57 protein-coding genes (1 of these 57 running past the window's edge) are annotated in these 57,671 nt (G+C 42.0%); 43 read left to right on the top strand and 14 right to left on the bottom strand.

The features are described 5' to 3' along the window. Together B2U10_RS14795 and B2U10_RS14790 are read left to right on the top strand one after the other, a co-directional pair. Positions 1–105, top strand: the 3' end of a protein-coding gene (locus tag B2U10_RS14795) for a hypothetical protein (protein WP_290788614.1). 609 nt of this gene lie to the left of the window's left edge; the window shows 105 of its 714 coding nt (coding positions 610–714); its start codon lies off the left edge, out of view; the stop codon is at positions 103–105. Positions 106–318: 213 nt separating this feature from the next. Beyond that, positions 319–1,218 (top strand): LCP family protein, encoded by a 900-nt coding sequence (locus B2U10_RS14790; RefSeq protein WP_290788611.1) that lies wholly within the window; start codon positions 319–321, stop codon positions 1,216–1,218. A gap of 38 nt (positions 1,219–1,256) precedes the next feature. Here the strand turns inward: B2U10_RS14790 and B2U10_RS14785 are convergent, their stop codons facing one another. Beyond that, complete coding sequence (locus tag B2U10_RS14785; RefSeq protein ID WP_290788608.1) at positions 1,257–2,426, bottom strand: hypothetical protein; 1,170 nt, start codon at positions 2,424–2,426, stop codon at positions 1,257–1,259. A 199-nt stretch (positions 2,427–2,625) separates the two neighbouring features. Between B2U10_RS14785 and B2U10_RS14780 the strand changes: the two genes are divergently transcribed. From B2U10_RS14780 to B2U10_RS14700, 17 genes are all read left to right on the top strand, one after another. Continuing rightward, complete coding sequence (locus B2U10_RS14780) at positions 2,626–3,357, top strand: YveK family protein (protein ID WP_290788605.1); 732 nt, start codon at positions 2,626–2,628, stop codon at positions 3,355–3,357. Further along, complete coding sequence (locus B2U10_RS14775; RefSeq protein ID WP_290752872.1) at positions 3,350–4,045, top strand: CpsD/CapB family tyrosine-protein kinase; 696 nt, start codon at positions 3,350–3,352, stop codon at positions 4,043–4,045. The genes B2U10_RS14780 and B2U10_RS14775 overlap by 8 nt, the downstream gene beginning before the upstream one ends. Before the next feature lie 11 nt (positions 4,046–4,056). After that, positions 4,057–4,821, top strand: coding sequence for a tyrosine-protein phosphatase (locus tag B2U10_RS14770; protein WP_214805765.1), 765 nt, complete (start codon positions 4,057–4,059; stop codon positions 4,819–4,821). Positions 4,822–5,012: 191 nt separating this feature from the next. Then, positions 5,013–5,900, top strand: a complete 888-nt coding sequence (gene galU / locus B2U10_RS14765) for a UTP--glucose-1-phosphate uridylyltransferase GalU (RefSeq protein ID WP_214805762.1) — start codon at positions 5,013–5,015, stop codon at positions 5,898–5,900. Between the two features lie 41 nt (positions 5,901–5,941). After that, positions 5,942–7,792, top strand: a complete 1,851-nt coding sequence (locus tag B2U10_RS14760) for a polysaccharide biosynthesis protein (RefSeq protein ID WP_214805579.1) — start codon at positions 5,942–5,944, stop codon at positions 7,790–7,792. A gap of 19 nt (positions 7,793–7,811) precedes the next feature. Next, positions 7,812–8,438, top strand: coding sequence for a sugar transferase (locus tag B2U10_RS14755; protein ID WP_214805577.1), 627 nt, complete (start codon positions 7,812–7,814; stop codon positions 8,436–8,438). A gap of 3 nt (positions 8,439–8,441) precedes the next feature. Next, the gene (locus tag B2U10_RS14750) at positions 8,442–9,311 is read left to right on the top strand and encodes an NAD-dependent epimerase/dehydratase family protein (protein WP_214805575.1); all 870 of its coding nucleotides are present in this window, start codon (positions 8,442–8,444) and stop codon (positions 9,309–9,311) included. Continuing rightward, complete coding sequence (locus B2U10_RS14745) at positions 9,304–10,056, top strand: glycosyltransferase family 2 protein (protein WP_214805573.1); 753 nt, start codon at positions 9,304–9,306, stop codon at positions 10,054–10,056. Before B2U10_RS14750 ends, B2U10_RS14745 begins: the two co-directional genes overlap by 8 nt. 4 nt (positions 10,057–10,060) lie before the next feature. Beyond that, entirely contained in the window at positions 10,061–10,897 is an 837-nt protein-coding gene (locus tag B2U10_RS14740) for a hypothetical protein (protein WP_214805571.1), read from the top strand. Between the two features lie 5 nt (positions 10,898–10,902). Next, the gene (locus B2U10_RS14735) at positions 10,903–12,186 is read left to right on the top strand and encodes an O-antigen polymerase (protein WP_214805568.1); all 1,284 of its coding nucleotides are present in this window, start codon (positions 10,903–10,905) and stop codon (positions 12,184–12,186) included. Positions 12,187–12,200: 14 nt separating this feature from the next. Next, entirely contained in the window at positions 12,201–13,718 is a 1,518-nt protein-coding gene (murJ, locus tag B2U10_RS14730; protein ID WP_214805566.1) for a murein biosynthesis integral membrane protein MurJ, read from the top strand. A gap of 14 nt (positions 13,719–13,732) precedes the next feature. Then, positions 13,733–14,590, top strand: a complete 858-nt coding sequence (locus B2U10_RS14725; protein ID WP_214805564.1) for a glycosyltransferase — start codon at positions 13,733–13,735, stop codon at positions 14,588–14,590. Positions 14,591–14,592: 2 nt separating this feature from the next. Next, a complete protein-coding gene (gene rfbA / locus B2U10_RS14720) occupies positions 14,593–15,498 on the top strand; it encodes a glucose-1-phosphate thymidylyltransferase RfbA (RefSeq protein ID WP_214805562.1) in 906 nt (301 codons plus the stop codon). Further along, the gene (rfbC, locus tag B2U10_RS14715) at positions 15,495–16,055 is read left to right on the top strand and encodes a dTDP-4-dehydrorhamnose 3,5-epimerase (protein WP_214805560.1); all 561 of its coding nucleotides are present in this window, start codon (positions 15,495–15,497) and stop codon (positions 16,053–16,055) included. Before rfbA ends, rfbC begins: the two co-directional genes overlap by 4 nt. Before the next feature lie 2 nt (positions 16,056–16,057). Continuing rightward, positions 16,058–17,044 (top strand): dTDP-glucose 4,6-dehydratase, encoded by a 987-nt coding sequence (gene rfbB / locus B2U10_RS14710; protein WP_214805558.1) that lies wholly within the window; start codon positions 16,058–16,060, stop codon positions 17,042–17,044. Then, on the top strand, positions 17,041–17,904 hold the full coding sequence (gene rfbD / locus B2U10_RS14705; RefSeq protein WP_214805556.1) for a dTDP-4-dehydrorhamnose reductase: 864 nt from the start codon (positions 17,041–17,043) through the stop codon (positions 17,902–17,904). The genes rfbB and rfbD overlap by 4 nt, the downstream gene beginning before the upstream one ends. A 7-nt stretch (positions 17,905–17,911) precedes the next feature. Further along, positions 17,912–19,078, top strand: a complete 1,167-nt coding sequence (locus B2U10_RS14700) for a nucleotide sugar dehydrogenase (RefSeq protein ID WP_214805555.1) — start codon at positions 17,912–17,914, stop codon at positions 19,076–19,078. A 106-nt stretch (positions 19,079–19,184) separates the two neighbouring features. Here the strand turns inward: B2U10_RS14700 and B2U10_RS14695 are convergent, their stop codons facing one another. The 3 genes from B2U10_RS14695 to B2U10_RS14690 are packed head-to-tail and all read right to left on the bottom strand — an operon-like array spanning position 19,185 to position 22,176. Then, positions 19,185–20,204, bottom strand: a complete 1,020-nt coding sequence (locus tag B2U10_RS14695; RefSeq protein WP_214805554.1) for a hypothetical protein — start codon at positions 20,202–20,204, stop codon at positions 19,185–19,187. Positions 20,205–20,209: 5 nt separating this feature from the next. After that, positions 20,210–20,470 carry a YkgJ family cysteine cluster protein gene (locus tag B2U10_RS15575; RefSeq protein ID WP_214805553.1) on the bottom strand — a complete coding sequence of 87 codons (261 nt, stop codon included), beginning with the start codon at positions 20,468–20,470 and terminating at the stop codon, positions 20,210–20,212. Beyond that, the gene (locus B2U10_RS14690; RefSeq protein ID WP_214805552.1) at positions 20,467–22,176 is read right to left on the bottom strand and encodes a hypothetical protein; all 1,710 of its coding nucleotides are present in this window, start codon (positions 22,174–22,176) and stop codon (positions 20,467–20,469) included. Before B2U10_RS14690 ends, B2U10_RS15575 begins: the two co-directional genes overlap by 4 nt. A gap of 293 nt (positions 22,177–22,469) precedes the next feature. Between B2U10_RS14690 and B2U10_RS14685 the strand changes: the two genes are divergently transcribed. From B2U10_RS14685 to B2U10_RS14665, 5 genes are all read left to right on the top strand, one after another. Beyond that, entirely contained in the window at positions 22,470–24,107 is a 1,638-nt protein-coding gene (locus B2U10_RS14685) for an Ig-like domain-containing protein (RefSeq protein ID WP_214805551.1), read from the top strand. 38 nt (positions 24,108–24,145) lie between these two features. Continuing rightward, positions 24,146–24,718, top strand: coding sequence for a zinc ribbon domain-containing protein (locus B2U10_RS14680; RefSeq protein WP_214805550.1), 573 nt, complete (start codon positions 24,146–24,148; stop codon positions 24,716–24,718). Positions 24,719–25,120: 402 nt separating this feature from the next. Next, complete coding sequence (locus B2U10_RS14675) at positions 25,121–26,143, top strand: exodeoxyribonuclease VII large subunit (RefSeq protein ID WP_214805548.1); 1,023 nt, start codon at positions 25,121–25,123, stop codon at positions 26,141–26,143. A gap of 11 nt (positions 26,144–26,154) precedes the next feature. Then, complete coding sequence (locus B2U10_RS14670) at positions 26,155–27,375, top strand: phospholipase D-like domain-containing protein (RefSeq protein ID WP_290788581.1); 1,221 nt, start codon at positions 26,155–26,157, stop codon at positions 27,373–27,375. Between the two features lie 389 nt (positions 27,376–27,764). After that, positions 27,765–28,226 carry a hypothetical protein gene (locus B2U10_RS14665; RefSeq protein ID WP_214805544.1) on the top strand — a complete coding sequence of 154 codons (462 nt, stop codon included), beginning with the start codon at positions 27,765–27,767 and terminating at the stop codon, positions 28,224–28,226. Between the two features lie 149 nt (positions 28,227–28,375). Here B2U10_RS14665 and B2U10_RS14660 read toward each other — a convergent pair whose 3' ends face one another. Further along, on the bottom strand, positions 28,376–28,819 hold the full coding sequence (locus B2U10_RS14660; protein ID WP_290788578.1) for a hypothetical protein: 444 nt from the start codon (positions 28,817–28,819) through the stop codon (positions 28,376–28,378). Between the two features lie 230 nt (positions 28,820–29,049). On the opposite strand from B2U10_RS14660, the gene B2U10_RS14655 reads away from it, so the two are divergent. Continuing rightward, on the top strand, positions 29,050–29,868 hold the full coding sequence (locus B2U10_RS14655; RefSeq protein WP_214805540.1) for a tyrosine-type recombinase/integrase: 819 nt from the start codon (positions 29,050–29,052) through the stop codon (positions 29,866–29,868). Here the strand turns inward: B2U10_RS14655 and B2U10_RS14650 are convergent. The 3 genes from B2U10_RS14650 to B2U10_RS14640 all read right to left on the bottom strand — a co-directional run bounded on the left by B2U10_RS14650 (position 29,849) and on the right by B2U10_RS14640 (position 32,059). After that, entirely contained in the window at positions 29,849–30,679 is an 831-nt protein-coding gene (locus B2U10_RS14650) for a tyrosine-type recombinase/integrase (RefSeq protein WP_290788571.1), read from the bottom strand. The two genes, B2U10_RS14655 and B2U10_RS14650, sit on opposite strands and share 20 nt — an antisense overlap. Beyond that, the gene (locus B2U10_RS14645) at positions 30,679–31,113 is read right to left on the bottom strand and encodes a sigma factor (RefSeq protein WP_029342674.1); all 435 of its coding nucleotides are present in this window, start codon (positions 31,111–31,113) and stop codon (positions 30,679–30,681) included. The genes B2U10_RS14650 and B2U10_RS14645 overlap by 1 nt, the downstream gene beginning before the upstream one ends. Before the next feature lie 340 nt (positions 31,114–31,453). Next, entirely contained in the window at positions 31,454–32,059 is a 606-nt protein-coding gene (locus B2U10_RS14640) for an Ltp family lipoprotein (RefSeq protein WP_290788566.1), read from the bottom strand. Positions 32,060–32,557: 498 nt separating this feature from the next. On the opposite strand from B2U10_RS14640, the gene B2U10_RS14635 reads away from it, so the two are divergent. From B2U10_RS14635 to B2U10_RS14625, 3 genes are read left to right on the top strand one after another with little or no spacing between them, the layout of a single operon-like run. Next, positions 32,558–33,943 (top strand): TcaA 3rd/4th domain-containing protein, encoded by a 1,386-nt coding sequence (locus B2U10_RS14635; RefSeq protein WP_290788563.1) that lies wholly within the window; start codon positions 32,558–32,560, stop codon positions 33,941–33,943. Positions 33,944–33,963: 20 nt separating this feature from the next. After that, positions 33,964–34,386, top strand: coding sequence for a zinc ribbon domain-containing protein (locus B2U10_RS14630; protein WP_214805532.1), 423 nt, complete (start codon positions 33,964–33,966; stop codon positions 34,384–34,386). Further along, positions 34,383–36,113, top strand: coding sequence for a zinc ribbon domain-containing protein (locus B2U10_RS14625; protein ID WP_290788560.1), 1,731 nt, complete (start codon positions 34,383–34,385; stop codon positions 36,111–36,113). The genes B2U10_RS14630 and B2U10_RS14625 overlap by 4 nt, the downstream gene beginning before the upstream one ends. Positions 36,114–36,159: 46 nt before the next feature. Here B2U10_RS14625 and B2U10_RS14620 read toward each other — a convergent pair whose 3' ends face one another. Together B2U10_RS14620 and B2U10_RS14615 are read right to left on the bottom strand one after the other, a co-directional pair. Then, the gene (locus B2U10_RS14620) at positions 36,160–36,843 is read right to left on the bottom strand and encodes a hypothetical protein (protein WP_290788557.1); all 684 of its coding nucleotides are present in this window, start codon (positions 36,841–36,843) and stop codon (positions 36,160–36,162) included. Next, positions 36,840–37,595 (bottom strand): hypothetical protein, encoded by a 756-nt coding sequence (locus tag B2U10_RS14615; RefSeq protein WP_214805526.1) that lies wholly within the window; start codon positions 37,593–37,595, stop codon positions 36,840–36,842. The genes B2U10_RS14620 and B2U10_RS14615 overlap by 4 nt, the downstream gene beginning before the upstream one ends. An 86-nt stretch (positions 37,596–37,681) precedes the next feature. Between B2U10_RS14615 and B2U10_RS14610 the strand changes: the two genes are divergently transcribed. The 7 genes from B2U10_RS14610 (at position 37,682) to uhpT (ending at position 45,308) form a co-directional block, all read left to right on the top strand. Then, the gene (locus tag B2U10_RS14610; protein ID WP_056063343.1) at positions 37,682–38,905 is read left to right on the top strand and encodes a hypothetical protein; all 1,224 of its coding nucleotides are present in this window, start codon (positions 37,682–37,684) and stop codon (positions 38,903–38,905) included. A gap of 18 nt (positions 38,906–38,923) precedes the next feature. Beyond that, positions 38,924–39,829, top strand: coding sequence for a hypothetical protein (locus B2U10_RS14605; RefSeq protein ID WP_214805524.1), 906 nt, complete (start codon positions 38,924–38,926; stop codon positions 39,827–39,829). Positions 39,830–39,951: 122 nt separating this feature from the next. Next, positions 39,952–40,623: a response regulator transcription factor gene (locus B2U10_RS14600; RefSeq protein ID WP_214805523.1), complete on the top strand. Its 672-nt coding sequence runs from the start codon at positions 39,952–39,954 to the stop codon at positions 40,621–40,623. Beyond that, positions 40,620–42,005 (top strand): sensor histidine kinase, encoded by a 1,386-nt coding sequence (locus B2U10_RS14595; protein ID WP_290788548.1) that lies wholly within the window; start codon positions 40,620–40,622, stop codon positions 42,003–42,005. The genes B2U10_RS14600 and B2U10_RS14595 overlap by 4 nt, the downstream gene beginning before the upstream one ends. Positions 42,006–42,100: 95 nt before the next feature. Beyond that, a complete protein-coding gene (locus B2U10_RS14590) occupies positions 42,101–42,877 on the top strand; it encodes a DUF3919 family protein (RefSeq protein WP_290788546.1) in 777 nt (258 codons plus the stop codon). Next, a complete protein-coding gene (locus B2U10_RS14585) occupies positions 42,874–43,863 on the top strand; it encodes an ABC transporter substrate-binding protein (RefSeq protein WP_290788542.1) in 990 nt (329 codons plus the stop codon). Before B2U10_RS14590 ends, B2U10_RS14585 begins: the two co-directional genes overlap by 4 nt. A gap of 35 nt (positions 43,864–43,898) precedes the next feature. Further along, positions 43,899–45,308, top strand: a complete 1,410-nt coding sequence (gene uhpT, locus B2U10_RS14580) for a hexose-6-phosphate:phosphate antiporter (RefSeq protein ID WP_290788540.1) — start codon at positions 43,899–43,901, stop codon at positions 45,306–45,308. A 44-nt stretch (positions 45,309–45,352) separates the two neighbouring features. Here uhpT and B2U10_RS14575 read toward each other — a convergent pair whose 3' ends face one another. Then, positions 45,353–45,799, bottom strand: coding sequence for a hypothetical protein (locus B2U10_RS14575; RefSeq protein ID WP_290788537.1), 447 nt, complete (start codon positions 45,797–45,799; stop codon positions 45,353–45,355). A 201-nt stretch (positions 45,800–46,000) separates the two neighbouring features. Here B2U10_RS14575 and B2U10_RS14570 point away from each other — a divergent pair, with 201 nt between their 5' ends. From B2U10_RS14570 to B2U10_RS14560, 3 genes are all read left to right on the top strand, one after another. After that, entirely contained in the window at positions 46,001–47,527 is a 1,527-nt protein-coding gene (locus tag B2U10_RS14570; RefSeq protein WP_290788534.1) for an FAD-dependent oxidoreductase, read from the top strand. A 234-nt stretch (positions 47,528–47,761) separates the two neighbouring features. Beyond that, positions 47,762–48,781 (top strand): fatty acid desaturase, encoded by a 1,020-nt coding sequence (locus tag B2U10_RS14565; RefSeq protein ID WP_035410452.1) that lies wholly within the window; start codon positions 47,762–47,764, stop codon positions 48,779–48,781. Positions 48,782–48,936: 155 nt separating this feature from the next. Next, positions 48,937–49,449, top strand: a complete 513-nt coding sequence (locus B2U10_RS14560; RefSeq protein WP_035410449.1) for a VanZ family protein — start codon at positions 48,937–48,939, stop codon at positions 49,447–49,449. Positions 49,450–49,501: 52 nt separating this feature from the next. Here B2U10_RS14560 and B2U10_RS14555 read toward each other — a convergent pair whose 3' ends face one another. After that, positions 49,502–49,696 carry a hypothetical protein gene (locus B2U10_RS14555; protein WP_290774616.1) on the bottom strand — a complete coding sequence of 65 codons (195 nt, stop codon included), beginning with the start codon at positions 49,694–49,696 and terminating at the stop codon, positions 49,502–49,504. A gap of 387 nt (positions 49,697–50,083) precedes the next feature. Between B2U10_RS14555 and B2U10_RS14550 the strand changes: the two genes are divergently transcribed. Next, complete coding sequence (locus B2U10_RS14550; RefSeq protein WP_290788531.1) at positions 50,084–51,517, top strand: ankyrin repeat domain-containing protein; 1,434 nt, start codon at positions 50,084–50,086, stop codon at positions 51,515–51,517. 62 nt (positions 51,518–51,579) lie between these two features. On the opposite strand, the gene B2U10_RS14545 is transcribed toward B2U10_RS14550, so the two are convergent. After that, on the bottom strand, positions 51,580–53,676 hold the full coding sequence (locus B2U10_RS14545; RefSeq protein ID WP_290788528.1) for a 5'-nucleotidase C-terminal domain-containing protein: 2,097 nt from the start codon (positions 53,674–53,676) through the stop codon (positions 51,580–51,582). A 371-nt stretch (positions 53,677–54,047) separates the two neighbouring features. Here B2U10_RS14545 and B2U10_RS14540 point away from each other — a divergent pair, with 371 nt between their 5' ends. The 3 genes from B2U10_RS14540 to B2U10_RS14530 all read left to right on the top strand — a co-directional run bounded on the left by B2U10_RS14540 (position 54,048) and on the right by B2U10_RS14530 (position 56,277). Beyond that, entirely contained in the window at positions 54,048–54,170 is a 123-nt protein-coding gene (locus B2U10_RS14540; protein ID WP_255344369.1) for a hypothetical protein, read from the top strand. A 328-nt stretch (positions 54,171–54,498) separates the two neighbouring features. Further along, positions 54,499–55,308, top strand: coding sequence for an ABC transporter permease (locus B2U10_RS14535; protein WP_035410437.1), 810 nt, complete (start codon positions 54,499–54,501; stop codon positions 55,306–55,308). Positions 55,309–55,323: 15 nt separating this feature from the next. After that, the gene (locus tag B2U10_RS14530) at positions 55,324–56,277 is read left to right on the top strand and encodes an ABC transporter ATP-binding protein (RefSeq protein WP_035410435.1); all 954 of its coding nucleotides are present in this window, start codon (positions 55,324–55,326) and stop codon (positions 56,275–56,277) included. 152 nt (positions 56,278–56,429) lie between these two features. Here the strand turns inward: B2U10_RS14530 and B2U10_RS14525 are convergent, their stop codons facing one another. Then, complete coding sequence (locus B2U10_RS14525; protein WP_290788523.1) at positions 56,430–57,011, bottom strand: TIGR00730 family Rossman fold protein; 582 nt, start codon at positions 57,009–57,011, stop codon at positions 56,430–56,432. 78 nt (positions 57,012–57,089) lie between these two features. Between B2U10_RS14525 and B2U10_RS14520 the strand changes: the two genes are divergently transcribed. Next, positions 57,090–57,263 (top strand): hypothetical protein, encoded by a 174-nt coding sequence (locus B2U10_RS14520; protein ID WP_200934380.1) that lies wholly within the window; start codon positions 57,090–57,092, stop codon positions 57,261–57,263. Positions 57,264–57,671 lie beyond the last annotated feature (408 nt).

Below are 57,671 nucleotides of genomic sequence, written 5' to 3'. Positions count from 1 at the left end.
GATCCGAAAAAACGGATGCTTGTCAGCCTGGCTTATAACTTTAAGAAAAAAATCTATGAAGTCTTTCTCTTTGAGAAAGTATCGGCAACAGAATCGTTACTTTGATGCGACACGATAAGAGTTTATAAGATTGATGTGAAGCAAAAAGAGTCAACCAATCGGGAGACTCTTTTTTTCATCTTTTCCCGTTTTTGACAAATTACGCTCAAATTTCGTTATACTCAGGCTGTAAGTCTTGTCATACACAACCGATATTAACGAGAAGCAAAACACAGAAGGGAATGGACGCAGTTGGAACGAGTAAAGAAAAAACGTAAGGTGAAAAAACGCTGGACGCCACTGAAAATCATGCTATTAATTGCACTTGTCCTCATCGTCGGTGTCGGCGGATTCATCGGCTATACATATTATCAAGTCGACCAAACGGTCAAAAAAATTCAGTCACCGGTTAAGAACACGGGAGACAAGGTCGTTGAAGATCAAAAGCCGGTCTCGGTACTATTACTCGGTGTCGACCAACGGCCAGGCGAGCGCGGACGCAGTGACTCGATCATGGTCATGACATTAAACCCGACACGAAACGAAAGTCGATTGATCAGTATTCCCCGGGACACGAAGGTTGATATCGTCGGAAAAGGAACAAATGATAAGATCAACCATGCGTATTCATTTGGTGGACCGGAGATGGCAATCAAGACAGTCGAAAAGTTTCTTAATATCCCAATCAACTACTATGCGGAAATCAATATGGAAGGCTTCACGTCCCTGGTTGATGCAGTCGGTGGGGTGACGGTCAATAATGATATCGACTTTACTGTCAGTGGAACACATTTCCCGGTTGGTAAAGTCAACTTAGATGGAAAATCAGCGTTAAAATTCACACGCATGCGTTATGAAGATCCACGTGGTGACTTTGGTCGCCAGATGCGTCAACGAGAAGTCATCGCCCAGGTTGCGAATAAATTGTCATCCGATGTGTCAGTCAGTAACTTCAATGCGATCATGGACGTCGTCGGGAAGAACGCGCAGACGAACGTTTCATTCAAACCGATGCGTACTTTAGCATTTGATTACATGGATGCCTTCCGTAACCAAAAGAACTTGAAACTCGAAGGAACGGGTGGAAAAGAAGGCGACGGAATCTATTACTGGCACCCGACAGAAGATTCATTAAAAGAAACACAAACGGCATTACGCTATTCACTCGATATGGAATGAATAAAAGCACCGAATCTCACGGATTCGGTGCTTTTCTTTTAAAACGATTGTTCAGATAAACGAATTCGGCTGATTGTTCCGTCTTTTGCAAAACGTTGAAGACGATACGAGTTACTCGTGATGAGTCCAGTTGTATCCGTTTCGAGTTGAAGCGGAGCAAGTGAGGCTAATTGCTCATTCGTAATGGTTGTATTCGTCCAGTCGATGGCGGTTACTTTGTTGTCTTTTAAGATAAAGAAATGATTACCGTAAAACCAGTACTGATGAAGGTTATCAGGGTACCTTCCATTGACCGGATAAGTTCGATCGGCTGGTCCATAAAGACTATTCAGTTCTTCACCGCTTTTACCGATAAGGTCAATGAGTGTACCCGTCACAAAACTCGTATCGAGTTGATCATTCACCCACGTCAAGAGCGTTTCGTCAGCAAGCGGTTCACCCTCAAGTCTCTTTGTCGTATCGGCTGTTTTGATGAATCCCGTTAAATCATCCGATAATTCAATTTCAGTCACACCGTCTTTTTTCTTGACGATACGATATCCATCACCGAAGTCAGCTTCGTAGAGTAATGTCGTCATTGCTTCTTCTCGGTAGATGTTACTTGAACGTGTTTTAACATACAAAACGTCACCAACAGCTGCAGTGTCTTTTGTTGCTTTTGGTTTCTGTTCTTTCGTTTTTTCAACCGTGACTGGTTTTTCGACAGTCGCTTTTGGTGTTGTATCTGCAGAACCTGCGAAGTACGTCGAATAGACATAGGTTCCACCAGCGCCAAGTAAGAAACAAAGAATCAATAGTGCGATCCAGCCCCAAGGTAACGGTCGTTTTGCTCCAGCATGCTTGATTTCTTTCTCTTTTTTACGTCGTTTTGGTTCCGGTTCGCGTTGACTCCGTGAAAGAGTTGGAAGTGGTTTTTCTGCCTCGTCCGGGAGTGGACCATCTTCGTCCAAGATTGGACGAGCGACTAATGTACCGTAAAAGTCAGCTAATGTCGCATGATGTTTTCCGACGAGGAATGCATTCCATTCTTCGACCGTGACGGTATCTTCGTCATAAGGAATTAGTGGCGGTTGACCGGTGATTCGGATCATTGTATCCGTCAAGGATTCGGTCGAAGCCAGACTCGAACGAATTCGTTCATGAAGTCGTGCGATATCCTCCTTCGAGTGGGATGTATAGAATTGTAGCGCTTGTAACGAGCGATGCATAAAGAAATTCCTCCTATGTCGAGATACGGAAATGAATGTAAAAAGTAACAATTCATCTTTTATTATACGCAATGTTTTTCAATAAACGTATGACATTTCCTAAAAAAACATCAACCATTTCCCAAATATTTGTTATACTGAGTCCTAGTTGATGTAGGAAAGTCACTGAATTAGACAAATAAAGGAGAATAATTAGACCATGAATGAAACGATTAGCTTGCAGGAATTATTTTCGATTTTACGTAAATCGTTCTGGCGCATCTTGGCGTTGACGATCGTCGCCGCTCTCATCTCATTTGCCGTCAGTAGCTTTTTAATTAAACCGACGTATCAAGCAGGAACACAGATTCTTGTCACTCCAAAAAAACAAGAAAACGAAGTCATCGATGCACAGTCCGTCCAGTCGTCTGTCACATTGGTTAATACATATCGGGTCATTATCAAAAGCCCAGCGATTTTAGAACAGGTTCAGAAGGAAGTTCCAAACGCACCAACAAATGTAGCTGCATTAAATAATATGGTCACGGTCGAAAGTGAACAAAACTCACAGGTCATTAACGTCTCGGTCCAAAGTACGGATGCAGCACTTGCATCAAACATGGCGAACTCGATTGCAGAGGTCTTTAGTTCAGATGTTCAAAAATTAATGAGCGTTGATAACGTTACTGTCTTGTCGAAATCAGGCATCCCGACGTCACCCGTTAGTCCGAATATCATTTTAAATACAGCGATCGCTGCAGTCGTCGGATTCTTACTAGGTGTCGGACTTGCCTTCTTACGCGAAGTACTCGACCGTCGCATCCGGACAGAAGATCAGGTCCAACAAATTCTTGATCTCCCGGTACTCGGTAGTATCCCTGATATCGATAGCAAAGTATTCAAGTCATCGTCAAAAGCAGCAAAACGAGAGGCGGTCCAACAACATGGCTAAGAAGAGCAAAATGAATAAAGACGCACGGAAACTGATTACGGTCACGCAACCGAAGTCGCCTGTTGCTGAGCAATACCGGACGATTCGGACGAATATTGAATTCATGGCTGTCGATCGTGAGATTCAAGCGATTCTTGTCACCTCTGCAACACAAGGTGAAGGAAAATCAACGACGTCATCAAACTTAGCTGTCGCCTATGCGCAACAAGGGAAAAAAGTTTTGATCATCGATACAGATATGCGTCGTCCGACGGTCCATTATACGTTCCGTGTAGCAAATGGTCTCGGACTTTCGAGTCTTTTGACACGCCAAGCGGAAAAAGAAAAAGCGATCTTGCCGACGAAAGTCGATAACCTATCGATTTTGACAGCCGGTCCGATTCCACCGAACCCAGCGGAGCTTTTGTCGTCACGGGCAATGGAGCATCTTGTTGCACAACTACGTGAAGAATTCGACATCATCATCTTTGACGCACCACCATTACTACAAGTCGCCGATAGTCGAATTACTTCAAAATTAACCGATGGTGTTGTCCTTGTCGTCGGTTGTACGACATCTGATCGTCAACGCGTCTTAAAAGCGAAAGAACAGCTTGAACTGGCCGAAGCGAAAATTCTCGGTGTCGTCTTGAACCGTCGTGAACTGACGGATGATTCAGCATACCAATACTACTATTCCTATGAGTGAGGGACATCTATATGGTTGATATCCACTGTCATATCTTGCCGCTCGTCGATGACGGTCCGGCTAGTGTCGAACACGCGTTACAGTTAGCCGAACAAGCCGTTGCAGAAGGGGTGTCGCGGATCATCGCGACACCACACCTCTATCACCCACAATTCGAAACAGAAGATGTCGATGTGAAGCTCACCGTCGATGAATTCAATGTCTTGTTGAAACAACGTGATATTCCACTAACCGTCTATCCAGGTCATGAGATCCGGTTGATCGGTGAGTTGATGGAAGCGTTAGAAGCAGGGCAAGCGCTGACACTCAACGATTCACGCTATATTTTGATCGAGTTTCCGTCAAGTGGGATTCCATCGTATGCGCGCCAAGTCTTTGCAGAATTGATTTCTGATGGTTATATTCCCGTTGTTGCCCATCCGGAAAAGAACAAGACGATTATTCAGAATCCGTCATTACTGTTTGAATTGATATCAAACGGTGCCATCAGTCAGGTGACGTGTGCTAGTTTGATCGGCAAATACGGAAAGGATGTCCAGCGGTTTGCGATTGCCTTGCTTGAGAATGGGTTAGCCCATCTTGTGGCAAGTGATGCACATCAACTAGAGAAACGTCCGTTCTACTGGAAGCAATGCGAACGGATGCTTGAGAAAACATTCGAAGATTGGTTGATCGATGAGATTTATGAAAACAATGAAGCCGTTCTCTTGAACCAACTCGTGACAATCAATCCCCCGAGTCCTGTCGAGAAGAATTGGAAAGGACAGTGGGTATAACATTTTTTGTCAAGGTGAGGGAAAGAGAGTGAAATGGCACTCTCTTTTTTCTATGTTAACGCTTACATTGTGAAATTATGGAAATCTTTATGGAAAGTGACGCTTGTCCTATGTTATTGTATTTTACATAAAGAATGGAATGTTAGATATAATTTGGGAAACCGAAATTATATATAGGAGATGATTATGTGATTAAAGTAAAAAAAGCAGTTATTCCAGCAGCGGGACTCGGAACACGTTTCTTGCCAGCGACAAAAGCGATGCCGAAGGAAATGTTACCGATCGTTGATAAACCAACGATTCAATACATCATTGAAGAAGCCATTGAATCAGGAATCGAAGATATCTTGATTATCACTGGTAAAGGGAAACGCGCGATCGAAGATCACTTTGATTCCGTACCGGAACTGGAAGCGAACCTGATTTCGAAGAATAAATCAGAATTACTATACTTAGTCGAAGAGACAACGAAGATTAACATTCATTTCATTCGTCAATCGAAACCAAAAGGTCTTGGGGATGCGATTCTTCAAGCGAAAGCATTCGTGGGTAATGAACCATTCGTCGTCATGCTTGGTGATGATATCGTTCAGGCTGAAGTACCTTGTACGCGACAGTTAATCGAACAGTATGAAATCACGAATAGTTCAATCATTGGTGTGCAGCCAGTTCCTGAAAAGGATACACATCGTTACGGCATCGTTGATCCAAGCTCTAGCATCTCAGAGCAATTACATAAGGTGAAATCATTCGTCGAGAAGCCAGCACCAGGAACAGCCCCATCGAGCTTAGCAATTCTAGGACGCTACTTGTTGACTCCAGAAATCTTTAAATATCTTGAAACACAACAAGTCGGATCTGGTGGCGAAATTCAATTGACGGACGCGATTACGCGACTCAACGAAATGCAGCGGGTCTTTGCGTACGAATTTGATGGCAAACGCTATGATGTCGGTGAAAAATTAGGATTCATTCGGACGACTCTCGAGTTTGCTTTGAACCGTGAAGACCTAGGAGCAGACGTGGCAGAAATGATGGAAGAATTGTTGCAAGCACACAAAACACAATCGCTTGTCTGAAAAACAGCATTTCAAATATTAGTTGAAAGGAGTGAATGTTCGTGAAGAAGTATTACTATTACCGAACGATTTTATTAGCATGTATGGATGCCTGTGCATTAATGGTTGCAATGAGCTTTACATATTTTTTCTTATATCCAAAGGAATTATTTTTATTGATCGACAGTCGTGATTTAGTTCAGTCAGCGACGGTATTTGCTTTACTCTTCATCACAGTCGCGTTTCTGATGAAACTGTACCGTGTTAACTGGAAATATGCGAGTGTACAGGAAGCAATGACATTATCATTGTCCCTGGGACTCAGCTCAATCGGCTTAATAGTGTATCAAGTTCTATTCTTCGGACAAGTCTTAGAACGTATCACACTATTAAGTTTTTGTATTTCTTTACTGTTACTTGGAGCGATCCGCGTAGCATTACGTCTGCTTGGGATCGGTCAGCACTGGCGGAAATATGCTCTACCGCGGCGTATGATCAAATCACGTAAGCGAACATTGGTCATCGGAGCAGGGCGTGCCGGACGAGCACTGGTTCGTCAACTCTATGCATCACCATTTCACGAATTGAAGCCAGTGGCATTCGTTGATGACGATCCGAAACACATGCATTTCGTGATTCAAGGAATCGAAGTTGCAGGAACGACTGAGGATTTAAAGGCAGTCATCGAACGACATAAAATTGAAGCCATCGTCTTAGCGATTCCATCATTGTCACAGCAACGCCGGATTGAACTCATCACCGAGGCAAAGACACTCTGTAAGAACGTTCAAACCTTGCCAATGATTGAAGAACTTGTGACGGGGAAAGTATCGATCAACGCGATACGCGATGTATCGATTGAAGACTTACTCGGACGCGAACCGGTTGAACTGAACATCTCAGGGATTCGGAGTGAAATTGAGAGACGGACGGTCCTTGTCACAGGAGCGGGTGGATCGATTGGATCAGAAATTTGCCGCCAAATCATTCAATTTAATCCCACGACGTTAGTATTACTCGGTCACGGTGAAAACAGTATCTATTTGATTGAACGAGAACTGCGTGGTTTACAGACTGCAATCAACCTAGTGCCAATTATTGCCGATGTACAAGACCAAATGCGTCTCGACGAAGTGTTTGCACAACACCGACCGGATGTCGTCTTCCATGCGGCAGCTCATAAACATGTGCCTTTAATGGAAGCAAATCCATATGAGTCTGTTAAAAATAATGTATATGGTACAAAGAACGTCGCAGAAGTAGCGGATCGTCACCAGGTCGAAAGGTTCGTCATGATCTCAACGGACAAAGCAGTCAACCCGACGAACGTCATGGGCTCGACGAAACGGATTGCCGAGATGATCATTCAGGATTTAGGGAAACGAAGTCAGACGAAATTTGCCGTCGTTCGTTTCGGTAACGTTCTTGGTAGTCGTGGGTCAGTCATTCCACTCTTTAAATCGCAAATTGAAGCTGGTGGACCTGTCACGGTGACGCATCCTGAGATGACACGATTCTTTATGACGATTCCAGAAGCGAGTCGATTGGTCATTCAAGCGGGGATTCTAGCAGACGGTGGAGAAGTCTTCGTCCTTGATATGGGTGAACCAGTTAAAATCGTTGATCTTGCGAAAAACATGATTGAGTTGAGTGGTTTCACGGAAGACGAGATGCCAATCGTATTCTCAGGAATCCGACCGGGAGAAAAGATGTATGAAGAATTACTTAAAGACGGAGAAGTTGATCCAGAAGCGATCTATCCAAAGATTTTCGTTGGTCGAACGAAACAAGCTGAACCAATCGAAGAAATATTACGGATGGTAGAAAATCATCAACTGAATCCATTGCAACTACGCAATACGCTACTTGATATCGCCAATGACGTCGCGATGAAACAACAAAAATTAGTATAAACATAAGGAGCTAAAGCAAATGAGTTATATGACAGTGAAACGGTTGTTAGGATTCACCCTAGCACTTGTGGCGTGTATCGTATTGATACCAGTATTTTTATGCATCATGGGAGCGATAAAGATTGAATCAAGAGGACCTGTCTTTTTCAAACAAAAACGAGTTGGGTTGAAGAAAAGTCATTTCAACATTTTGAAGTTCCGGACCATGTATATTGAAACACCACAAGATACACCGACTCATTTGCTTGCTGATCCGGATGTTTATATTACGCGCGTCGGGAAGTTTTTACGGAAGACAAGCTTAGATGAGCTACCACAACTGTTTAACATCTTAAAAGGTGAGATGAGTTTTGTTGGACCGCGTCCTGCATTATGGAATCAATATGACTTGATAGACGAACGTGATAAATATAGAGCCAATGATACATTACCAGGCCTGACAGGATGGGCGCAAATCAACGGTCGTGATGAATTACCGATTGAAATTAAGGCTCGGTTTGATGGAGAATATATAAAACAAATAGGATTTTTTATGGACGTTCGTTGCTTTGCTTTGACGATTATTAGTGTACTAAAAAGTGATGGGATTGTTGAAGGTAATATTGCTCAAAAAAAAATAGATGAAATTGCATCTACAAAGGAATAAAAAATGAAAAATATAATTTTAACTGGTTCTAAGGGATATCTAAGTACATCACTAAAAGAATTCTTTAATAAACAAGTCAATCAATTTTATGCTAAGACAATTTCACTGAGAAATAATGAATGGGAAAAAATCGATTTTAGTAATACTGATGTTGTAATTCATTGCGCAGCATTAGTTCATAAAAACGAGCAGAAATATAAATTAGAAGATTATATGAAAGTAAACAGCGATTTAACATTGGAATTAGCTAAAAAAAGTAAAAGAGAAGGTGTTAAGCACTTTATTTTTTTTAGTACTATGAGTGTATATGGTGTTGAGGAAGGGCCAATAAGTATAGACACACAAACAAATCCAAAAACTTTTTATGGACAATCAAAATTAAAAGCTGAAAATTTATTATTAGAATTAGCATCAAAAGATTTTACAGTTTCTGTTTTAAGACCACCAATGATTTATGGTAATAGTTCCCCTGGTAATTACAGAAAACTTTCTTACTTAAGTAAGAAAATAATATTTTTCCCTAATATTAACAATAAAAGAAGCATGATTTTTGTGAAAAACTTAGAAATTTATGTAAAAGAGATTGTTTTAAGAAGAGCCAGTGGAATCTATCTCCCACAAAACAACGAATATGTTTCTACTATAAATTTAGTAAAAGAAATTCGGAATAATCAAAGAAAACATACAATTTCTTTTAAGTTGCTTAATCCTTTAATAATGTTTTTTTCTAAAAAAAATAGTTCATTAAACAAGTTGTTTGGAGATTTGTATTACAAAGAAGATACTGATCAATTAAATATAAAAAATAAAATGTATGATTTTAAAGAAAGTATTCGTATTACGGAAGTAGGTCTAAGTAAAAACTATGAATAAAGTATCAATAATAACTCCTGTATATAATTGTGAAAAATATTTAACTAGGACAATTGAGTCCGTTCAAAAACAGACTTATGAAAATTGGGAAATGATATTAATTGATGATTGTTCGACAGACACATCTAAAGAAATCATAAGGAAATTTGAAATCTTTGATGAAAGGATTAAATACATAAAAAATCAGCAAAATAGCGGTGCAGCTTTGTCTAGAAATAAAGGAATTGAAGTTGCAAGAGGTGATTTCATAGCATTTTTAGATAGTGATGATGTCTGGGATCCATATAAATTAGAAAAGCAACTTAATTTCATGATAAAAAATAAATATGATTTTTCTAGTACTGCATACAATAAAATAAATGAGAATAATGAAATAATTCTAGATAAAATAAGTGTACAAAATGAAATGGATTACAAAAACCTACTAAAGTACAACTGTGGAAATTCTACAGTAATGTACAATGCTAAAAATATAGGTAAGTTTTTTATTCCAAATATAAGAAAAAGAAACGACTATTTAATGTGGTTAACTATAATTAAAAAAACAAAAAAAATTTATGGATTAAATGAAGTTTTAGCCAGTCATAGAATTAGAAGTGGTTCTATATCTCAAAACAAACTTTCACTAATAAAATATCACTGGATTGTATATAGAACTTATGAAAAATTATCGATATTTAAAACAATTGGTTTGATTCATTACTGGATTATTAAAGGTCTTAAAAATAAGAAACGGACGGTTTAGAAAGATGACAAAAAAAAATGTAGATATGATATTTGTTGTACTAACATATAAAAATACAGAAGATATAGTTGATTTAGTAAAAAGTATAAGAGAAAAGGCAACTAATAACTTTTCTTATAAAGTAATTATTGTAAATAGCTTTTATGACAATCTAACAAATGATGAATTAAAGAAAGTATCTGCTATATATAATTGTGATTTTTATTCCATCGATAATAAAGGATTTAGTTACGGTAATAACTTTGGTATTGATAAAGCTATAGAAAATTATAATTTTAAGCATCTTATTATATCAAATCCAGACATTCTCTTAAAAACCCTACCTTATAATAAAATATCTAGATATGATGATGGAAAAACAATTATAGGACCTAAAATATCAACATTAAGTGGTAATAATCAAAATCCTTTTTACCATAAGCTAACAGATTTAAGTATGAAATTATTAAAATTGAGTGCCGTAACAAATTTTAAAATTTTTATGTATATCTCTATTGTTTATTCTAAATTTATTAACAATTTTTCGAAGATTATATCTAATAACAGTAATATAGTAGATGCTTTACACGGAGCATTTATAATTATTCCATATGAGGTAGCTAAAAAAAGTTATGACAGTTCATTTAAAATATTTAACAATGAAATGTTTCTTTTAGCTGAGGAGTTATGGTTAGTTTTATTTGCGAGAAACAATATGTATAAATTTAAATATATTAATGAATTAGAAGTTATTCACAAAGAAGATGGATCAATGTCTGGCATTAACGACACCAAAAAGTTTAATTATTGGAAGAATTCATTTACTATTTTTTATGATGAATATATCAAGAGAAGGTATTAAATAATATGAATGTACTAGTTTCTATTTCAATTTTGATATTAAATTTACTATTTATTTCTATGTCATCCAAAAACTATGATCGATTAAATACACCTTTTAATTTAATTTGTAGTCTGTGGACTATAATGGTTTCGATTTCATTAATAATTTTTTACAATTTCAATTTTAGTTATTTAGGAATATTGTATATAGAGTTTATGATTATATTCTTATTTGTTGGAGAACTATTATTTTTTGCAACTGTAAAAAATAATAGTTATCAGGAGAAAAGAACTTATTTTAATGAAAACTTAGCGTTCAAATTAATGTTAATAGTTATTATTCTTTCTATGATATTTCCAATAAAAAATATATACGAACAAAATATCAGTTTATCCTCATTATTTAATTTTAATAATTTATTAGAGATAAACAACTTAATGGCTACAGAACGATACGCTGGACAAAGTAATAATGGATCACTTTTAAATAGTATTTTATTGATAAGCGTATATTTAGCACCTTTAATTGGTGGATACAATTTGAATTTTACAATTAAAAAGTCACAAATAATTTTTTGTATACTTACATTTTTGCCTAGTATATCTATAATGCTTACTCAAAATGCCAAAGCAGGAGTAATTTCTAGTACATTTTTGTTTATTTCTGCATATTTAGTCGGGAATTTAGTTAAAAAAAAATCGGGTTTTTCGTGGAAGAAAACCCTAAAGAATTTCTTTGGTATAATCATAAGTCTATGTATAATTATAAGCTTATTGTTTACTGCAATGTTATTAAGAGTTGGGAAATTCGATATATTTACAATCAAACTTTTATCAAATAAATTTTTAACATATGCTTTTGGTCATATTCCTGCATTCGATGAATGGATAAGTCATTACAAATTTACTGATATTAGTTCGATCGGTGTTAAAACTTTTTATGGCATTTTTGATTTCTTAGGTATTGTAGAACGTCAACCAGGTTTATATAAAGAAGTTGTTTTTACAGGTCCCATATTTTCTACTAATGTTTACACTTGGATGAGACCATTAATTGAGGACTTTGGAATATTCTTCTCTCTACTAATCTTTATCGGAATTGGTATTTTAATCGCGAAATACACATTTAAAATACAAAATAATAATGAAGATAAATTAAGCAGTGTTTTGTTAACAGCTATACTCTTCTTTTTAACTTATTTTGTGACTAGCGCATGGTCATATATGAGTTTTATAGCATCATTTGTATTCTTTTGTGTATATTTGATTTTAATACGTAATAAAATAAAAATTTATAAAGAGACATAAAAAGAGGGAAATCAATGAAAAGAGATTTCATACTAGTATTTATATTTACATTTATTAGCAAAGGTTTAGGGTTTGTTAGGGATATAAGCTTAGCTTATTTTTATGGTGCAAATTCGATTACAGATGCTTATTTAATTTCTTTGACAATCCCAGGAACTATTTATGAATATGTCGGTATTGCTATAACTACTAGCTTAATACCAATTTATTTTGAAGTAAAAAAAAATAAAGACTTAAAATACACTCAAGAGTTTTTAAATAACTTAGCAGCAATAGTAATTCTATTCTCTCTAGTATTGACAATTATAATCTGGATTACTGCTTTTCCTCTAACAAAAATAATTGCTACAGGTTTTGATAAAGAAGCTATTGAAACGACTGTTTTGTTTACAAGAATTGGTTCACTTAGTTTAGCGTTTTCTGGGAGTATCTTTATAATTAATACATTACTTCAAATTAACAAAAGATACTATTTAGCTATATTTGCAGGTATTCCTGCGTCTTTATTTTCTATTTTTATAATATTTATAAGCTACAAAACAAATTCGTTATTTTTAGGGTATTCTAGTTTAATTACAGTTTTTGTTCAATTTGTAACAGTATATTTCCTGTTTAAAAAAACTGTTTTCAATATTGAATTTAAACTTAGTAAAAAGCCTAAAGTAAGTTATGAAATTAAAGGTATGTTAAGTATTGCTTTACCAGCTTTTATCGGAGTTGCTATAAATCAATTGAATACTATAATTGATCGAAATCTTGCTTCTAGAATTATTGAAGGTGGAGTTTCAATATTAAACTATTCAAATAAGCTTCTTTTATTTTCACATGGACTTATTTCTGTTACTTTGGTTTCAATATTATATCCTATAATCTCAAAAAAGATTTCAGATAATGAGGGTAAAAAAATAATCTCAAAATTTTGTACTGAAAATATAAAAAATTTAATTTTGATTTTATTTCCTATTAATATAATTATGCTTTTTTATGCTGAAGAAATAGTAAATGTTCTTTTAGGAAGAGGAGGAATGACTGATAAGTCATTATATATAACAATATCTGTATTTAAACTCTATTCAGTATCACTAGTATTTTTAGGTGTTAGAGAATTTCTATTAAGAATTTTCTTTTCCTATAAAAAAGTTAAAGAAGTTACAATATTATCCATATTTTCTTTGTGTTTAAATATTTTTTTAAGTTTAAATCTTTATAGAAATTATGGATTAAGTGGTTTAGCATTTAGCACGAGTGTATCTACAGCGATTTCTTGCTTAGTTATGTATATCTATATAAATAAAAAAGTGTTAAAAATAATAGACAAAAAAATGTTACTCGAAATTTTTATAATAATAGTTACATCATATTTATCAATATGGATAACTAAAAAAATCACTTTTGATTTTATACATATTTTTATTAGTGCTAAATTCATAATCAATATTTTAATGGGGACAGGACTGTATACGGTAATAATATTATTATTAATATTTTTTAAAATAATAAAAATAAATACAAATAGTGGAGGGAGAAAATAATGAGATATTGTTCGATGATGATTTTATATAATGCTTCATCTGAAGTGGTAAATAGAATTAAAGTTTTAGAAAAAGTTTCTGAAAAAGTTTTTATATATGATAATTCCAGTAAATTAAACAAAGAAATTAAAGAATATGTTGAAAGTAGTAAAAAAATTGTGTACTACTCTAATTTTGAGAATAATGGAATTTCTAAAGCTTTAAATTGGTCATTTCAAGAAGCTATTAAGATCAGTGCTGATTTTATTTTAACTATGGATCAAGACACAGAATATACAGAGAATGAAATAAATAAAATGAAAGAATATATATCTAATCAATCAAGAAAAGATATTTCTAGAGTCGGGATTTTTTCTCCTAATTATGTGAAAATATATACTAATAAAAATAGTAAACCTGCTATAAAAACTAATGAAGTTATAGAAAAAAATTGGACTATGACATCTGGAAGTTTTGTAAATCTAGAAGCGATACAAAATATTGGAATGATTGATGAAAACTTCTTCTTATCCTACGTAGATATTGACTTAGGAACTTTCTTGAGAATAAATAACTATAAAATTATATTAGTAGGTCAATCAACGCAATATCAACAATTAGGTGATCCTATAAAAGGTTCTTTAATCAATATATTATTGAGAAAAACTCAACATAATAATTCAAGATATTACTATATGGTTAGAAATAATTTTTATTTTAGAAAAAAATATAAAGATAATAAAGAAATAGTTAAAATGTCCTACTATTTACTAAGTAAATATATATATAAAATAATTTTTAGCGAAAAAGATAAGGTCAATAAAATAAAGAGCAGTTATTTAGGTTATAAAGCTTATAAAAAGAATGAACTAGGAAAAAGAGAGGGGCTTTAAAAATGAAAGGTATAATTTTAGCTGGCGGCAGTGGTACACGTTTATATCCATTAACTAAGTCAATTTCAAAGCAATTGTTACCCGTATACGATAAACCTATGATTTATTATCCTATGTCAACTCTGATGTTAGCTGGAATTAAGGAAATCCTAATTATTTCTACTCCTGAAGATACTCCTCGCTTCGAGCAACTTTTAGGAGATGGTAAAGAATTGGGTCTAAAGATCTCTTATAAAGTTCAAGAATCTCCAGATGGTTTAGCTCAAGCTTTCATTATTGGTGAAGACTTTATTGGTGATGATTCAGTTGCTCTTGTATTAGGCGATAATATTTATTATGGTCATGGCTTCACAGAGCTTCTACAAAAAGCTTCTTCCTTACAATCAGGATCTACGGTGTTTGGCTATCACGTACATGATCCAGAACGCTTTGGTGTTGTCGAATTTGATCAGCAGCAAAATGTTATTTCAATTGAAGAGAAGCCAGAAGTCGCTAAAAGTAATTATGCGATTACTGGTTTGTATTTCTATGATAATCGTGTAGTTGAATTTGCAAAATCCTTGAAACCTTCTCCTCGAGGAGAACTTGAAATTACTGATTTGAATAAATGTTATTTAGAAGATAATTCATTACGTGTTGAACTCCTCGGACGCGGTTTTGCATGGCTTGATACAGGAACTCATGAATCACTTCTCGAAGCTTCTACTTTTATTGAGACCATTGAGCGTAGACAAAAATTGAAGATTGCCTGTTTAGAAGAAATCTCATATCGCATGGGCTACATTTCAAAAAAACAATTGATTGATTTAGCACAACCGTTGAAGAAAAATGCTTATGGTCAATATCTTTTGCATGTCGCTAACACCGTGAAAGATCGATTTCTTCAGGAGGAGGGTGTTCAATCATGAAAGTAATTAAAAGTAAATTAGACGGTGTAGTATTGCTTGAACCGAAAGTATTCGGCGATCATCGTGGTTTTTTCATGGAAAGTTACAACGAAGAAACATTTCATGCGGCAGGTATTAAACATGACTTCATTCAAGATAACCATTCGTTATCTAAAGAAGCTGGTGTTTTGCGAGGTATGCACTATCAATTAAATCCAAAAGCGCAAACAAAATTAGTTCGTGTAGGTACTGGTGCAATCTATGATGTCGTTGTAGATATGCGCAAAAATTCTCCTACTTATGGAGAGTGGGAAGGCTTTATTTTAAGTGAACATAATAAACGACAATTATTGGTTCCTAAGGGTTTTGCACATGGTTTTTGTACCCTGACTGAGGATGTAAATGTTTTTTATAAAGTTGACGAATTATACTCAGCTGAACACGATCGAGGAATTCAGTGGGATGATCCAGCACTAAATATTAACTGGCCAATTTCTAATCCGATTCTTTCAGATAAAGATACAAAACATCCGACATTTGAACAAGCAGAAAACAACTTTGAATGGAGTGGGAAATAATAATGAATATTATCGTTACAGGTGGAGCTGGATTCATTGGAAGTAACTTTGTTCGCCATATGTTACATACATATCCTACCTATAAAATCATTAACTTAGATTTACTTACGTATGCAGGCAATAAAGACAGCTTAGCTGATGTCATGGACAACCCAAATCATATATTTGTAGAAGGAAACATTACTGATCGCCAATTGTTAGATCGATTAATTCAAGAACATAACGTAGAAGGTATCATCAACTTTGCAGCAGAGTCTCACGTAGACCGAAGCATATTGAATCCTGAAGTGTTTGTGGAAACAAACATTCAAGGAACACTTGCATTACTGGACGCTGCACGGAAACATAATCTTAAAAAATATGTACAAGTATCGACCGACGAAGTATACGGTTCTCTAGGCGCAGAAGGATACTTTACTGAAGATACGCCGCTGGCACCAAATAGTCCTTACTCTGCCTCTAAAGCTGGAGCAGATATGTTAGTACGGTCTTATTTTGAAACATACGGCATGGATGTCAACATTACACGCTGTTCAAATAACTATGGTCCATTCCATTTCCCTGAAAAACTCATCCCATTGATGATTACCAATGCGATGGATCAAAAAGAATTACCGATTTACGGTGATGGTGAAAATATTCGAGATTGGTTGCATGTAACCGATCATTGTGCGGCAATCGATTTAGTTTTCCATAATGGAAAATCGGGTGAAGTCTATAATGTGGGTGGACATAACGAACGAACAAACAACCAAATCGTAGACTTGATTGTGGAACGTTTGAATGTTTCTTCTGACCTAGTGAAGTATGTAGAAGATCGTTTAGGACATGATCGTCGTTATGCGATTGATCCAGCTAAATTAGAAACAGAACTCGGTTGGAAACCAAAATATACATTTGATACAGGAATTATCGAAACTATCGACTGGTATCTAGCGAACGAAGCTTGGTGGCGTCCACTCAAAGAGAAAGCGACACTAGTTAAATGAAGAAAGTCATTATAACAGGTGCCAATGGTCAATTAGGAAAAGATCTCGTTGAGTTAATTGACGCTTCAGCATTTGAAGTTGTTGCTTTTACAAAATCAGAACTTGATATCACGAATGAGAGTGCAGTTCAAACCATCGTGAACTCGATTCAACCAGACTGGATTCTTCACGCTGCTGCATATACGAATGTCGAAGCAGCAGAAGACGAAGGGAAGGAACAGAACTGGCTAGTGAACGCTACAGGGACTGAAATTATTGCAAAAGCTGCTAAGACAGTCAATGCTAAAATGATTTACGTGAGTACGGACTATGTTTTTGATGGTACAAAAGAAACGCCTTATGAAACTACAGACGCTGTTAATCCTTTGAACGAGTACGGTAAAGCAAAATTGGCTGGAGAAAAAGCTGTTCAAGAGATTTTAAAGGAAGACGGATTTATTATTCGAACATCGTGGGTGTTTGGGGTTCATGGTCACAATTTTGTGTATACAATGTTAAAGCTATCGGAAACAAGAAGTGAATTAAATGTGGTGTCTGATCAATTGGGAAGACCTACTTTTTCAGAAGATTTAGCACGTTTTATGTGGTTTATCGTAAACCAAAAAGTAGCAGGAGGACTATATCACTTTTCAAATGAAGGCGTTTGTTCATGGCACGATTTTGCCCAAGAGATTCTTAAAGAGAAAGCAGTTAAAGTATTAGCTTGTAACTCTGATGCGTTTCCACAAAAAGCTAAAAGACCAATGAGAAGTATATTATCTTTATCTTCAATCGAGAGTTTGGGTTATGAAATTCCGACTTGGCAGGATGCTTTAAATCGTTTTAAGCAGAAACAAAAAATCAAACAAGAAATTGAGTGATAGTCACATGAAAATCACAGTAGCAGGAACAGGATACGTAGGTCTATCGATGGCCGTATTACTCGCCCAGCATAATGAAGTCACATCGATTGATATCATTAAAGAACGGGTAGAAATGGTTAACAACCGTAAATCGCCTATTGTTGATGCAGAAATCGAAAACTTCCTTCAACATAAGGAATTGAACTTACACGCTACAACAGATAACTTCGAAGCCTACAAAGAAGCAGAGTTCGTCGTCATCGCAACTCCTACAGACTATGATCCAGTACGCAATTACTTCAACACACGGACAGTCGAAAGCGTCGTCGCAACGGTACTTGCGATTAATCCGGATGCCACAATGGTCATCAAGTCGACCGTACCAGTAGGTTATACAGAAGAATTAAAAGAAAAATTCGATACACCGAATATCGTCTTCTCGCCAGAATTCTTGCGTGAAGGACAGGCGTTACATGACAACCTGTACCCATCTCGTATCGTCGTGGGCGAACGTTCAGAGCGCGCACAACAGTTTGCTGATTTATTATTGCAAGGGGCAGTGAAGAAAGACGTTCCTGTCTTATTGACAGACTCGACGGAAGCAGAAGCGATCAAGCTCTTCTCGAACACCTATCTTGCTATGCGTGTCGCGTTCTTTAATGAACTTGATACGTATGCGGAAGTGCGTAATTTAGATACGAAGCAAATCATCGAAGGTGTTGGTCTCGATAGCCGGATTGGGAATCACTATAACAATCCGTCATTCGGCTATGGTGGGTACTGCTTACCGAAAGATACGAAGCAGCTACTTGCGAACTATGAGGATGTTCCGAACAACATCATCGGTGCAATCGTCGAAGCAAACCGGACGCGTAAAGACTATATTGCAGATACGATCATCAAACAAAATCCAAAAGTCGTTGGCGTCTATCGTTTGACGATGAAGACAGATTCGGACAACTTCCGTGCGTCATCGATCCAAGGTATCATGAAGCGAATCAAGGCAAAAGGAATTGAAGTGACTGTCTTTGAGCCAGTCTTAACTGAAGATACGTTCTACAACTCACGTGTCATTCGTGACATTGAAGCGTTTAAGCAAGAATCGGATATCATTATTTCAAATCGGATGCATCCAGAGTTGAGTGATGTGGAAGAGAAGGTTTATACGCGAGATTTGTATAGTAGAGATTAATTAGCTTTGACATGTATGGGTTCAAAAATAGGAGTGCAGAATTAAGTACGCTTTTGACGTACAATTCTGCACTCCTATTTTGCATAATAAACTCTTAATTCTTGAATTAATTTTTAATATTTAATGCTACCATTGCTTTTTGTGATTCTAGAATCAATTCATCAACTTGATTATCAAGTAATGTTGGAAGAGCTTTTGATTCCGAATTATGCTCTACTAGATCTTGATTCGATAACTTATACAAAATCGCAACGATTTTGATATTCGTATCAACTAATACTTTTTCTTCATGAGTAAAGAAGTTATAGTCATTTTTACGAGAAACTAAGTTTTCTAAACGACTAACCTGTTTAAGGTAGGTATCTTGAATAAGGATTAAATCAGCTTCCATTTTAGAAGCTAATACAGCTACACGACGTAAAAAATCTAAAGAACGCTTAATGACCTTAATGACACTGTCTACTTCATTTTCTACTTCATATGCTTTTTCTAAGCTTGAATTCCCCTTAGCGTTTACAAGTAGTCCTCCGACGGCAACAACAGGACCTGTCACTGCTCCCATTAATACTTGGGAACCTAAAGCGATTCCACCACCACCTGCAGCTAGACTACCGCCACCTAGAGCAGCTAAAGCTGCGTTTGTTGCTGCGACTCCAGATAAAGAACTGATTGCAGTTCCAGTTGAAGCTGTCCCCAGAGCCATGACACCACTATATGCAGCAAAACCTGTAGCTACGCCTGCTCCAGCGGAAGCGGCTGTCGTACCTAAAACTTCAATGGCTTGTACTTGAATTTCTTCGATTTTATGAAGAGAATGTTCAGGCATCTTGAACTCACCTGTTGTTTTGTTCTCAAATTCCGGACGGTTTTTAATCTTTTCGAAAGCGCTTGAAAAGCGATCGAAATCTTTCCAGATTTCAACTTTTAGTTTCCCTAAAGATTCTAATTGTGCTCCCGTTTCACTTTCAACTTTAGTAAGTTCACGTTTTGATTTATTGTACTTAGTTTCAGCTTCTTCGACGATAGCCTTTGCATCAGCAATTTTTTTTACACCTTTTGTACCCGCTGTAACACCTGTAATTCCTGCTGCGATTGCGATTCCGCCAATAATAAATGGAAGTGGCATTTTCATCAAGTCTCCTTTTTTTTCAATTCATTACAAGCTGCTTCATTTAACGCATAGTACTCTTTTAAAGAATAAAATTTATAAAAATGATGCTGATACATCGCATCAATTTTACATTTCAGAGGTCTTTCTTCGTAAATTGAACACATATTGGATTGTTCATCAAAGTGAACACAGATGCCATCACCACGGTTTAAATCATCGTAAATCGAAGAATTATCTAGAGATTTGCAACAGAGTCCGCATTGGCTACATGGGAAACTCATAATTTAAACTCTAAAATTGTATTAGAATCATCCATAAAATCATCCAAACCACCAATCGTTCCATCGTAAGCTAAATAGACATTATATTTTTCGACGATGTTTGAAAGAGTTAAGTTTATTTCTTGATCAGATGTGGTGTGTTCTATTTGGTTAGCAATTTCATTCGTCATCTCTACTTGTAATTTAAAATAATCTAAATCGATATTTTCAAGTTCAGCCACATAAGCAATTAGTGACGCATGAACCTTTTTAAAATAATCGAGTTTGTGATCGAACGATGATTTAAACTGATTCAACCAGTCGACAATTTTCTTTATTTGTTTTGAGTTCTCAATGTAGTAAAGCAGACTTACGCTCATTAATCCTGTCACACTGGCCCCGATAAAGGTCGTTAATACTTCACCAATAATCGGAATGTTCAAAGCAGGAATTTTACTCATGGCTTCCGTGACGATTGTTCCTAATATGACTGACATACCAGTAGAGAGTAGAATGGCAACGGCCTTTAAAACTTCTCCATAAGGAAGATTATCAGGGTTGATAATGAGGATATTCAATGCTTCTACAATTGTTGAAAGGCTCTCTCGGATAATTTTTACTACATGTTTTGCAGAAGTAACAAATATATTAATTAGAGTCGTTACCAATGAAGCAAGAATTCCTGATAATACGCCATTTGCGAATCCTTGAATGATTTCTTTATATTTTGCTTGTACATTAATAAAAGCTTGTTTTATGATTTCTGAAATTTTTTGGAAAAATAGACCTAACTTGAATTCATTTTTCATCGTTTTTACTAGTTGTGGAATTTCTTTTTTTATTAAGATAATTACTTCAGCTAAGATGATTCCTAATGCTTGCTTTAGACCCATATTAAATCCTAACTTGTAGCTTGCTTGGATTGTGTCATTTAAGAATTTAGAGCTTGAATAATACTCTTTAGAAATTTGTTGATCATAATGTTCTCGAGCTATTTTCTCTGCATTCTCCATTTTCTTCGCATCGACCGATTCGAGCTGTGTCAGTTTATTTAATTCTTTTCTATCTCGATCATTAAGTTGAGACTGACTTTTGAGTTCAATAATTCGACCTTGGCGTTCTGCTCTTTTCTCATTTAACAATGAAGTAAATTCTTGAGTCGTTTTAGCTCCCTTTGAACGATTGATGGAACGGTTAGTGTGTTTTAAGTTCGTTGATTGATTAGCTAAAGTGACACCATCTAAACCAGCCAAAACTCGACCTGGATCATTTTGAATTTCTTTTGCTGATATTACATGATCTAGATCGATATCGGCATTTCTAGCGACGGTTTTTCCAGTATACGCATCAACTAAAGTTCCTTGTTTTTTTTGAATGGATCCTGTGCGGTTTTGAGAGATATAGTTCGGATCGCTGTGATATTTAGAAGACTTCTTTTTATCGTAGTTTCCGTTTAAATCATAGTTAATTTGATTTTGTTGATTTGCATATCCATCGAATCGTGTATCACCGTTGTAGGCAGCGCGTACATTGTGAATGGTGTCTACATCACCGCCGTGACGATCTTGTATAAACAATAGATCTAAGCCAAATGAAGTAATTAAACTTTTTATCAGTACTCCTTCATATTGTTTTAAAAGATCTTTAATATGAGAACTGGATTCAGGATTTTCAAGGTGATTAGCCTTCAAGTCAGGAATAAGTCCGTAAGTATTAATGTCGATCACATGATCACCTCTGAAATAAATGTTTAATATACAGATAATAACATGTTAATTTATGTATATACCTAAAAAATAACTTTTATTAAAGATGTATTTTTACTAATTGTTTAAAAGAGTGATTTTTAGGATTCCATTAAGATGAATAATAAAATCAAATTAGTCTTGCTTAGAATTCACTGATATAGGTAACGATTGTATTTAAAATGATATTTCCTTATATTTCAAATTAGTCCTTCATTTTTATTAGCTTTTCTATAATATGTAGGATAGCCGTTGAAGAATAAGGAGATGAAAAAATGAAAAAAATGATAGCAGGAGCTGTAGTGATTTCGCTGTTGTACCCTGGAATACCAGCATCAGCAAGTGTCAGTCTGCCAACTGTCGCTCAAATTAAAGAAAACGATGTGACTGGAAATAACATGATCATTCGAGGCAATACGATGTATCACTCCGATTACGAAGGAACGAAGCTCTTTGATTTAAAAACAGGTATATTGTTACGGAAAAATCCTACGGGGGATACATTGCTAGATGTTAGTAAGGACGAGTCGAAATTCATCGCCAAAGAATTTTGGCACACGTACTTTACGATTTATGATGCGTTCGGAGACGAAATTCGTACGATTGACAGTCTTGAATACAATGGAGAGACGTATCGATTCAATAGCGGGATCAAAGTGAACTTTTTGCCGAACTCCTCGAAACTCGTCATCGCATCAGACGACCATATTTTCTTATATGACCTGAATAGTGAAAAGGTATTAGCTGCTCGCGGGATTGACACATATGGTGCGCTAAAAGTATCGAATGATTACATCATGATTGGTGATAACACCTCGATTCGTGTCATGAACCATAACTTAGATTTGATAACGGAAGTGTTACCATCAGAAAATATCATCTCATACGATCTGACACGATCGAATACGCTTGTTTTTAATACGTATAGCTCCCGTATCTATCAGTCTAAGAGTCCATACAATAAGTCGGTCCTCTCGACACTGAAAACCTACGATGATATTGATTTAGACGAGAGTGGCATGTTCCTTGGTACTTCTAAAGGAATCTTATATGATATGCAAACAGCGAAGCGAATTTATACAAATCTAGACGAGTCACGGATTGCCTTTAACGAAAACTCGTCTAGAATCATTACGACAGGTGACCCGGTTCGTGTCTACGATACGAAAAACTTAAAAAAGCGAACTGTGAACGCACAGATTAGTACAGACTTTAATTCATTGATTGTTCGAAATGATATGACGCCGACGTTTGTCGCAATAGCGAAAGACGGTACGAAAACGAAATTGACGAATCAAGTCGCGTGGCGCTCGGATAATTCACAAATCGCTTACTTCTCAAATGGGAAGTTAATCGGAAAATCGCCTGGTAAAGTAACAATCAAAGGGACATATGAAGGGTACACGGCCACACTTTCATTAACCGTCAAAAAAGCATCAAACATAACGAACGTGAAATGGTTAACGTCTCAGAAGAATATGTTGAATCAAACCGGAACGTTCGTGAAGGCTTCGCATAAGTTGTATGATTCTTACTCTAAAGTAAAAGGAACGAATGGAAAGTTCTATTACCAAGGAAAAGTCTATACGAGTGGTATTTTTAAAGGGAATGCGTTGTACGGAACATATCGCAATAAGAAAACTGTGGACGAAATACTTTTACCGATGAGTACGGAAAAACGGAACGATATTAGTGAAAAACAAATAATGGATGTTTTCGGAAAACCGAAGAAGTCTTACCGATTCGACCCGGCGTTGTCTTCGAAATTGATGCGAGGGAACAGCGCGCTTGATCAACATCAAATCAAAAAAATAAGTCTCTATACTGTCAAAAAGAAGAATGCTTTAGAAGTAGTCTACGATGAAAAAGGATATGTCCGATATTTGCATCTGTTTGAGTCAACTCCTGAATAATGAATCGTATCTTTAATAAGGATGAGGAGGACAGGAAGATGACGACATGTTCGAGTTGCCAAACGAGTATTCAAAAACAGTATGAGTATTGTCCGAAGTGCGGAAACAAGGTTCAATATGAAGAACTCAAAAAATTGAACGAAGAAAAGCCGGTTAATTTTTATGAGCAGCAAAACATCGTGACCAGAACATCAGATGGTCCGTTGATTAGACTTATGATGTGGGGAAGTCTGATTGTTTACTTGATCAGCTTGTGGATCTATTCTGCATACTTTAAAGAGCAACACAATCGAGGATTTTTCTTCCAAAGCGAAGAGAACGTGATGTCGGTATTCGTGCCGATTCTTCTTATTGTGGTGATACAGTTTGTTTTCCTCTCGACATCGATTAAAACGAATCAGAAAAAAGTATGGATCATCCCGTGTAGTATTACATTGCTATCTGCACTCGTCTTTTTCAATATGTATCGAGAATTAGATCAATTGCAGCTAGCTTATGGTATTTCAGGAAGTATTGTCGTTGAGGCGATGCAAGCTTTGACTATTATATACGTAGCGTTAGGCGCTCTTTTTCTAACCATTCCAGTAATGATTTCATTAAAGAAAAGATAAGAAGCATACCCACGGATGCTGTAGACATCAAAACGAGCCGCTTCAGGCTTGTTTTGATGTCTTTTTATTGTTCATCCAAAAGTGAAGTGCTGTGTGTCGAGTAAGGTTCATTCGTATGCAGCGATCACTCGTCTTCTTTTACTGAAATCATTGCCAAGGAAATAATACTAGTGATACCGAAGATACCTTCCGCTAGATAGACTTACTTAATAATAAAAGATGTGGACAGGTATTAGACTAAAAAACATCTGCAGAATGAACTTTTGAAAGTTACTGTATTGAAAAAATAGACATTGACCACTTGTACAGAAAATAAATATGAGGATTTGGATGGTTGTGTAAAATTAGAAATATAATACAAAAATAAATATTAGCTAGAGATTTCTTAAGGAGTGAATTTAGGTGAAACAATCAAAAGGAACGTTCATCGTAGTGACTGCATGCATACTGATATTACTCGTCGGGGGAGCGATCTATAAGTTAAATCTGTTTGATTCGAGTTCAAACAACGCAACAAAGCCCGTCCCGTCTGTAAAAGCGGATGAAACGAAGGAAGAGAATCAAACGACGACGATTGCGACGATTGATTCCTCGATGAAAGGGCAACAACAAACCATTACGGGAACGATTCTAGATCGGTCCATGAGTAAAGGGCATGTCTTTCTAAAAGTCAAAGATACGACTGGAACGATCAGTGTGCCCATTTTTAAAGACAAAGCGATTGATGCGACAGAAATGAGTGTCGGTCAGAAGATTGCTGTTACAGGGGAAGTGAATGAATACCAAGGAAAGATTGAAATCATTCCTCAAGCCCCAAAGGATCTCGTCGTGATGGAGACAAAAGAAAGCGAGCGTCTCACAAATGACGACATCGGACAAACGAAGACGATCTCTGCCGAAATTGTTTCGAAATATGTTCATCCGAAGGGGCATATTTTCTTGACGGTCGAGAGTGAAAATGGACAGTCACTGAAAGTTCCGTTATTTTCGACATTACAACCAGATGCTACGTCGTACCCCGTTCATGCTACAGCTATAATCACAGGAAAAGTAACCGAATACAAAGGTGAGTTAGAGCTCGTACCGGAGACGTTAGGTGATGTGGAGGTCACAAATAAAAAAGCAGAGACGGTGCAAACACGTCAGATTTCATCCATTAAATCGTCAGACCGTGGATCACAAGTCGTCGTCGAAGGAATGGTCGAGCAAGTAACAGAGAAGAAAGGACATCTCTTCTTGCAGTTGACGCAAGACGATTCACAGATTAAAGCGGTCTTATTCAAAGCCGACAATGATGAGATCAAGGGAAGAAAAGAGCGCATTGAAAATGCGATGACTTCTCGTTTTCCGATTCGTGTCGTAGCGACCGTCGATGTCTATCAAGATGAACTCGAACTCATCATTGATAAAGTTTTAGTGGATTGAAGGAGACGCTCATGACACAACGACAATTACTCATCGTCAATGTATTGGTATCTTTTTTACCATGGGTATTTCCCGCGGGAATCAGTTTAGTGATGTTACTGATCCTCGGTCTAATCAGTGTCTACGCCTGGTACATACAGCGCGACTATGATCAACGAACCGCCTATATGACACTTGTCGGGATGACACTCTTGACTACGTTCCATTTCTTTTTATTTGATCAATTGATGTCGGCACTCTATGTCGTCCTTTTATGTATGAGCTTTATCGTAATCAATCTTTTGTCAAAGCAAATACAGGTTGCTCCTGAGGCTACAGAAATAGTTGCTTATAAATCAACACCTACCATGGACGTGGCACGTCAAGAACACGAATTGACACGAGCACTGATGATGCAGATGGATCATTACATGGAGCAGGTGTTGCGAACGATGGAGAACGTCATGCAAAGAACGGAATCGTCATCCAATCAAAAAATGGCTGAACTGCACGCCATGATGGAAAATCATTCGCTGCACATGAGGAAAGATCTTGAAGGATTGCATGGGAAGATTGATCGAACTGCAGACGTGACAGCTGAACAGTCGGAAGCCATGATGGCTGATTTACAGATGGCTCTTCGTCTTCATGAAAGCAAAGATGAGACGTTACAAGAAGTCATGGAACTGTTGAAAGAAAAGTCTTCTGACGGATTAGACGTCGAGACGATGCGGCAAATCATTCAGGATTTACAACTGAAAGATGTGAAACCCATGAATCGGCACTACGTTGAAAACCAACAGATGAAGGATTTATTCTATCGCGCTTTTGATGAAGCACACTCTGACATCTGTATTGTCAGTCCGTGGTTAGGGAATTGGCTACTGAGAGACAAAAACCTGAAGAATAAAATAGAGGCGGCACTCAAACGTGGCGTGGATATCAAAATCGTCTATGGTATCGGAATGGATAAAGGAATACGGGACGATCGAGCAGTCACGTCTGAAAAGGTCGCGAAAGACTTGAAGAATAGGTGGCTGAAAAAAGGCTACCCAGGGAAAGTAAAGTTACATGTTTCGAATACCCATTTCAAACTCTTGATGTGTGATGAGACTTATTTAGTCATCGGTAGCTATAATTTCTTGTCGAATCAAGGAAAGTTTGGAGAGTCAGGATCTTGGCATGAGGCTGGCGAGTATGCTGAAGATACAGAACGGATTCGTCAACTAAAAGAGATTCATTTTTCGTTTTGAAATAAAGTAGATGTCACATGGTAACGAGAGCGATGTTTACACGAATGTGATTGATGAAATCAAATGAAATTGCGGATATTAAACGTACGATGACGAATAGTAGTTACTCTCTAATTGTTCGATGCATAGTATTAAACGCAAATAGCGGTTCTCCCCAACAGGAGTTCCGCTATTTTGTTGTGTCGATGAATGTGAGTCTCCGTAAGTATCATGGAAATTGAACTTGGAAAATAACGCATACTGATTTTTAACTGTATCCAACGTAAAGACTGAAGTTATGTAATGATTAAAAATTGACCTATTATCACGAAAGAATTATTTTTAAATTACTAATTATTGTAAAATTAAAATGTAAACATATTGCTAATGAATAGAATCGAGGATGAATCATGAAAAAAATTATTCAAGTAATCCTGCTGATCAGTGTATGTGTCACAAGTGTATTCTTCCATGCCCCTAAAGCAGATGCAAAAATCGTTGCGATGGGATACACACAGCTTACTTTTCCAGGGTTAGAAGGGAATGAAGGAATGAGAAGACATAGCTATACGTGGAGTCAAGAACGTGTAGGAAAGACAACTTATCATACTATATTTTTTAAATCTCCTTATCAGGATGATCAACGTCAATTTACGAGTGTTCTCATGTTCAAAATTGATTCAAAAGGAGTTCAAAAGCAAGTTCGCAAGTACCTATTCCGAGTGGACGGTGATAAACCAGAAGCATTCCTCATCAGAACGAAGACCAGCTCTCCTGGGACTTATTTTTATCATGTTCGCTCGGAATCGGTTTTCCATGATGACATCCAAGGTCCAGCCTATACGGAAACGATACATGTGTTAGTCAAGTAAATCAGTTTTAGATGAAAAAGAAGAATAATGCTTGAAAGGCGACACACTAGCGAGTAATCGGTGTGTCGCCTTTATTTTAAGTTGATTTTTTTGAGGGGGCAAACACCTAATCGTACTTTTATTTCAAATAAAAATGTGTTGGGAGTGAGTTACAGATGGAGACCGACGAGAATTTTATGATCGAGTAGTTTCGTATACTGGAGCGTATGGAAGAATTCATTGCCGAAGTCACATGGTAAGAGTTGAATATGGATCATGTGGTAGCTGTAAGATACATTCGGGTGTGCTTTTATTATGTTCAGGATTGTCTGCTCTTGCGATGCCGGGCTGATGTCGTAGATATGGAAAGAGATGATGTTATGACAGATACGAAACGGGGCGATCGTGAGGGTGAACGGCTTATGATGGGCGAATCGATGTTCCGTTGAAACAATCGAACCGGTGATGACGAGCTCGTTAGGGGTAATCCGTAATTTCGGATGCCAAAAGTCTTTAAATTCAATCGCAATGACGTCACGTAAATCTTCTTCCAAGACATGAGTGGTGACAAGAATATCCGATGGGTTACCGAGATAATCGTTATCCGTATTCATAAGTAGGCTCCTTTGGGTGGAATCAATGATGGATGAATCGGGGTAAGTACATATACATGGTTTCTCCTATCCGAAATGGAAAGAGATTCAATAAGATTGTAACTTTTTTCCTTATTTTTTTGTTCGCTTATTAAGTGTTTAGGGAAAGCGATTCTTGATAATCCATTGGAAATTGGTCGTACGGTTTTATTGTTCATCGCGTCAGTCGCCATCTAAAGGAGGAGCCATTCATGACACACTATGACTATCTCGATCAGTATCTATTGACGCATTCGAAATATGCAACGCACACGATTAAGGCGTATCGGAGCGACCTTCGACAAATGAGAAGTCATCACGTCGATTGGTCAGTTGCGTCCTTACAGCGTTATTTTCACTTGATGAAGGCACATTATAAGCCGTCGACGATCTTGCGACGCTATCATGTCTTACACCGGCTCGGAAATGTCCTCGTCGAGCGACGGCGGATCAAAAAGAATCCGATGGTCGAGATCCGTCCAATCGTTCATCAACGTCTCCAAGATGAGACGTATCATGATAGTGAAGAGCTGATCCCCGTGATTCGACAGATTCAAGATCCAACCTATCGCCTCTTTTTTGAGGTGATTAGCCAAACAGGCCTCCGCTTCATGGAGGCCCGTTTGTTGACGGTGCAGGATTTTGATCTAGCGAAGAAGGAACTGTACGTTCGTCACGGGAAAGGCGGTCGAACACGGACAATTCCGATCGGAGAGACCCTCTGCGATAAGATTAGTCTATTTCTTACAGGTCGCACGACCGGTTACTTGTTTCAGTCCGTCACGGGACGGATGATCAATGAACATGCGGCAAGGAAGGCACTTCGCGAGGTTGGATTTACGTCCTTGAAGCGTCACGTCCGTCCGCATATGCTCCGGATCGCCTATGCGACCTATCTTTATCAGCAGGCAGGATTGAAGTTGCTCGATATAAAGCGTCTGCTTGGTCACGCCAGCATCTCGACGACGGAAGGATACATCCGCAGCCAGACGAATCACGTCCGGGACGTCCTCAATCGTCTGTCCGCTTGAGTCGATTGACTGACGTATGGGCAATGTCGTGCGATGGTAGGACGTAGTGTTGGGTCGTCCGGACATCGCTGTGACCAAGCAAGCGCATAATCGTCAGAATGTCCGTCTGATGGACGTGATAGAGCGTCGTTGCGAACGTCACCCGGATATCGTGCGGACGCAGGATCCGTCCGAGACATACTTGACTTGCTTCTTTTAGGACACGGCGAAACTTTGCTGGATTGACCGGACGTCCGCTGTCTTCGCAAAATAATGGAAGTGCATTAGGACGAATCGTCTCGATATAGCGCGTCAGGACATCGCGCAACGCATGATGCAGTGGAACCTGACGTGATTGATCACCTTTACCGCTTCGGACGAGCACTTGATCGCGCGCAAAGTCGACGTCTACGAGCCGTAAGTCACGGGCTTCTGAAAACCGCAGTCCCGTGTGCAAGAGAAGGAAGCTAAAGGCATAGACAGTCTCGTCGCAAATCGTCTCAAGGACACGATGGACGTCGTCGTACGTGAAGGCAAGTCGTCGGTAGGGTGCGGGAACCGGTTTTTTGACGCGTGCCAACGGATTCGTCTGGAGCGAACGCTCGGCGACGAGTTGATCGAATAAAATGGAGAGAGCATGTAGTCGCCGAGCCGCAGTTGCTGGGGCGTAAGTATCGCGTAGGAACTTACCGTAGCGTTGCAGAGACGGAAAATCGATTCGTTCGACGTGGTGACAGAGATGCCGAACGTCGGAGCGATAGGCTTTTTTCGTCAAGGGGCGATAGTCCGCCTGTTCGATGATCGCAAGTAGGCGTTCTTGATAGTAAGTCATCATCCGAGGAGGAACTGGACTTTCTGCCGGAGTTCCGACTTCAATGAACGGAGTCGCGCCGGGGAGTAACCGAGTGTCTCTTCCGTACCGTGCATCAAGGCTTCGAGAAACGTGTACTCTTTATTCGACAGATCCCGTTTAAGTTCGCTGAGGAGATAATGAAAGGAGACGTTCGGTGTCCGAGGAAGCTCCGGCATCGTCTCGACTGCGACTTCAGTCGCAAGCGTCCGGTTACGGGTCGCTAAGTAGTCGAGCATCGCCCCTTTTGCTCGAATCCGGGCGAAGGTGACGGTCATGACCTTTCCTTCTTCAATTGATTTCCAAAGTCGGAGTAGAGCAGCTTGTCGGCATTCATCATGTTCGTTCGGATGGATCGAGAGGCGGGACAGGAGGGAATTGACGAGGGGAATCCAGTTGCGTAGTAAGTCGTTCATGGGTATCCGTTTCTTCAGATATGCATAGCTGGTATGTATTCCGCGGTAATTTTAGTATAAGTAGAGTTATCCGCCGGGCGCAACGTTTCATTTCTTCAATCATGCCAACGGTTTCTTTAACTTTTAAGTAGCGTAAGTGATGCGATTCCTCGTCAATCTACCAGTTCTCTTCAGTTAACCCCGCATTCTAAAGCGACTGTCTTCAGGATAACTCTACTTATCCGCTGGGGTGTTCGGGATAGATTCTGATATAGAGAATTAGCAGGAGAGGAGACATCTAAGATTCTAAACTTCGAAAATACAAAACACCCTATTCAAAATTCAAATAGGGTGATAACTCTTATTTTAGTTGACTAACTGCAAAATTTGCTTCTTCTGGTGTGAATTTTTCTCCATAATCCGATGAGAGTTGATCTCGAATCGCTTCAGGTGACATGCTCATCGTTTCTTGGTATTCCTTCGCTTTTTGAAGAGCGTTTTGGTTGTAATCGACATCAAGTGTATCGATTGCATACTGGGCTTCTTCACTTGTGAATTTTTCACCGCTGTCTGATGTCAGTTGATCATAAATGCCTTTTTTCGACATGCTCATCGTCTCAGAATACGATTCAGCTGATTTGAGTGCGTTTGATTTCCAATTATCAAAACTCATGTTTTCCATCGCATACGCTGCTGCTTCGTTCGAAAACTGCTCTCCATAATCAGACGTCAACTGATTTGAAACAGCTGCTTTCGACATGTTCATCGTTTCCGCGTATGATTCTGCCTTGTCGAGTGCTGACAGATATTCTGTCGGAACATCAGGTGTCGATGGTTCTTCCGCTCCAGTCTCTTCTGTAGAAGTATCTTCTACCGCAACTGTATCTTCTTCTGCGGTGTCTTCTTCTACAGCATCATCTTCTTTTAGGGCAACTTCTGTCTCTTCTGCATCCGATGACTCAGTCATTTCCGTGTCCTCTTTTATTGTAGTTGATTTTGTTGATTCTGCCTTTTTAGTTGGAGTCGCCTGATCTTCTGAATTATTTCCTGCTACTGCAAAAATAAGAAGTATGATTACCCAAAACCACCACTTCTTGTAGAATTTACGTTTTGGTTTAGTAGATACGTGCATTCTTTTATCCCCTTACACTTTCTTATAGATAAAAAATATCATATATAACTATAAAATGGAATTTTGATTTTATAAAATAGGTAATTAATTATTATCATAAGATATTAATCGCATCTGATTTCTTTTTGATTCAGACGTAAAAGAGCCAATGTGACAGCATGAATCACCATCTTTATAGATAAAATAAATTTCATAGAATAATTTTTGGTCAATAAACATTCAGAAAACATAATTATTTTTACAAAAAAAGTAAATAATAGGTTATTGTGTTATTATTTCTTATGGCTATTTTTACCTCAAATGAAATTAAAAAACAGAAGGGGATTAGGATATATGGCATGTGTGAATTGTTCGGATGCTGCGAAGCGTGGATTAAAATTTTGTCCGAGTTGCGGTGATGCCTTAAAGCAGGATATTGAACACCGGGAACCTGTAGAAAAAGAACACAATAGTAGACCCGTGCACTCTAAAAAAACGAGTAAGTCTGCAAAAGCGATTCTGTTGACCGTCGGATTATTGGTCGTAGCTGGTGGTGCCTACTATGGCCTCGCCACACAATGGTTCACGGTCGAAGCGACGACGAATGAAGTCCGCGATGCGATTCGCTCCGGTGACGCTACATTACTCGCTGAGCATACAGAGTTCAATGGAAAGCCGATTGACCGAAAAATGGCACAACGTTTTTTAGATGCTTTGAAAGAGACGCCGGAGCAAAAGAAATCATTCATGGATTATTTATTGATGGCGGGTGCGTCGATTCAAGCAGAAAACGATAGTGATGTTCCGGGTCAAATCGTCGCCAGTGGTCGTCAACTCGGAATCTTCAAGGATTATCGTTTGCGCCTCGATAGTGTCAAAACGGAAGTCATCAGTAACTTTAAAGGAACGAAAGTCACACTCGTGAATCCTGTCGGAACGGAAAGTAGTAAAGCGTCAGCGGAAGGGATCATGATGGATGGTGTCTATCCGGGATTAACGGATGCCAAAATCGCATATGATGGCGAATACGGTAAAGAATCAAGCGACGTCACAATCAATCCATTGACGCTTGACGCCGCGGATCGAAAATTCGAAATCACGTTAAAAGGAAATGCGATCGAGATCGATCAGACGTACCCCGATGCCTTTTTGATCGTTGACGGAAAATCGACATCGAAACAAGTATCAGATTTGAAGAACTATGGACCAATCCCGAAGAACGGGATCAAACTCTCAATCGAGAATTCGTTCCCATGGGGAGAGGAAACTTCGGATGAGATTCTCGTCAAACCGGATACGAAAAAAGCGACGTTCACGTTCGCACCGTCAGAAGCCGTTTTGAACCAACTTCAAGGAGTCGTCGAGGACCATGCGTCTGACTGGGTCGATGCGGCAACCTATCAGGATACGAGTTATTTCTCGCTCGTTGATGATGCGTCCTATCTTGCGAAACAACAAAAGAACTATGACGATTGGAGTCGAAAGGACTTGGAGTGGGACGGAGAGTTCATGAATGCCTCGATTGATCGTTCGTCAGCGAAGTTCGTCGAGTACGGGGATACGGTCGGTATTGAAGTCATGGCGACGACATATATCCGAGGCGAGCTGTACACGTATGCGAGTGAATCACCAGGAAAGTCTACATCGAAATCACTCTTCCGCTACCTCTTCACATATGGCAGTTCAGAAGATAGCTATGAGGAAGGGTTCCGGATTCAACAGGCGACGAATATTAAATAAGAATAAGGGAGGCTACACGGATGATGGATTGGCAATCAGTCAAATCACGTTTTCAAGGGATGACAGCAAAAGAATTACAGGAGCAGGCGGAGCAAGCGCGACGTGAAAAAGGACGCTTGCTGTACGAAATCGGAGAGCGTCATTACATGAAGCTGCGGAGCGAAGGGCGTCGTCAAGAAATCGAGGACATTCTTGCACAAGAAGTACTCGTATTCGGTGCCTTGTTACGGATTGATGAGATGGAAGTCGAAGCTGCGCAAAAGCAATGTAAGTCATGCCGGACGCCACTTGAGCCAGGCGCGAAGTTCTGTGGGAAATGTGGCACGTCCGTTCCACGCGAGAACGAACAAGCAAAAGTCGCCTGTACGACATGCCATACGCCACAACGTAATGATCAGCATTTTTGTACATGCTGTGGATCAGAAATGGGGCAACGCGTATGAAGTATTGTTCGACCTGTGGTCAAGCACATGCTCCGCACGCCCAGTATTGCGAAGTAGACGGGACGTCACTCGATAAGCAAGCCCGTCCGATCCGCTTCGAACAAGCTGCGCATTTTTGTGTCGGGTGTGGTACACAGATGGATGGTCGTGCGTCGTACTGTCCGAATTGTGGACATTCGCGCCTCGTCGCTGCGACGTCGGAAGGCTCACTTGTGGACCGTCTTCCGGGTATGGACGACATTCGTAAGAAGTGGAAATCGCAGGATTGGAAAGTGAACCTTCCATGGAAAGAGCGCGGACGCGCATTCTTCTCGCGATTCGATTTCTCGCTTGGGAATCCGAGTCTTGCGATCGGTAGTATCGCCGCCGTCATCTGTTTTGCTGCGATCGTCGTCATCTTGTTCATCATGCTCGGTCTGCTCAGCGATAACCCGGCATTAGATGGAATCAAGACTGTTCAACAAAACGTAGGGAATGACTTTAGTACGTTCGGAATGTTCTTCTTCCTTGCTTTCGTCGCCCTTGCTGGTCTAAATCTCACATCAAGTGAAGACTTGAAATCACGCTTCCTGACCGAAGTGATAGGTAACGATGCGGATCAGTTCTCTGATGTTCAAAAAGCAATCAATCAACTTGATTTTCATATTTTTTCAGGGCATTTCTTACTATCCTTGCCGGGATTGATCCTATTAATCGGGAGCGCATGGTTGCTCGAACGAGGTGGTGTCATCGGAATCAAGGCGACATCGTGGAATGAACGGATTGAACGTGCGGTCGTCTTTGCCCTGACATTATCGGTGATCACATTGGTCGTCGGATTGTTTGCGACGGATTTCGGCGTTTTCGATCTACATCTGATCACAGGAATGATTCGGATTTTCCTTTTGGCGCTCGCTGGTGTTCTTTTGTTCCAATTCATCGGTCAAACGGATCTGCGCGGTTCTTGGCAGGTCGGACGGATCGCCGCGACGACATTGATGAGTGTCTACTTGTTCGGTGTCCTGCTGACATCATTCGGACAACTATATTACCTAAACGAGCTCGATGAACTGGACGAAGTCGAATTTGGTGAATCGGCCAGTCTCGTTCTCTTGAGCGGTGCATCTCCGCTTTACGCAATGTCTCAAGCTGGGCAAGTCGATTTCAAGATGACGGTTTTAACAGAAGACTTCCATCTAGGTGCGGCCTTATATGGTGAAGATCGTTTGAATGACTTAAAGCAAGGAATCGATGAAGCGGATGATGCTTCAAATCTGGATCGAATCCAAGGAATCATCGGGAATCAGATTCAAAATGGAGAAGATCCAACGCTTGATCCGAAAGTGACACGCTTTGATGAGACGGTGGATGTGGGACTTCTGACACGCTTCGCACAAATCGCGAATGCGTCCACTCCGTTTGAAGAAGAACAACTGCTCAATTCAAGTGTTGCTCCGTATGGCTTGATTGTGCTTGTTCTGATGTTCGTCATCCATATCGGAATCGGATTCCGCTGGATTCGGACGTTACCGAATGTTGCGATTTATGCCGGGGTCTTTATGGTCGGTGGACTCATTTTAGCGTACTTCACACAAACGCGGTTTGAACTGCAATGGGATAACGATATCCTAGCCGGTGTCGTTGTTTCCACTTTGACATGGTGGAATGCGTTCATGCTTTTCTTTTTCCCATTCCTCGGTGGATTAGTGGGATATGGATTGAATCGCTTTAAAGATACAAAAGGATGATTCCAAACAAAAACGCTTGTCTCCGTTTTCGAAGACAAGCGTTTTATCATAAGGATTGTTTGGTCGTCTGTTCAAAATCAATCGTCGAGTCTTTTTCAATCCCGGAATCGCGGAAGGTCAGACCGCCGTCGTCATCAAACTCGATTTTTAAAGAAGACTCATAGAAATATAGCATCAGACTATTATCGGAATTAAAACGTCCGCTATACGTAAAGTCATCAAGTGGTTGTCCTTCATAATCTCGAGCATCATGGATTGTCAGTGTCGCCTCACGATTCGGATGCGTCACGACATCAATCGTCGCATCGCTATAATCTTGTTCGTTTTCGCCCTGATCACTCGTCGAGTACGTGTAGGTACCTGCCACGTCACGAAATGCTTTTTCGACCTTACCAAGAGTGCGGTGATAACTAGCTGCTTCATCCGCGAGTGCTTTGGCACCGAACGTCTGATTCATGACTCGTTCCGCGTAACGAAGGGCGTCCGTCGTCTGATTCATGAACAAGGCGGCTTTCAAATCGTGAAACGCCTCTTGCTGCTGTGACAGCGCGATCAGACGCTTATCTGTCGCACCTTCCGTCCGAGCTTTTTCGCGCCATTGTTGTTCTTCGAAAAGGTCTCCAGCAAGCGTGCTTTGAGCACTTTGCTTCAAGTAGAGATCCGCTGAGTCGTTACTACAACCACCTAGTATGCTAGCTGTTAAAAGAAAAGGAAGTATGCGTGGCATCATGATGTCGTCTCCTTCTTGAAGGTTCGTTTCACAGAGGTGATGCTGTATCGGTCGTCATCGAACGTCACCTCATATTCGACGATGGCGCGATGGAATCGTTTCTCGTCTTCATCATTACTGAAATGAACACGAGCGTATGTCTCGGTCGTTTCGACTCTGAATTCATTTTTGCTGATGGCTTCTATCTGATCAAAGGTCATGTCCTTTAATGTGAGGTAACTATAGGGGTCTTCTTCAGACACCTTCAGTCGATCACCGAAACGGTCTCGCTCATCTTCAGATAAATCGTCTTCACCGTAGAATAGATCAGCATAAGAGCTGTAGTCCTCGATGGTAGGATCGTAATAATCCCAACCACCATCTTCTCCGTTGTTGAGCAAGGGGAGGCGCTGGGCATAACTATTGAGGAACTCGTACAAGGAATCGGGTGAGGCAGCATCAAAAATGAGGTAATCCTTAAGGTCTTCATCAGCCAGTTGATTACGTTGTATCGCTGAGGCACCTTCCGGCAAAACTTGATCGATATCAGCCGCTGCATGTGTCAGTTGACTCGTCTTGAATAACGGTTGTGCCGCTTGATATTTGAGATAACCGAACGTACCTCCACCGATGCAAAGCACTACGATCACCAATCCGATGAGCCATGATGTTTTGGCGGAACGGGATCGCGATGGACGATTTTTTTGACCACAGACCGGACAATAGATCATCTGATCATTCATCGGGGTTCGACAATTCGAACAATGTGACATTAAAAAGCACTCCTTTCTTAACTTCGTCATTATAATGTAAAATAAAGATAAAAATAACAAATTTTTGAACAAAAGGAGAGGGAATCATGGATCCATATGAACGATTGGGGATATCGCGTACTTCATCGATGAAAGAGCTCGAGCGAGCGTATGCTGAGAAGCTTGAAGCACATCCGGAGGAATCCGAGGAACGGACAGAAATCGAACGAGCATACGTCGTCATCAAGTACGAAAAGAAACAAAAGAACAAACGCAATAAGCGAACGATCGGGATTAGCGCACTGCTCCTCTTACTCGCCGCGGGCGGTGGGACGTATTTCTTTTTGAACCAGGAAGAGACGCCTCAAGCAGTCGAACAAAAGAAGCAGGATGCTTCATTCGTCATTGGTGAAGAAGAGAAGACGAGTCAGGACAAATCGGAATCGAAACCGACGGAAGCGGCGAAAAAGTCAGATTCGAAGGAAGTGTCCGATCAGGATTATAAGAATATCCAAGATATTTCAACGCTCTTTTTCCGAGAACTCGAAGACGCTCTTACAGAGCGGAGCGTCAAAGGATTGTCTGTCAGTACGAACACTTACAATCAGAACTTCCAAAGTAGTTTGAATGATCTCGTTACAGGAGGTTACATCTTTGATGGTGAGCTGACGGTCAACGATATTCCTCAAAACGATATTACGATTAAAGGAGATAAGGCGACGGTCGAAGTAAAGGTCGACTATTCCTCACGGTCTTATCAGCCGTATCTACACGAACGTCCGGATGGCAGCACGATCGTCTGGGAACTAAATCTTGTGAAATCGGGACAAGACTGGCTCGTTGATCAACGAAAGTCGCTCTCGGATTCAGCGACAGGTAGAGGCATGGAGGTTCGAGAATCGGTCAAAGGCGACATCATCGATACCGTGCACCAGCATGCGAAGGAGTGGGAACAGGCGTACATGGATAAAGACACGTCAGCCTTCACATTGTTCACGTCGTCTGCGTATTTGAATAAACAACAAAGTTATTATGCAAGCATGGACAAGAATGGCGTTTACTGGGATGGATATTTGAATGAAATCGAATATTCCCCAGCATCCATCACCGTCAGCGAAGTCGCGACTGATTTGACTGCGACCGTCGAAGCGATTTGCTATTACGAAGGTAGCTATTATAAAGAGGATGATGATTCACTCGATGAACGCAATCCTGGAAAAGACGTACCTTTCAAATATTACCTGAAGTACAACTTAGATGACGAACGCTGGTACATCACTGACTCACAAGCACTAAAAACCTTTAGTCATAACGATACGACGACGTACTAATCATAAGGAGGAATTCCAATGAAAAAAATAGTGGCAGCAACAGCACTTGGTCTCATCATCAGCACATTACCAGTAGTGAATGATTCGGCGGCAGCACTCAGTAAAACAGAGAAATCAATCGTTGATCGTCAAATTGCTGCGTTAAAGAAAAGTAAACTATCTGGTGGTTATAAACCAATCGATGTCCGGTCCGTCTATCTACTTGGTGGCAAGTATCCTGAAACGTTTACGCTGTATGAACGATTCAATACGAAGACGTATATGAATGATGTCATCGGTAAAGCGCAGAAGTATGATGCGAAGAAGAAAAAATGGACGACGATCTATACGTATACGGATCGAGATACAGCTTATTATGATGTGTGGGCTAAAGGAAAATTGGTCGATGCGAAAAAAGAACAACTCGTCATCGGACCAGTCGAGGGAAGTGGTAGCTTTCTAACACCAATTTTAATTGGATCAACGGATGGTAAGGCAATCAAGAAGGTGTTTGAAGCAAAAGAAGCGTACCCATTCGGTCGCGCGTTGATTAAAGATAAAAAACTCTATCTTGGTTCGATGACGATCGTTCATGATGTCTATTCCTATAAAGGAAAGACATTAAAACATCGCATCGGTACGGGGGCGGATGATCGAGATGCTGTTGGAAAAGTCTCGAAATACATGACGCTCGATGAATATGGCGGAACTACACATCTTACGAGTAGTAAGTCGATGACGCTCAAAAAAGGACAACGTTTCGGAATCGTCCGTAAGTCGACGAAGGATACGAATCCATATGTCTACCGGGCACTCTCATCAGGAGAAAGTAAACTGAAACTTGATGGCTATGGCTTCAAAGCAATCAAGACGGGTGTCGAGAAATGGCATTTCGAACCAGAAGCATACGGTAATTCTGTCACAGTGAAATTTACGGTGAAATAAGTAAAAGCCAGTTCCTGATTACTTCGGGATCTGGTTTTTTCATTTGTCCTGCTGGTGTGATTGCAAACGATTTCATGATACGCTAGGGGACAGAAAAACCTGTCCAGAAAGAAGGAATTCCTATGCATATTCTTGTCATCGATGATGAGGCGAGCATCCGGCATCTCGTCAAACTGCAACTCGAGCTCGATGGTCAGACGGTCGAGACGGCAGCCGACGGAGCAGCAGCACTCGCCTTGCAGGCAACACAACCCTTTGATTTGATCGTCCTCGATTTGATGCTACCGGATACGACCGGTTTCGACTTGATTCCTAAGCTTCGACAGACGACACCTGACTTACCGATCTTGATGCTGACGGCGCGTGATCAGATGAACGATAAAATCATCGGGCTGCAGCTCGGAGCGGATGACTATATGACCAAACCGTTCAACGGAACAGAACTCGTCTTGCGTGTCAAAAATCTGTTGAAACGCACGAAGGCGGTCGTACCACCCGTGCCTGTCGTGACTGATCCCTTCTTATCGGTTGATCCCGAAGAACGCGTCATTCGACTCGATGGACAACCGTTACCACTGACGTACCGGGAGTACGCCTTACTTGCGCTCTTCTTAGCGCATCCGAAACGGGTCTTCGAGCGAGATGAACTGCTCGAACAAGTCTGGGGTTTTGACTTCTCCGGTCAGACCCGTGCCGTCGATATCATGGTCCAGCGCTTGCGGAAGAAACTCGGAGTGCAAGGCGAACGGATCAAGACGATTTACGGTGTCGGCTACAAGTGGGTCGACGCATGAAGTTACGCCAGGTCATCACGGAAAACTTCGTCTTGCTCCTCGTTCCGGCACTGCTCGTCCTCTTCTTGATTCTCTATGCCTTCATCCAATCGAATCTATATGAGAACGCCGTCGATTCCGTCCAAAAACTGAGTCGGGAAGCGGAGCTCTACACGATGAACTACCTCGCAAGTGAAGAGACGGACTCGCTCGCCGATACGGCAGTTCCGATCGCTTCCTATCTTGCAGACCGCTTCGACGCGCGCGTCCAGCTGTTTGGACCAAACGCAGAACTACTTGCTGACTCGGAACGCGATCAATTGCCGCTTCTCGCAGGAGACATCGATCAAGCGTTAAAAGGAAATTCGAGTTATCTCTTTCTGAAAGAAACCGATGTTCCCGTACTGTTCTTCTCAAGCCCACTGTACGGTAAGACGGACGTCATCGGCTCGGTCCGTTTTCTTGTTGATCTGCGGACGGAAGCCGAACTGCTACGGCAATTCACCTATGTTTTCACGGGCGTCTTTCTGATCTTGATCGTAATTGCCGTTTGGACAGCACGGCGGATGGCAAAGACGTTGATCGGACCGATCGACGATTTACGAAGCGTTTCGCACGCCTTGACGAAAGGACACTATGCGCATGCGCTACCGGCGTATCCATATGAGGAATTGAACCGACTGGCAGCGGACTTTTCGACGCTTGCAGACGCGATCCAGCACAACATCGGACAGCTCGAACAACAACGAAGCGACCAGCAGACGTTCATCGATCACATCACCCATGAACTCCGGACGCCGATGACGGCGATCATGGGCTATGTCGAGTTGATCCCCAAGCTGCCGCCGGACGAAGCGGCACATTGTTATCACTACATCGAGGTCGAGAGCCAGCGCTTGTTACGACTCGTCTCGCATAATCTCGAACAGGCGAAACAACAACGGAACGAACGCCACGTGACGTCGACGATGTTCGCGCTCGATGCCCTGCTCGAAGATACCTTATTCATCATGCAGTTGCGTCTCGATGGACAAGGGATTCAAGTGAAGCAGGATGTTCCGTCAATCTACGTGCTCGGGCAACCGGACCAGACGAAACAAGTCTTGTTGAATCTTCTCGAGAATGCCGTCAAATACAGTGACGCGATGACGGTGACATTTTCGACCGTCAGTACGGATACGACCCTCCGACTCCTCATGACGGATGACGGAATTGGTATGGATCCAGCCGTCCTAACCGAATGGGAGGACGAGCAACATAGTCTGACGACGGCGAGTGGGAATGGACTCGGTCTACCGCTCTGCCGGCGTCTGATGCAGGAACAAGGTGGCGATTTTGAACTTGAAAGCGATGTAAGCGGCACACGTATCACATTAACTTTTCGATTAGCGAATCAGACTTAATGTAATCGCTTACAAATTATACATTTACGAAACAATTCGACCGGATTTACGAAACAATTGCCCCGTAATCTAAGAATCAAGCAAGGAGAGGAATCATGAAAGCATCGACCATCGCTTATCTATTCTTGATGGGCATCTTGTTTGCCCTCGGTCTTCTTTTGCTTCAGCAGACGGTCTTCGGACGCTTACACGTCCTCGATGGACCGAAACGACTGAATGCTTCCGATGACTCGCTCCCGACCGAGTTGACGTTACGTCACCGGGCATGGGGTGAGCAGACGGTAGAAGACGGAACGGAAGTCCAGCGCATCACGACTCTTTTGAAGCAAATGAAGACGGTGGCAAAGGGGACCTGTCCGGCAGGTACAGCGACATTTAACGGGACGCTCCGTTTCTTAAACGGAACGACATGGACGTTCTCCCTCGGGGAAGGCATGACACTAAACGGGCAATGTGTCGCGAAACGTCCCAGCACCCAAACGACGTCACTGAAAGCACGATTCTTGAACGCCTATCACGAACCGGAACAGCTCGCGCGTCAGTTCGCCGAGGCGGAAGTCGTGACGTGGTATGCGGGAGAGCGATCTCGTTCTTTGACTGCACGTGAGCGAGAAGACGTCAAGCGTCGCCTGACGCAAGCGGAGCCGATGACGGACTATGAAGAAGTCGGTCAAGCACTCGATGCCAGTCAGGGACAGCCGCGCATTCTCAAGCTCCAGCGGTTCAAGAATGAGCAGAACACGCGTGCCAACTTAATGAATATTACTGTGTATGAGACATTGTTCAGCGTCCAGTACATGGATGATGACAATGGAAACACCTTCTATTTAAAAGGACAACTCCTGCCGACCGGGAAGGAGGCAGATCGATGAGAAAAGGAATGCTCTTCTTGCTGAGTATCATTTGTCTCATGAGCATTTGGATCGTCCGCAACAATGAACAGACGAAGCAGGGAACAGCTGCGCGGGAAACAGTTCCGCATTTGACGGCGTATGTCTCTGCGAAAGAGGATATTGGTCGCGCCTTGCTGTCATCATATTGTGAACAAGCAGGCTGTACGTACGAGTTCGTCCGCCTGTCGACGGAAGAACTCGTCCGGCGTGTGACGAAGGAAGCGGATCATCCGCGCGCTGACGTCATCATCGGTGGAACGTGGGATGCCCACCAGACGCTCAAGCAACGCGGGTTGTCGACACCGTTCCCGAGCGACATGGATCAAGCGGAACTACAGGATCCGGATCGCTACTGGATCGGCTACGAAGTCGAACGCCTCGCAATCGTCATCAATACGGACGTCTGGAACAACCGATTCGGGGCGGCACCGTATCCGAAGACGCTCGCTGACTTGACAGCGAAACGGTATCAGGACGAGTTAATTTTGCCGGATCCGAACCATTCCGGTACCGGTGCGACGATCCTGCAAGCGATCTTTGACGGATACGGAACGAAGTCGGAAGGTGTCTTACGCGAGCTAATCGAGCGAACGCGACTATTCACGGCGAACGGTTTTGCACCGACGTCGTACGTCGCCAGTGGGGAAGCGATGCTTGGGGTCAATTTCATCGGGGATCAACAATCGCTACGCGAAAAGTATTATCCGGTCAAAAGCATCCCACTCGATACGTACTCGATCAACGCGATCTCAAAGCTGAAAGGACGGACGCAACAAAAGCAGGCGAATGCCTTCATGCGTTTCGTACTTTCGACTGACGGTCAGGCGATTCTGCGGAAGGTCTCATTCGGTACGCCGACCTATGCGATCGCGAAGACACAACCGATCCAGCAAAATGTCGGGCAGGACATCGTCGCCGATTACCGGGACTACCTCCGTCGATTCAATCAGCTCCAGGACAAATGATGCGAAGACTCTGATTCAGATAGGGGAAATGGAAGATGGGCTTCTTCAGCATCAAAAAATTGCCGCATGCCGGCATACCAATCGAAGTACAACGAAAACAATGGTTACAGCAATTCTTAAAGGCCTTCTTAGTCGTCTTCTTCTCATATATGGCGATGTATCTCATCCGAAACAACTTCAAGGCGGCGCAACCGCTCTTGAAGGACGAGCTCGGTTTCACGACGACGGAACTTGGTTATATCGGCTTCGCCTTCTCGATTACATACGGAATCGGGAAAACGTTGCTCGGCTACTTCGTTGACGGGAAAAATACGAAACGTGTCATCTCGTTCTTATTGATTCTCTCGTCCTTGATCGTCACGGCGATGGGACTCTTGATGAGTGCCGGTGGAAGTCCGGTTGGTCTCTTGATGGTCCTTTGGGGACTCAGTGGGTTCTTCCAATCGGTCGGGGGACCATCGTCATATTCGACGATCGCCCGCTGGACACCGTTTGAAAAACGTGGGCGTTACCTTGGCTTCTGGAACGTCTCGCATAACATCGGTGGAGCGATTGCCGGTGGTCTCGCACTGTGGGGGGCAAACGTCTTCTTCAACGGAAGTGTCGTCGGGATGTTCATCTTCCCAGCTGCGATCGCGCTCGTCATCGGAATCGTCGGTCTGTTCATCGGGAAGGATGATCCGGAAGAACTCGGGTGGAATCGGAGTGAAGAAATCTTCGAAGAACCGATCGAACCGGAAAACATCGCTGCTGAAAGTATGACGAAATGGCAAATCTTCAAAACGTACGTCATCTCGAACCCATGGATCTGGACGCTCTGTATCGCGAACGTCTTCGTCTATATCGTCAGGATCGGGATTGATAACTGGGCACCGCTCTATGTCACGGAACACTTGCACTTCAGCACGGAGAGTGCTGTCAACACGATCTTCTTCTTTGAGATTGGTGCGTTGTGCGGCAGTATGATTTGGGGATATGTATCCGACTTGCTCAAAGGACGTCGAGCGCTTGTCGCAGCGATTTGTCTCTTGCTGACGGCAGTCGCGGTCCTCGGTTATCGTTACGGGACGAGTGAACTTATGATTTACGCGTCACTATTTGCGCTCGGTGCGCTCATCTACGGACCACAGCTCTTGATCGGTGTCTCGGTCATCAGCTTCGCACCAAAACAAGCGACGACGGTCACGAACGGGATGGTCGGTACGTTCGGTTACTTGTTCGGTGATTCAATCGCAAAAGTCGGTCTAGCGAAAATCGCTGATCCGGAAACGAACGGTCTAACAATTGGTTCGGTCACCTTGCACGGCTGGAGCGACACATTCATAATCTTCAATGCGGCATTATTATTCGGTTTGATCGCCCTTGCGATCGTTGCCGTCGTCGAGGAGAAAAAGATTCGTCGCCTCGGATTGCTAGAGCGTCAAGCGGATAAGTTAAGTTCGTAACAGACACGAGCACCCTCGCCTTATTTAGGAGAGGGTGCCCTTTTTTAATGAGACAAATAAGCAAGCAGAAAACCTTCTTCCAGTTTAACGTGACGAATCGAACGGTAACGGGCATGACGGAAAGGGAAATAGAAGGAAAGATCAACGGTCAGGAGTCGGTTTGCGTAATGCAGATAGGGTGGGCGAATGAGGTAGGTTTCATTAAAGGACTCGGTATCTTGAGGACAGACATTAAAGACTTCGAACGTGATGGTACGTTTATCGACGGATCGCATTTGGAGGGTCAACTCGACCGGTAAGTCGCGTTCTAAACCATAACGGGTCAACGGTACAGCGGCTTGAAGGTGAAGGTGCGTCGGTCGAATCGTGATGCAGATATCTGTCAGTTCTGGAATTTCCTTTGTTAGAATGCTTGCTAAGTCATACTCATCCATACTCGTTGCCAGGGTAAAACGACGAAAGGTTTCGATGATATGGCGGCCTAGTTTCATAAAATGGACTCCTCTCTTGTTATTCTTAACCTTAGTATAAAGGATTATAAACCTAATTATTCCATATTATTTTTCGTTAAAGTAAATTAATTCCTTTAGATTAGAGGTTCTTTTAAAACAATATGATTTACGCATGTTTTTGTATCGTTCAGGGAACTTTTAACATGTCGACCTATCGTGTTTTCCGAAAGGAGTTTTATGATGTCTTACTTATCCGGATTTCCGTCATCTTACTGGAAGCAAAGTACACCTGCCACTTCTTATCCCCCTTTGAATCAAGATGCGAAGCATGATGTCGTCATCATCGGGGCTGGTATTGCTGGGCTCGTCACGGCCATGCAACTGATTGAACGGGGGTATGATGTCGCTGTGATCGAAGCAGGTGACGTCGCTGCTGGTACGACGGGTTATACGACGGCGAAAGTTTCCTCGCAGCACGGTTTGATTTACGACACGTTAATCAAAACGGTCGGTGAAGAATCGGCGCGACTGTATTATGAAGCAAATGAAGAAGCCATCACGTTTTTACGTCATCAGGTGGAACGACTCGATATTGCTTGCGAACTTGAAACGCAGGACGCGTATCTCTACGCTGCGACATCAAAAGAGCAAGCGATGGAACGAGAAGTAAAAGCCTATGAACGATTGGGATTGAACGGTGGCGAAGCGACGCAAGAAGTTCGGGATAAGTTGCCGTACGATGTCAAACGTGCTGTCGTCTTGCGCGATCAAGCGCAGTTCCATCCCGTCAAATATCTTCAAGGACTTGCGCAACAAATCGTTCATCAAGGTGGGAAATTGTATGAACAGACACGTGCCGTATCGCTCGAATCGAACCGGACGCCGACAGTCATCCTAGAGAACGGTCACCGGATTGAGGCAAAAAAAATTGTCATCGCGACCCATTTTCCGTTTCATGACTTCAAAGGCTTGTACTTCTCAAAACTTGAAGTCCAGCGGTCTTATATCGTGTCAGGTCATGTCGATGAGACGTTTCCGGACGGGATGTTTATGAGTGCCGATCAACCGAGTCGTTCTCTGCGTCACACACGGACTGAAGACGGTCGTCTGCTTGGACTGTTTGGAGGCGAGAATCATCTATCTGGTCACGAGACAGAGACGATGCAGCGGTATCAGCATCTTGCGGATTTTGCAAAGCATGAATTTCACGTCGAATCGTTCGGACAGTTCTGGTCAGCACAAGACTTGATCACGCTCGACAAAATACCTTACATCGGACAGATGACGCCAAATGATCCGAACGTGTTCGTCGCGACCGGTTTTGCGAAGTGGGGGATGACGAATGGTATCGCGGCCGGACTGTTACTCAGCGACTTATTGACGGGAACACCCAACCGTTTTCGACATCTGTTCGATCCGAATCGTTCGAAGCTAAAAACAAAGGATGCGACGCAGTTCGTCAAGAACAATGCGGACGTCGCGATCGAACTGGTCAAAGGAAAGCTGACGAAAGCGCGTCGCAGTGCCGACGAGTTACAACCGGACGAAGGTGGACTCGTCACGCATCACGGGAAAACGGTCGGTGGTTACCGGGATCCGGAAGGAAAGCTTCATCTCGTCTCGACGACCTGTACCCACATGGGGTGTGATACGAAATGGAATGAGGCGGAACGGTCGTGGGATTGTCCGTGTCATGGTTCACGATTCGGTCCAACAGGAGAGGTGCTAGAAGGACCAGCCGTCAACCCACTCAAATCGATCGAGTAAGCAGAGACGCTTGTCTCTGCTTTTTTAATTTTAAAAATAAACCGTGGACGATTTATGATATGTGATATAATTACCTGGTAACAAAAATATTTTAGCGCTAAACAATTAGAGTGCCGCTTTTGAATCGTGTTGTAGAGGCACCGTCACGACCACCGCTCACTGGTTTCATACTTTAGTTTCACTATTTTACTTAGCGTCGTGAACGCTGAAACAACCCGAGGAGGAAGCACCACTATGAGTAAAGAAAAGATTGCCCAGCTGCGCAAACATGTATCGCCGTTTGAGAAGGCGGACATTAAAGCCAGCGTCCGGCAGATGATCAACACGATTCTGCCATTTCTCGTCCTATGGTTTCTGGCATATGAGGCCCTGAAACTATCTGTGTTTCTCGCGATCCCGTTGGCGATCCTCGCTGCAGGATTCGTCGTCCGGATGTTCATCATCTTCCATGATTGTACCCATGGATCATTCTTCAAAAATAAGAAGGCGAACGCTATCGTCGGAACGATCACTGGGATTTTGACGTTATTCCCGTATGAGAAATGGAAACGGGAGCACTCGATCCACCACGCATCAAGTGGGAATCTCGATAAGCGCGGTGTCGGTGACATCTGGGTCATGACGATTGAGGAGTATATCGAAGCATCACGCTTTACACGTCTCAAGTATCGTCTGTACCGGAATCCACTCGTCATGTTTGGTCTTGGACCACTCTTGTTGATTCTTGTCTCGAGCCGCTTCAACCGGAAGGATGCTCGGAAAAAAGAACGAATCAACACACATGTCATCAATGCGTCGCTCGTCGTCTTATACGGTATCCTGATCTACTTCATCGGCTGGCAAGCCTTCCTGATCATCCAAGGCACGACGATGTTCACAGCAGGTGTCCTCGGAATCTGGTTATTCTACGTCCAGCATACGTTCGAAGATTCGTACTTTGAGGATGAGAGCGAATGGGATTACGTCAAGGCAGCAATTGAAGGTAGTTCGTATTACGAATTACCGAAGGTCTTACAATGGGTAACCGGAAACATTGGATTCCATCATGTTCACCATCTCAGTCCACGTGTCCCGAATTATCATCTTGAAAAAGCACATGTCTCGACGCCACCACTTCAGAAGGCGACGAAGATCGGTCTCTTCTCAAGTCTGAAATCGCTTCGGTATAAGCTATACGATGCGAAAAACAAAACGTTCGTGACGTTCCAAGATATCAAACACCTCTTACGCGAGCCGAAACCGTCATCGTTGTAAGCTTTTCACCTCATCCATATGGATGGGGTGTTTTTGTTGTATCAGTTGTAAAAGAGGGAATGAAGAGTAAATGAGAGCAGTGTATGTCCGTCTTTTGGCGTATGTTCACGATAAGCATCCATGGTAGGATGTACAAAGAGAAAGGAGCGTGCATGATGCGCCGTATACCCATTGCTGCTTATGTAGGAGGAGCCATCTTACTTTCCTTATTCGTTTTCAGTTCGATGACCTATCAGCAACAATCCTTGATTCCATTTTTGACACAACATATGCCGCTCGACTGGGTCTATGCGTTTTCGTTCGTGTCGTTCCATTATGAAGTTCCGATCAGCGTCGCGTCACTCGGACCTGCAGCCTTCCTTGAATTCTTCATTCGGAAAGGCATGCATGCCAGTCTGTTCTTCGTCCTCGGGGTCAGTCTCGTTCATTTTTTGCGCGGTCGAGGGTACGCAGCGTTACCAGCTGCTTTCTTTGCCTTCACGACAGCGATGACGATTGGTGTGTTGGATGAGTTCCATCAATTGTTGACGGGCGGACGTACACCACTCGTTGGAGACGTACTGATCGATGGTAGTGGTGCACTCGTCGGCATCGTCTTATACACTGTCATCCGTCTCTATTTGAAAGCCGATCGGATCGTTCGCGAACAAGAACAACAGCACGCATGAAAATAACCCATCGTCCCAATCCTAGGATTGAGGCGATGGGTTATTTTAGCGATTAGAACCGTTGTACCCACTCGATTTTGTACTGAGTGCGTCCGTATTCTCTTCTTAACATGTTGTCGGCTTTTTTTCGTGCTGTCGTATGATCGCCTGCTCGAACATTCAATCGATCCGTGTCGATGATCTCATCTCCGCGTAATACGTGATACTGGACGGTATAGTCCTTTTTCATGAAATTAAATAATCCCAAGTTCTTCACTCCCATATTCTTCTTCCTGTTAGTTATTATATGGGATTCCAAATTTTTCTGCAATATAAAAGAGTGACTATTGTACCACCTATCCATAAATAGTTAGTGGTTCGAATGACAGGTTGCTTTATTGTGTGAATTGTGTATAAATGCTGAAAAATCAACAAAAATCACTCTAAAATAGAATTTTAGAAATTTTATTACATAAATAATGAATATTCAGGAAAAAAAGTTACGTTATCAAGATATGTTTGAAAATATAAGTTGTCTGAATATTCTTTTGGTATGTCAGGAAAGGATTCCCTTGGAACTTTGATGGAATAACCGTTAAGATAAGAAGGGATAAAAAAATACAATGAACCAAACGATAAATGAAGGAGATGACGTATGGAGCAGGAGACGAATGAACGAATCGATCCCGCACAACGGATCAGGAAAGCAGTGACACGAAAAGAGACCGCTTATTTCAGTTTGTTATTAGGCGTCGCTATTTTGACAGTGGGTGGCATCATCGGCTTAGTATTTGAAACAGGCGAGAGCGGTATTTATGCTATGTTCGCGCTAGTGATCCTGCTGTTATTACTCTGGTTACGTCAATGGCGACGAGTATCGCGGATTCGAAGTGAAGGGGTTCGCTTGAGTGCGAAGCAGTTCCCGGAGTTATTCGAGCAAATCGGCATGCATACAGAACAATTGCAGCTGTGGCGGATTCCAGAAATCTATTTCCAGAACGATGTGAAACGACCATATGTCATCGGATTATTTCAAAAATATTTGATCGTCCTTCCGACGTCATATTTGGAATTGACAGAGGTACGACGGTTCCAGTTACTGCTTGAACTTGCACGCATTAAACGAAATCATCAAGAAAAGCAGGTGTTGCTTTGGATCGGAAGCTGGGTTCCATTTTTACGTCCGGCTTACACGCGGGCATGCGAACGGACTCGTTATCAGATGGTTCTACCGCTTGTATCCAACCAGTGTGCCCGGCAAGCGATCTTTGAGGATATTCTCGGACCAACACTTCTTGCGACGACGGATATCGTTTCCTATACAGCGGAGAAGCGTCAGCAACGGACGTTTTCTGTCTTATTGTATGAGAAGCTACAGACCAATCTATCCATGCTGGAACGGCTTCGCTTGACGGGTGAACCGCTCGATCAACCCCGTCCTTTCCTACGTTATAGTCAAGGAATCATCATCACGCTTAGTGTTCTGACGGTCATGTTCTTCGTCAGTGCAGGGGCAGGGATCTTGCTCAACGAAGCGGGAACGCAAACGGCAGCCAGTAACGACGCGTCGACGACAAAAACAAACGATCAGGATTTAAATGAGACGGAATTAATGGCAGCGATTCAAAAAGGAAAGCTTGAAGATATCCATCGCTTGATCCCGGAAAGTGATATGAAAGCAGTCGATGCAGATGGGGATACAGCACTGCATTATCTCGGTTACCGGAAGTCGAGCAAGGGGCTTGAATCGATCTTCAAGGAACTGCTAGAAGCAGGGAGTGATGTCGATGCCGTCAATGACTTTGGCGAGCGACCATTCATTACAGCTGTCTTCAGCAATAACGATGAACTCGTCGATCTGTATTTGAAACGAGGCGAGAAAATCAACCAACAAGATGACGATCAGTTCACGCCGCTTCATCATGCTGTCGAGGGTGAGGGGAAACAGACAGTCAAGCTATTGCTCGAGCGCGGTGCCGACCCGTCGATCAAAAATGCGGATGGCTTCACGCCGCTGATGATGGCACAGGAGTATGAACTCGATGAAATCATTGATCTGTTGAAACAGCACTCCGCGCAAACGTTATAAAACAACAACCGCAGGCTCTCTCGAATGGATCGAGAAGACCTGCGGTTGTGTGTTGTATTGAATTAGTTTGGTAATTTTGATGTGTCGACGATACGACCTTCGATGTTGTAATTGACTTCGCCGAGTGATTTCGTGAAATCACGTAGGTTTTCCCAGTCAGAGAGACCGAGGTCCGTGACACGGCCTTCTTCATAAGCCGTCGCGAACGGTGTGAGACCATCGCCGCCTTTAGCCGTGAAGGCATTCGTTGCGAGAACATAAGTCTTCGCTGGATCAATAAGATCGTACGTGTCACCATTTTTGACTTCGATCTTCGTGACGCGCTCTCCAGCTGTTTTCGTGCTGTCGTATTCGAACTTCATACCCGAGACGTGGAGGAAACCACCGTTTTCTTTTGGCGCAACCCCAACACTGATTTCAAGAAGATTCTTGATTTCTTCACCGGTCATCTTCGCTGTCGCGAGCGTGTTACCGAATGGAAGCGTCGTTAAGACTTCACCGACAGTAAGTGGTCCGGCATCGATGGCAGCACGGATCCCTCCACCGTTTTGCATCGCGATGACTGTGTCCTTATTGTATTCTTTAGCTTTTTTGAGCATACCATCCGTGATCAAGTTTCCAAGAGCCGTTTCACTGTTGCGGACACTGATTTCGCCGCGTGGGTTTGGAAGGGCATTAACAATATTCGCACCGACTTCTTCGTTTTTCAACTCAGCGATTTGATCCGCATATGGCTTAAGGATTTCAGCCGCACGCACATCTTCTTTTGCTGTAGAAACATCAATCAATGAACCGTTATACTCAGTCAATTTTCCTTTGTAGTCGAACGTCAAATCAAGATTTCCGAGGAAATCACCGTATTGGTAGGCTTGAGCGATGATTGTCGGTTCTGCTTTGCCTGGAACGACTGTCTCATCAACGACGACCGGTTTTTCAAGTTTCGTGTGCGAGTGACCGCCGACGATAACATCAATCCCGTCAACATTACGTGCAAGCAATTGATCGTTATCGATTGCTTCATTGTCATCAAAACCGATGTGTGTTAACGCAACGATTTTATTGACGCCACGATCTTCAAGCTTTTTGACAGCAGCTTTAGCACTATCAATATAGTTTGCAAACGCAACCGTACCTGGGCTTGCGATATCTTTCGTCTCTTCTGTCGTCAGACCGAAGAAACCGATTTTTTGACCTTTGTATTCCTTGATGATGCCTTGATAAATCTTGCCGCGCTCCGGTCCTGCAGTGATTGTTTTCTTTTGTAGACCATTGAACGACTTATTTTTGCTGAAATCGACGTTCGCCGTGATGAACGGGAATTTTGCAGCCGTGACGAAATTTTTCAAAGCGATGTTATTGTCAGTATCCCCAAGATCGAACTCGTGGTTACCGAATGTCATCATGTCGTATTTCATGTAGTTCATCAGTTCAAGATCTGCTTGACCGAGGAACTTGTTGAAGTAGAGTGTTCCAGAGAAGACGTCACCTGCATCTAAGAGAAGCGATGGTTTACCTTCTGCACGGTAAGCTGCGCGAAGTTCTTTGATGACTGTCGCACGTTTTGGTGTCTTATCGAGGTTCGCGTGCGTATCGTTCGTGTGCATCAAACCGATCGAGAAGTCATCCGTGTTGACGTCGAGAACTGTGATTTTTGCTTTTAATGTAATTGTCTTTCCGAGACGTGTATAACTTGCGACCGCATATTTCACACCCGCTTCGCTCGTATCGACCTTCGACCAACGGACTGGTTTGTCATAGATACGACCTGTCGCGTAGAGAACAGCCAATGTTTTTGGCAATTCTGGCTTTTGATCAACGTAAATCGTTTGATCCGCGACTTTCTCGACGAACTTCACTGCATAGTTCTGGATGTAGATCTTGACTTCGATTGGATTCTTTTTCTTACCGTATGTGCCTTTGACCGTTTGGTAACGGTTGAACGCATGGCGATCGTAAGATTTCCATGTGATCTTCTCACCTTTATATGTAGCAGGGAGTTTGACCGGAGCACCTTTCGTGAAGACGAGTGACTTGAGTTTGACCGTTTTGACTTTGACATGCGTTGCAGCCGAAACTGTCGTTTGGGCAACCGGCACGATTGCCGATGTCGTCAGGGCGACAGCCACAGCTGCCGCGTAAAGCGGTTTTGATTTGTACATACGTAAAAATCCTCCTTCAAGAGTGGGGTATGAATGCAAGGTCGAGCTGCGATCGTTGACCTCTTCTTCTACTATAAAGGGTTCGGAAAGCTTCGTGGGATGAACCTTTTGTAAATAACGTAAATTCTTAGGTCCGACAACATGACAACCCACGGGAGTCGTTCGTTCAATGTGATTTAAATCCGAACGTTCGCTTTCTCGATTAAATGGTAACGCTTTCATTATATCTTGTCTCGAATAAAAATGAAACGAAAGAATATGAACAATCGTTAAACATTCCCATTAAATGTCGATTTTTTAGTGGTCCAAAATTGCTAAATATTGTATGATGTCAATATACAAGCAGTTCGGATGAAAAGGGGCAACGCTGGATGAATGATAAGATTCGAGGAGGCGTTCTTGTCGGTATTATTTGTGTGATTACGGTTCTCCTCGTATGGGGACTCGCTTCTCCACCGACGACGATCGAATTTCCACATTTTAATCATGCGTAAAGGAAACAAACTAGGAGATGACCGGTGGTATACCCGCCGGTTTTTTCGTGTCTGAAAAACTACAGTTTGGTGTCGGTTCGTCCAATACATTGACACGCTTTTTCCCGATGGCTAGAATTGATTAAGTGTATACAGGAAGTATTGCTTCTATCATGCACGAGTAAGCGAAGAAGGAGGCGAGTCAAGTCAGAATCGACCGGGCAAGGTCCCGTTCACGCGGAGGGAGCGTTCGTTTGAGCAATCGCGGACGGCATCCGTCTTTTTTGAGTGGAATCAACGAATATGAAAATAAAATACATGTATCATGAATCGGAAGGAACTTACACTTATGCTGAAAGAAATGAGAAGTATCATCCGGGAACAGGTCGATAATTTCCCCCTGATTCGCCGGTTGGCGCGATATGAAATCAAATCAGCGCATGCAGAGCAGCGCCTTGGTCTTTTATGGGAGCTCCTCAATCCGGGTCTCCAAATCTTCATCTACTGGTTCGTCTTCGGAGTCGGTCTGCGCGGAAATAAAGACGTCGACGGAAACATTCCATTCATCGTCTGGCTCCTTTGCGGGATCGTCGTCTGGTTCTTCATCAACGATGCGTTGCTTCGGGGGTCGAATTCGATCAACAGCCGTCTCGCGATGGTAACGAAGATGCGTTTCCCGATGAGTGCGATTCCATCGTATGTCATCTTGTCACGGATGTATCAACATTTTGCGATGCTTGCCATCGTCATCGTCGTCATCATTGCAAACGGCATCCCGATCACGTGGAAACTGCTTCAATTGCCGTATTATATGATTGCCACATACATTTTCGTCTATGCCTTTTCGCTTTGTTTTTCAACGCTTGTCACACTCGTCAAGGACATCCAGCTCTTCTTACAATCAATGATGCGGATGCTCTTTTATATGACACCGATTCTTTGGAACATCGAGCGGTTCCCGGACGTCTTACATGGGGTCCTCCGCTTGAATCCAGTCTACTATCTCGTCGAGGGATACCGGGCGAGCTTGCTCGGCGGACATTGGGTCTGGCAAGAATGGCCAACGGGTCTGTACTTCTGGAGTATCACGCTCCTCTTATTCTCAGCCGGAACGTTCTTGCACATCAAGTTCCGTAAATCATTCACTGAGCTCGTTTAAGGGAAGGAAATCGCCATGTCTATGATTAAACTCGACCATGTCACGAAACGCTTCGACATGGTCACGACTACGAAAGAAAAATTCAAGCTCTTGTTCAAGAATCAAAGCAAGAGCGTTAAAACATTTACAGCTTTACGCGATATCTCACTTGAGATCGGAAAAGGAGAAGTCGTCGGTCTCGTCGGAATCAACGGTTCGGGTAAATCGACGCTCTCGAACCTGATTTCAGGGATCATCTACGCGAACGAAGGAAACGTCGCGATCAACGGAGAAGTCGCGATCATCGCCGTATCCCAAGGATTGAAGAACGTGCTGACAGGACGCGAGAACATTCGCTTGAAATGTCTTCTGCTCGGGATGGACGACGCGGAAATCGAACGTCGGATGCCTGGAATCATCGATTTCGCCGATATCGGTGACTTCATCGATCAGCCAATCAAGAAATACTCGAGTGGGATGAAGTCACGACTTGGCTTCGCAATCGCCGTCAATGTCGATGCCGACATCTTGATCGTCGATGAAGCATTATCGGTTGGTGACCAAACCTTCTATAACCGTTGTATCGATAAGATGAACGAATTCAAGGACGAAGGCAAGACGATCATCTTCGTCAGTCACTCGCTCTCACAAATCAAGAGTTTCTGTGAGCGTGTCGTCTGGCTCGAATACGGTCAAGTTCGACTCGACGGGACGACGAAGGATGTCTTACCGGAATATAAGAAGTTCCTCGCAGAATATAAGAAATGGTCAAAAGAGGAACAACACCAGTACCGTCGCGATCGCTTGAAGGAACAAGCAGCGAATGCGCGGTCCGGAAAAGAAAACGTCGATGCTGACGTCAACGTAAAACATCCTGGCTGGATTTTATCTGGTCTCGGATTACTCGCGATTGCGGCAGGTAGTTTGATGGTCATTGACGAGACACCGTCTTTGACGAATCTTAGCGACGCAATCATGAAGTTCTTCTAACGTTTTACCAGATGCCTCTGTGCATCTGGTTTTTTTGTGCCCAAAGAGTAGGAATCCTGAAACGGAGTGGAGAAAACTAGTAAGTGAGAGAAGAAATATCGGAAGAGTATGCGAATTCATCAAAAAAAACGGAGTCGAGGACTCCGCTTTCATCAGGTTTGTGAGCGATCCATATACGTTTTGACGCGTGGTGCTTCATATGTGGAGAAACGTTCTAAGAGACGATCCGGATCCGACTCGACGATCAGCATCGCTCGGTGTTCGGGAATCAAGAATCCTTGACGTTCCATCGTGTCGAACAGGGCAATCAAGGGGTCATAGTACCCGTCAATGTTGAGCACACCACAAGGTTTTTCATGCAGACCAAGTTGGGCCCACGTGAAGACTTCGAAAAACTCTTCCATCGTTCCGGGTCCGCCAGGAAGAATAATGAAGCCATCGGCCAGCTCTGACATCTTTGCTTTCCGCTCGTGCATCGAGTGGACGAGATGCAATTCAGTCAGTCCCGGGTGTGATAATTCCTTTTCTTGTAGAAAGCGGGGAAGGACACCGATCGCTTGACCTTGAGCTGCAAGCGTAGCATCCGCAACAGCTCCCATCGTTCCAACGCGGGAACCGCCGTATACGAGTCCGATGTCGCGTGCGGCGAGCGCTTGACCAAGTGTGCCCGCTGCCTCGCGAAAGACGGGATGCGCGCCATCTTTAGAACCACAAAACACTGCAAGTCTATTCATGAACAGAACCTCCTTTGTTAGTGTCACCATAGCATATTCGGTGATCGGACGGCAGGGGAGACCAGGAAGGAGATCGGTATGCGACCACGTACGATCGTTTGGCTCGTCCTAATTATCGCAGCAATCAATTTGGGACTTGGGATATGGATGCCGGATACGTCGACTCGGACAACAATTAGTTCGATACTACTAGGTGTGATTCTCATACTCGGTATATTTTATGTCATCGCGTTACGACAATCATCAAAATAAAGAGAGCTGGTTCGACTCGTATGAGTTGGACTAGCTCTCTTTTTGTCTGTTACGAAATTTTATCATAGTTAAATATTCAGAAAAATCTATTTTCATACACAAATTCTACATATTGATGGATGATTTGTAAGAAAAACTCATTTTTAGGGACATATGACCCGAGCCAAAAGTAATAGAAAATGAAAAAAATGTGTAAAATACCATAATTATTCGTATTCGAATATTCAGAGGGGGTCTAAGGTTATATGATGTTGTTACGAAGCCATACGAAAAATAATAGGAGGTTATTTAAATGAACTTGAAAAACAAAGTTGCTTTAGGATTAGGAGCACTCCTGTTTAGTATGGGAGTTGCAAATTTAAATCAAGCGGATCATTTTCAGCAGGTAGCAAAAACAGAACTGCCTTA

This window comes from Exiguobacterium sp. UBA7533, assembly GCF_002479335.1.
GTDB lineage: Bacteria > Bacillota > Bacilli > Exiguobacteriales > Exiguobacteriaceae > Exiguobacterium_A.
The sequence above is the reverse complement of the archived record's forward strand: the minus strand, read 5'-3'. Positions and strand labels throughout refer to the sequence as shown.

Excerpts from the sequence above, each read along its gene's own strand:
- B2U10_RS14785 (WP_290788608.1), bottom strand. The coding sequence starts at position 2,426 with ATGCATCGCTCGTTACAAGCGCTACAATTCTATACATCCCACTCGAAG.
- B2U10_RS14780 (WP_290788605.1), top strand. The coding sequence starts at position 2,626 with ATGAATGAAACGATTAGCTTGCAGGAATTATTTTCGATTTTACGTAAA.
- B2U10_RS14775 (WP_290752872.1), top strand. The coding sequence starts at position 3,350 with ATGGCTAAGAAGAGCAAAATGAATAAAGACGCACGGAAACTGATTACG.
- B2U10_RS14770 (WP_214805765.1), top strand. The coding sequence starts at position 4,057 with ATGGTTGATATCCACTGTCATATCTTGCCGCTCGTCGATGACGGTCCG.
- B2U10_RS14755 (WP_214805577.1), top strand. The coding sequence starts at position 7,812 with ATGAGTTATATGACAGTGAAACGGTTGTTAGGATTCACCCTAGCACTT.
- B2U10_RS14750 (WP_214805575.1), top strand. The coding sequence starts at position 8,442 with ATGAAAAATATAATTTTAACTGGTTCTAAGGGATATCTAAGTACATCA.
- B2U10_RS14745 (WP_214805573.1), top strand. The coding sequence starts at position 9,304 with ATGAATAAAGTATCAATAATAACTCCTGTATATAATTGTGAAAAATAT.
- B2U10_RS14740 (WP_214805571.1), top strand. The coding sequence starts at position 10,061 with ATGACAAAAAAAAATGTAGATATGATATTTGTTGTACTAACATATAAA.
- B2U10_RS14735 (WP_214805568.1), top strand. The coding sequence starts at position 10,903 with ATGAATGTACTAGTTTCTATTTCAATTTTGATATTAAATTTACTATTT.
- murJ (WP_214805566.1), top strand. The coding sequence starts at position 12,201 with ATGAAAAGAGATTTCATACTAGTATTTATATTTACATTTATTAGCAAA.
- B2U10_RS14725 (WP_214805564.1), top strand. The coding sequence starts at position 13,733 with ATGATGATTTTATATAATGCTTCATCTGAAGTGGTAAATAGAATTAAA.
- rfbA (WP_214805562.1), top strand. The coding sequence starts at position 14,593 with ATGAAAGGTATAATTTTAGCTGGCGGCAGTGGTACACGTTTATATCCA.
- rfbC (WP_214805560.1), top strand. The coding sequence starts at position 15,495 with ATGAAAGTAATTAAAAGTAAATTAGACGGTGTAGTATTGCTTGAACCG.
- rfbB (WP_214805558.1), top strand. The coding sequence starts at position 16,058 with ATGAATATTATCGTTACAGGTGGAGCTGGATTCATTGGAAGTAACTTT.
- rfbD (WP_214805556.1), top strand. The coding sequence starts at position 17,041 with ATGAAGAAAGTCATTATAACAGGTGCCAATGGTCAATTAGGAAAAGAT.
- B2U10_RS14700 (WP_214805555.1), top strand. The coding sequence starts at position 17,912 with ATGAAAATCACAGTAGCAGGAACAGGATACGTAGGTCTATCGATGGCC.
- B2U10_RS14695 (WP_214805554.1), bottom strand. The coding sequence starts at position 20,204 with ATGCCACTTCCATTTATTATTGGCGGAATCGCAATCGCAGCAGGAATT.
- B2U10_RS15575 (WP_214805553.1), bottom strand. The coding sequence starts at position 20,470 with ATGAGTTTCCCATGTAGCCAATGCGGACTCTGTTGCAAATCTCTAGAT.
- B2U10_RS14685 (WP_214805551.1), top strand. The coding sequence starts at position 22,470 with ATGAAAAAAATGATAGCAGGAGCTGTAGTGATTTCGCTGTTGTACCCT.
- B2U10_RS14680 (WP_214805550.1), top strand. The coding sequence starts at position 24,146 with ATGACGACATGTTCGAGTTGCCAAACGAGTATTCAAAAACAGTATGAG.
- B2U10_RS14670 (WP_290788581.1), top strand. The coding sequence starts at position 26,155 with ATGACACAACGACAATTACTCATCGTCAATGTATTGGTATCTTTTTTA.
- B2U10_RS14665 (WP_214805544.1), top strand. The coding sequence starts at position 27,765 with ATGAAAAAAATTATTCAAGTAATCCTGCTGATCAGTGTATGTGTCACA.
- B2U10_RS14660 (WP_290788578.1), bottom strand. The coding sequence starts at position 28,819 with ATGAATACGGATAACGATTATCTCGGTAACCCATCGGATATTCTTGTC.
- B2U10_RS14655 (WP_214805540.1), top strand. The coding sequence starts at position 29,050 with ATGACACACTATGACTATCTCGATCAGTATCTATTGACGCATTCGAAA.
- B2U10_RS14650 (WP_290788571.1), bottom strand. The coding sequence starts at position 30,679 with ATGACTTACTATCAAGAACGCCTACTTGCGATCATCGAACAGGCGGAC.
- B2U10_RS14645 (WP_029342674.1), bottom strand. The coding sequence starts at position 31,113 with ATGAACGACTTACTACGCAACTGGATTCCCCTCGTCAATTCCCTCCTG.
- B2U10_RS14640 (WP_290788566.1), bottom strand. The coding sequence starts at position 32,059 with ATGACTGAGTCATCGGATGCAGAAGAGACAGAAGTTGCCCTAAAAGAA.
- B2U10_RS14635 (WP_290788563.1), top strand. The coding sequence starts at position 32,558 with ATGGCATGTGTGAATTGTTCGGATGCTGCGAAGCGTGGATTAAAATTT.
- B2U10_RS14630 (WP_214805532.1), top strand. The coding sequence starts at position 33,964 with ATGATGGATTGGCAATCAGTCAAATCACGTTTTCAAGGGATGACAGCA.
- B2U10_RS14625 (WP_290788560.1), top strand. The coding sequence starts at position 34,383 with ATGAAGTATTGTTCGACCTGTGGTCAAGCACATGCTCCGCACGCCCAG.
- B2U10_RS14620 (WP_290788557.1), bottom strand. The coding sequence starts at position 36,843 with ATGATGCCACGCATACTTCCTTTTCTTTTAACAGCTAGCATACTAGGT.
- B2U10_RS14615 (WP_214805526.1), bottom strand. The coding sequence starts at position 37,595 with ATGTCACATTGTTCGAATTGTCGAACCCCGATGAATGATCAGATGATC.
- B2U10_RS14610 (WP_056063343.1), top strand. The coding sequence starts at position 37,682 with ATGGATCCATATGAACGATTGGGGATATCGCGTACTTCATCGATGAAA.
- B2U10_RS14605 (WP_214805524.1), top strand. The coding sequence starts at position 38,924 with ATGAAAAAAATAGTGGCAGCAACAGCACTTGGTCTCATCATCAGCACA.
- B2U10_RS14600 (WP_214805523.1), top strand. The coding sequence starts at position 39,952 with ATGCATATTCTTGTCATCGATGATGAGGCGAGCATCCGGCATCTCGTC.
- B2U10_RS14595 (WP_290788548.1), top strand. The coding sequence starts at position 40,620 with ATGAAGTTACGCCAGGTCATCACGGAAAACTTCGTCTTGCTCCTCGTT.
- B2U10_RS14590 (WP_290788546.1), top strand. The coding sequence starts at position 42,101 with ATGAAAGCATCGACCATCGCTTATCTATTCTTGATGGGCATCTTGTTT.
- B2U10_RS14585 (WP_290788542.1), top strand. The coding sequence starts at position 42,874 with ATGAGAAAAGGAATGCTCTTCTTGCTGAGTATCATTTGTCTCATGAGC.
- uhpT (WP_290788540.1), top strand. The coding sequence starts at position 43,899 with ATGGGCTTCTTCAGCATCAAAAAATTGCCGCATGCCGGCATACCAATC.
- B2U10_RS14575 (WP_290788537.1), bottom strand. The coding sequence starts at position 45,799 with ATGAAACTAGGCCGCCATATCATCGAAACCTTTCGTCGTTTTACCCTG.
- B2U10_RS14570 (WP_290788534.1), top strand. The coding sequence starts at position 46,001 with ATGTCTTACTTATCCGGATTTCCGTCATCTTACTGGAAGCAAAGTACA.
- B2U10_RS14565 (WP_035410452.1), top strand. The coding sequence starts at position 47,762 with ATGAGTAAAGAAAAGATTGCCCAGCTGCGCAAACATGTATCGCCGTTT.
- B2U10_RS14560 (WP_035410449.1), top strand. The coding sequence starts at position 48,937 with ATGCGCCGTATACCCATTGCTGCTTATGTAGGAGGAGCCATCTTACTT.
- B2U10_RS14550 (WP_290788531.1), top strand. The coding sequence starts at position 50,084 with ATGGAGCAGGAGACGAATGAACGAATCGATCCCGCACAACGGATCAGG.
- B2U10_RS14545 (WP_290788528.1), bottom strand. The coding sequence starts at position 53,676 with ATGTACAAATCAAAACCGCTTTACGCGGCAGCTGTGGCTGTCGCCCTG.
- B2U10_RS14540 (WP_255344369.1), top strand. The coding sequence starts at position 54,048 with ATGAATGATAAGATTCGAGGAGGCGTTCTTGTCGGTATTATTTGTGTG.
- B2U10_RS14535 (WP_035410437.1), top strand. The coding sequence starts at position 54,499 with ATGCTGAAAGAAATGAGAAGTATCATCCGGGAACAGGTCGATAATTTC.
- B2U10_RS14530 (WP_035410435.1), top strand. The coding sequence starts at position 55,324 with ATGTCTATGATTAAACTCGACCATGTCACGAAACGCTTCGACATGGTC.
- B2U10_RS14525 (WP_290788523.1), bottom strand. The coding sequence starts at position 57,011 with ATGAATAGACTTGCAGTGTTTTGTGGTTCTAAAGATGGCGCGCATCCC.
- B2U10_RS14520 (WP_200934380.1), top strand. The coding sequence starts at position 57,090 with ATGCGACCACGTACGATCGTTTGGCTCGTCCTAATTATCGCAGCAATC.